General features: G+C 57.5%; 53 protein-coding genes, 1 tRNA gene, 1 pseudogene and 1 riboswitch (1 of these 56 running past the window's edge). Of the genes and pseudogenes, 20 read left to right on the top strand and 35 right to left on the bottom strand.

Going from position 1 to position 56,303, the window contains the following annotated elements; all coding sequences use genetic code 11:
• Positions 1 to 478, top strand: the 3' portion of a protein-coding gene (folD, locus tag ACIQ3A_RS02850) for a bifunctional methylenetetrahydrofolate dehydrogenase/methenyltetrahydrofolate cyclohydrolase FolD (protein WP_396430250.1). 374 nt of this gene lie to the left of the window's left edge; 478 of the gene's 852 nt are visible here — the last part of the coding sequence; its start codon lies off the left edge, out of view; the stop codon is at positions 476 to 478.
• Between the two features lie 40 nt (positions 479 to 518).
• On the top strand, positions 519 to 2,558 hold the full coding sequence (locus ACIQ3A_RS02845; RefSeq protein ID WP_396430249.1) for a M3 family metallopeptidase: 2,040 nt from the start codon (positions 519 to 521) through the stop codon (positions 2,556 to 2,558).
• A gap of 184 nt (positions 2,559 to 2,742) precedes the next feature.
• On the opposite strand, the gene ACIQ3A_RS02840 is transcribed toward ACIQ3A_RS02845, so the two are convergent.
• The 3 genes from ACIQ3A_RS02840 to ACIQ3A_RS02830 form a co-directional block, all read right to left on the bottom strand.
• Positions 2,743 to 2,819 (bottom strand) — tRNA-Val (locus ACIQ3A_RS02840).
• Positions 2,820 to 2,881: 62 nt separating this feature from the next.
• Positions 2,882 to 5,107 carry a RelA/SpoT family protein gene (locus ACIQ3A_RS02835; RefSeq protein WP_396430248.1) on the bottom strand — a complete coding sequence of 742 codons (2,226 nt, stop codon included), beginning with the start codon at positions 5,105 to 5,107 and terminating at the stop codon, positions 2,882 to 2,884.
• Positions 5,108 to 5,147: 40 nt separating this feature from the next.
• Positions 5,148 to 6,101 carry an alpha/beta fold hydrolase gene (locus ACIQ3A_RS02830; protein ID WP_396430247.1) on the bottom strand — a complete coding sequence of 318 codons (954 nt, stop codon included), beginning with the start codon at positions 6,099 to 6,101 and terminating at the stop codon, positions 5,148 to 5,150.
• 101 nt (positions 6,102 to 6,202) lie between these two features.
• On the opposite strand from ACIQ3A_RS02830, the gene ACIQ3A_RS02825 reads away from it, so the two are divergent.
• From ACIQ3A_RS02825 to ACIQ3A_RS02815, 3 genes are read left to right on the top strand one after another with little or no spacing between them, the layout of a single operon-like run.
• Complete coding sequence (locus ACIQ3A_RS02825) at positions 6,203 to 6,973, top strand: 3-hydroxybutyrate dehydrogenase (protein WP_396430246.1); 771 nt, start codon at positions 6,203 to 6,205, stop codon at positions 6,971 to 6,973.
• Positions 6,974 to 6,976: 3 nt separating this feature from the next.
• Positions 6,977 to 7,708 (top strand): two-component system response regulator OmpR, encoded by a 732-nt coding sequence (gene ompR / locus ACIQ3A_RS02820; RefSeq protein ID WP_396430245.1) that lies wholly within the window; start codon positions 6,977 to 6,979, stop codon positions 7,706 to 7,708.
• On the top strand, positions 7,705 to 9,090 hold the full coding sequence (locus ACIQ3A_RS02815) for an ATP-binding protein (protein WP_396430244.1): 1,386 nt from the start codon (positions 7,705 to 7,707) through the stop codon (positions 9,088 to 9,090). Before ompR ends, ACIQ3A_RS02815 begins: the two co-directional genes overlap by 4 nt.
• 25 nt (positions 9,091 to 9,115) lie before the next feature.
• Here the strand turns inward: ACIQ3A_RS02815 and ispF are convergent, their stop codons facing one another.
• Positions 9,116 to 9,595, bottom strand: coding sequence for a 2-C-methyl-D-erythritol 2,4-cyclodiphosphate synthase (gene ispF / locus ACIQ3A_RS02810; RefSeq protein WP_396430243.1), 480 nt, complete (start codon positions 9,593 to 9,595; stop codon positions 9,116 to 9,118).
• Positions 9,592 to 10,320: a 2-C-methyl-D-erythritol 4-phosphate cytidylyltransferase gene (gene ispD, locus ACIQ3A_RS02805; protein ID WP_396430242.1), complete on the bottom strand. Its 729-nt coding sequence runs from the start codon at positions 10,318 to 10,320 to the stop codon at positions 9,592 to 9,594. The genes ispF and ispD overlap by 4 nt, the downstream gene beginning before the upstream one ends.
• A 214-nt stretch (positions 10,321 to 10,534) precedes the next feature.
• On the opposite strand from ispD, the gene mfd reads away from it, so the two are divergent.
• Together mfd and serB are read left to right on the top strand one after the other, a co-directional pair.
• Positions 10,535 to 14,029: a transcription-repair coupling factor gene (mfd, locus tag ACIQ3A_RS02800; RefSeq protein ID WP_396430241.1), complete on the top strand. Its 3,495-nt coding sequence runs from the start codon at positions 10,535 to 10,537 to the stop codon at positions 14,027 to 14,029.
• A 31-nt stretch (positions 14,030 to 14,060) separates the two neighbouring features.
• The gene (serB, locus tag ACIQ3A_RS02795) at positions 14,061 to 14,777 is read left to right on the top strand and encodes a phosphoserine phosphatase SerB (RefSeq protein WP_396430240.1); all 717 of its coding nucleotides are present in this window, start codon (positions 14,061 to 14,063) and stop codon (positions 14,775 to 14,777) included.
• On the opposite strand, the gene ACIQ3A_RS02790 is transcribed toward serB, so the two are convergent.
• The 3 genes from ACIQ3A_RS02790 to ACIQ3A_RS02780 are packed head-to-tail and all read right to left on the bottom strand — an operon-like array spanning position 14,767 to position 17,025.
• Complete coding sequence (locus tag ACIQ3A_RS02790; RefSeq protein WP_396430239.1) at positions 14,767 to 14,991, bottom strand: DUF3820 family protein; 225 nt, start codon at positions 14,989 to 14,991, stop codon at positions 14,767 to 14,769. The two genes, serB and ACIQ3A_RS02790, sit on opposite strands and share 11 nt — an antisense overlap.
• The gene (locus ACIQ3A_RS02785; protein WP_396430238.1) at positions 14,988 to 15,818 is read right to left on the bottom strand and encodes an alpha/beta fold hydrolase; all 831 of its coding nucleotides are present in this window, start codon (positions 15,816 to 15,818) and stop codon (positions 14,988 to 14,990) included. The genes ACIQ3A_RS02790 and ACIQ3A_RS02785 overlap by 4 nt, the downstream gene beginning before the upstream one ends.
• 10 nt (positions 15,819 to 15,828) lie before the next feature.
• Positions 15,829 to 17,025 (bottom strand): PLP-dependent aminotransferase family protein, encoded by a 1,197-nt coding sequence (locus ACIQ3A_RS02780; protein WP_396430237.1) that lies wholly within the window; start codon positions 17,023 to 17,025, stop codon positions 15,829 to 15,831.
• A 53-nt stretch (positions 17,026 to 17,078) separates the two neighbouring features.
• On the opposite strand from ACIQ3A_RS02780, the gene nth reads away from it, so the two are divergent.
• The 5 genes from nth to ACIQ3A_RS02755 all read left to right on the top strand — a co-directional run bounded on the left by nth (position 17,079) and on the right by ACIQ3A_RS02755 (position 22,126).
• On the top strand, positions 17,079 to 17,711 hold the full coding sequence (nth, locus tag ACIQ3A_RS02775) for an endonuclease III (RefSeq protein WP_396430236.1): 633 nt from the start codon (positions 17,079 to 17,081) through the stop codon (positions 17,709 to 17,711).
• Positions 17,712 to 17,839: 128 nt separating this feature from the next.
• Complete coding sequence (locus tag ACIQ3A_RS02770; protein WP_396430235.1) at positions 17,840 to 18,664, top strand: DUF3348 family protein; 825 nt, start codon at positions 17,840 to 17,842, stop codon at positions 18,662 to 18,664.
• A complete protein-coding gene (locus ACIQ3A_RS02765; RefSeq protein WP_396430234.1) occupies positions 18,661 to 20,820 on the top strand; it encodes a DUF802 domain-containing protein in 2,160 nt (719 codons plus the stop codon). Before ACIQ3A_RS02770 ends, ACIQ3A_RS02765 begins: the two co-directional genes overlap by 4 nt.
• The gene (locus ACIQ3A_RS02760; RefSeq protein WP_396430233.1) at positions 20,820 to 21,479 is read left to right on the top strand and encodes an OmpA family protein; all 660 of its coding nucleotides are present in this window, start codon (positions 20,820 to 20,822) and stop codon (positions 21,477 to 21,479) included. Before ACIQ3A_RS02765 ends, ACIQ3A_RS02760 begins: the two co-directional genes overlap by 1 nt.
• 14 nt (positions 21,480 to 21,493) lie before the next feature.
• Entirely contained in the window at positions 21,494 to 22,126 is a 633-nt protein-coding gene (locus ACIQ3A_RS02755; protein ID WP_396430232.1) for a DUF2894 domain-containing protein, read from the top strand.
• 49 nt (positions 22,127 to 22,175) lie between these two features.
• On the opposite strand, the gene ACIQ3A_RS02750 is transcribed toward ACIQ3A_RS02755, so the two are convergent.
• The 8 genes from ACIQ3A_RS02750 to ACIQ3A_RS02715 all read right to left on the bottom strand — a co-directional run bounded on the left by ACIQ3A_RS02750 (position 22,176) and on the right by ACIQ3A_RS02715 (position 31,087).
• Positions 22,176 to 22,889: an ABC transporter ATP-binding protein gene (locus tag ACIQ3A_RS02750; RefSeq protein WP_396430231.1), complete on the bottom strand. Its 714-nt coding sequence runs from the start codon at positions 22,887 to 22,889 to the stop codon at positions 22,176 to 22,178.
• A gap of 19 nt (positions 22,890 to 22,908) precedes the next feature.
• Positions 22,909 to 24,141: an FtsX-like permease family protein gene (locus ACIQ3A_RS02745; RefSeq protein WP_396430230.1), complete on the bottom strand. Its 1,233-nt coding sequence runs from the start codon at positions 24,139 to 24,141 to the stop codon at positions 22,909 to 22,911.
• Between the two features lie 17 nt (positions 24,142 to 24,158).
• A complete protein-coding gene (locus tag ACIQ3A_RS02740) occupies positions 24,159 to 25,373 on the bottom strand; it encodes an efflux RND transporter periplasmic adaptor subunit (RefSeq protein ID WP_396430229.1) in 1,215 nt (404 codons plus the stop codon).
• A 162-nt stretch (positions 25,374 to 25,535) separates the two neighbouring features.
• Positions 25,536 to 26,327 carry an ABC transporter ATP-binding protein gene (locus tag ACIQ3A_RS02735; protein WP_396430228.1) on the bottom strand — a complete coding sequence of 264 codons (792 nt, stop codon included), beginning with the start codon at positions 26,325 to 26,327 and terminating at the stop codon, positions 25,536 to 25,538.
• Positions 26,324 to 27,328: a FecCD family ABC transporter permease gene (locus tag ACIQ3A_RS02730; protein WP_396430227.1), complete on the bottom strand. Its 1,005-nt coding sequence runs from the start codon at positions 27,326 to 27,328 to the stop codon at positions 26,324 to 26,326. The genes ACIQ3A_RS02735 and ACIQ3A_RS02730 overlap by 4 nt, the downstream gene beginning before the upstream one ends.
• Entirely contained in the window at positions 27,325 to 28,230 is a 906-nt protein-coding gene (locus ACIQ3A_RS02725) for an ABC transporter substrate-binding protein (RefSeq protein ID WP_396430226.1), read from the bottom strand. Before ACIQ3A_RS02725 ends, ACIQ3A_RS02730 begins: the two co-directional genes overlap by 4 nt.
• Positions 28,231 to 28,294: 64 nt before the next feature.
• On the bottom strand, positions 28,295 to 29,101 hold the full coding sequence (locus ACIQ3A_RS02720; protein ID WP_396430225.1) for an ABC transporter substrate-binding protein: 807 nt from the start codon (positions 29,099 to 29,101) through the stop codon (positions 28,295 to 28,297).
• 3 nt (positions 29,102 to 29,104) lie between these two features.
• Positions 29,105 to 31,087: a TonB-dependent receptor domain-containing protein gene (locus ACIQ3A_RS02715; RefSeq protein ID WP_396430224.1), complete on the bottom strand. Its 1,983-nt coding sequence runs from the start codon at positions 31,085 to 31,087 to the stop codon at positions 29,105 to 29,107.
• A gap of 67 nt (positions 31,088 to 31,154) precedes the next feature.
• A riboswitch (cobalamin riboswitch) is annotated at positions 31,155 to 31,403 on the bottom strand.
• Positions 31,404 to 31,475: 72 nt separating this feature from the next.
• Here ACIQ3A_RS02715 and ACIQ3A_RS02710 point away from each other — a divergent pair.
• The 3 genes from ACIQ3A_RS02710 (at position 31,476) to ACIQ3A_RS02700 (ending at position 33,094) form a co-directional block, all read left to right on the top strand.
• On the top strand, positions 31,476 to 31,706 hold the full coding sequence (locus ACIQ3A_RS02710) for a DUF904 domain-containing protein (RefSeq protein ID WP_396430223.1): 231 nt from the start codon (positions 31,476 to 31,478) through the stop codon (positions 31,704 to 31,706).
• Positions 31,703 to 32,029: a cell division protein ZapA gene (locus tag ACIQ3A_RS02705; protein ID WP_396430222.1), complete on the top strand. Its 327-nt coding sequence runs from the start codon at positions 31,703 to 31,705 to the stop codon at positions 32,027 to 32,029. The genes ACIQ3A_RS02710 and ACIQ3A_RS02705 overlap by 4 nt, the downstream gene beginning before the upstream one ends.
• Positions 32,030 to 32,278: 249 nt before the next feature.
• Positions 32,279 to 33,094, top strand: a complete 816-nt coding sequence (locus ACIQ3A_RS02700) for a sulfite exporter TauE/SafE family protein (protein ID WP_396430221.1) — start codon at positions 32,279 to 32,281, stop codon at positions 33,092 to 33,094.
• A gap of 29 nt (positions 33,095 to 33,123) precedes the next feature.
• Here the strand turns inward: ACIQ3A_RS02700 and ACIQ3A_RS02695 are convergent, their stop codons facing one another.
• Positions 33,124 to 33,804 (bottom strand): sulfite exporter TauE/SafE family protein, encoded by a 681-nt coding sequence (locus ACIQ3A_RS02695; protein ID WP_396430220.1) that lies wholly within the window; start codon positions 33,802 to 33,804, stop codon positions 33,124 to 33,126.
• A gap of 68 nt (positions 33,805 to 33,872) precedes the next feature.
• Positions 33,873 to 35,255, bottom strand: coding sequence for an oxygen-independent coproporphyrinogen III oxidase (gene hemN / locus ACIQ3A_RS02690; protein ID WP_396430219.1), 1,383 nt, complete (start codon positions 35,253 to 35,255; stop codon positions 33,873 to 33,875).
• Positions 35,256 to 35,462: 207 nt separating this feature from the next.
• Here hemN and fnr point away from each other — a divergent pair, with 207 nt between their 5' ends.
• Positions 35,463 to 36,185, top strand: a complete 723-nt coding sequence (fnr, locus tag ACIQ3A_RS02685) for a fumarate/nitrate reduction transcriptional regulator Fnr (RefSeq protein ID WP_396430218.1) — start codon at positions 35,463 to 35,465, stop codon at positions 36,183 to 36,185.
• Between the two features lie 59 nt (positions 36,186 to 36,244).
• Here the strand turns inward: fnr and ACIQ3A_RS02680 are convergent, their stop codons facing one another.
• The 9 genes from ACIQ3A_RS02680 to ACIQ3A_RS02640 all read right to left on the bottom strand — a co-directional run bounded on the left by ACIQ3A_RS02680 (position 36,245) and on the right by ACIQ3A_RS02640 (position 44,141).
• Positions 36,245 to 36,541 carry a hypothetical protein gene (locus ACIQ3A_RS02680; protein WP_396430217.1) on the bottom strand — a complete coding sequence of 99 codons (297 nt, stop codon included), beginning with the start codon at positions 36,539 to 36,541 and terminating at the stop codon, positions 36,245 to 36,247.
• Positions 36,542 to 36,561: 20 nt separating this feature from the next.
• Positions 36,562 to 36,837, bottom strand: a complete 276-nt coding sequence (locus ACIQ3A_RS02675; protein WP_396430216.1) for a nitrogen fixation protein FixH — start codon at positions 36,835 to 36,837, stop codon at positions 36,562 to 36,564.
• A 21-nt stretch (positions 36,838 to 36,858) separates the two neighbouring features.
• The gene (ccoG, locus tag ACIQ3A_RS02670) at positions 36,859 to 38,325 is read right to left on the bottom strand and encodes a cytochrome c oxidase accessory protein CcoG (protein WP_396430215.1); all 1,467 of its coding nucleotides are present in this window, start codon (positions 38,323 to 38,325) and stop codon (positions 36,859 to 36,861) included.
• Between the two features lie 72 nt (positions 38,326 to 38,397).
• Positions 38,398 to 39,315, bottom strand: coding sequence for a cytochrome-c oxidase, cbb3-type subunit III (ccoP, locus tag ACIQ3A_RS02665; protein ID WP_396430214.1), 918 nt, complete (start codon positions 39,313 to 39,315; stop codon positions 38,398 to 38,400).
• Positions 39,316 to 39,351: 36 nt separating this feature from the next.
• The gene (locus ACIQ3A_RS02660) at positions 39,352 to 39,492 is read right to left on the bottom strand and encodes a cbb3-type cytochrome oxidase subunit 3 (protein WP_396430213.1); all 141 of its coding nucleotides are present in this window, start codon (positions 39,490 to 39,492) and stop codon (positions 39,352 to 39,354) included.
• Between the two features lie 12 nt (positions 39,493 to 39,504).
• The gene (gene ccoO, locus ACIQ3A_RS02655; protein ID WP_396430212.1) at positions 39,505 to 40,131 is read right to left on the bottom strand and encodes a cytochrome-c oxidase, cbb3-type subunit II; all 627 of its coding nucleotides are present in this window, start codon (positions 40,129 to 40,131) and stop codon (positions 39,505 to 39,507) included.
• Between the two features lie 13 nt (positions 40,132 to 40,144).
• The gene (gene ccoN, locus ACIQ3A_RS02650) at positions 40,145 to 41,581 is read right to left on the bottom strand and encodes a cytochrome-c oxidase, cbb3-type subunit I (RefSeq protein WP_396430211.1); all 1,437 of its coding nucleotides are present in this window, start codon (positions 41,579 to 41,581) and stop codon (positions 40,145 to 40,147) included.
• A gap of 70 nt (positions 41,582 to 41,651) precedes the next feature.
• Positions 41,652 to 41,789 (bottom strand): cbb3-type cytochrome oxidase assembly protein CcoS, encoded by a 138-nt coding sequence (gene ccoS, locus ACIQ3A_RS02645; protein WP_019428923.1) that lies wholly within the window; start codon positions 41,787 to 41,789, stop codon positions 41,652 to 41,654.
• Between the two features lie 48 nt (positions 41,790 to 41,837).
• A complete protein-coding gene (locus tag ACIQ3A_RS02640) occupies positions 41,838 to 44,141 on the bottom strand; it encodes a heavy metal translocating P-type ATPase (protein WP_396430210.1) in 2,304 nt (767 codons plus the stop codon).
• Positions 44,142 to 44,298: 157 nt separating this feature from the next.
• On the opposite strand from ACIQ3A_RS02640, the gene ACIQ3A_RS02635 reads away from it, so the two are divergent.
• On the top strand, positions 44,299 to 44,742 hold the full coding sequence (locus ACIQ3A_RS02635) for a universal stress protein (protein WP_396430208.1): 444 nt from the start codon (positions 44,299 to 44,301) through the stop codon (positions 44,740 to 44,742).
• Between the two features lie 39 nt (positions 44,743 to 44,781).
• Here the strand turns inward: ACIQ3A_RS02635 and ACIQ3A_RS02630 are convergent, their stop codons facing one another.
• Complete coding sequence (locus tag ACIQ3A_RS02630) at positions 44,782 to 46,347, bottom strand: malonyl-CoA synthase (RefSeq protein WP_396430206.1); 1,566 nt, start codon at positions 46,345 to 46,347, stop codon at positions 44,782 to 44,784.
• A 62-nt stretch (positions 46,348 to 46,409) separates the two neighbouring features.
• Positions 46,410 to 47,405: a Bug family tripartite tricarboxylate transporter substrate binding protein gene (locus ACIQ3A_RS02625; protein ID WP_396430205.1), complete on the bottom strand. Its 996-nt coding sequence runs from the start codon at positions 47,403 to 47,405 to the stop codon at positions 46,410 to 46,412.
• Between the two features lie 371 nt (positions 47,406 to 47,776).
• On the opposite strand from ACIQ3A_RS02625, the pseudogene ACIQ3A_RS02620 reads away from it, so the two are divergent.
• Positions 47,777 to 48,244, top strand: a pseudogene (locus tag ACIQ3A_RS02620) (AsnC family transcriptional regulator).
• Positions 48,245 to 48,265: 21 nt separating this feature from the next.
• Here ACIQ3A_RS02620 and lgt read toward each other — a convergent pair.
• Positions 48,266 to 49,063, bottom strand: a complete 798-nt coding sequence (gene lgt / locus ACIQ3A_RS02615; protein ID WP_396430204.1) for a prolipoprotein diacylglyceryl transferase — start codon at positions 49,061 to 49,063, stop codon at positions 48,266 to 48,268.
• 102 nt (positions 49,064 to 49,165) lie between these two features.
• On the opposite strand from lgt, the gene ilvD reads away from it, so the two are divergent.
• Entirely contained in the window at positions 49,166 to 50,878 is a 1,713-nt protein-coding gene (gene ilvD / locus ACIQ3A_RS02610) for a dihydroxy-acid dehydratase (protein WP_396430203.1), read from the top strand.
• Positions 50,879 to 50,992: 114 nt separating this feature from the next.
• On the opposite strand, the gene ACIQ3A_RS02605 is transcribed toward ilvD, so the two are convergent.
• A complete protein-coding gene (locus tag ACIQ3A_RS02605) occupies positions 50,993 to 51,400 on the bottom strand; it encodes a heme-binding protein (RefSeq protein WP_396430258.1) in 408 nt (135 codons plus the stop codon).
• A 183-nt stretch (positions 51,401 to 51,583) separates the two neighbouring features.
• Between ACIQ3A_RS02605 and ACIQ3A_RS02600 the strand changes: the two genes are divergently transcribed.
• Positions 51,584 to 52,279, top strand: a complete 696-nt coding sequence (locus ACIQ3A_RS02600; RefSeq protein ID WP_396430202.1) for a Bax inhibitor-1/YccA family protein — start codon at positions 51,584 to 51,586, stop codon at positions 52,277 to 52,279.
• An 82-nt stretch (positions 52,280 to 52,361) separates the two neighbouring features.
• On the opposite strand, the gene rlmD is transcribed toward ACIQ3A_RS02600, so the two are convergent.
• The 4 genes from rlmD to surE all read right to left on the bottom strand — a co-directional run.
• Positions 52,362 to 53,798 carry a 23S rRNA (uracil(1939)-C(5))-methyltransferase RlmD gene (gene rlmD / locus ACIQ3A_RS02595; RefSeq protein WP_396430201.1) on the bottom strand — a complete coding sequence of 479 codons (1,437 nt, stop codon included), beginning with the start codon at positions 53,796 to 53,798 and terminating at the stop codon, positions 52,362 to 52,364.
• Positions 53,799 to 53,921: 123 nt separating this feature from the next.
• Positions 53,922 to 54,761, bottom strand: coding sequence for a peptidoglycan DD-metalloendopeptidase family protein (locus tag ACIQ3A_RS02590; protein ID WP_396430200.1), 840 nt, complete (start codon positions 54,759 to 54,761; stop codon positions 53,922 to 53,924).
• Positions 54,762 to 54,775: 14 nt separating this feature from the next.
• Complete coding sequence (locus ACIQ3A_RS02585) at positions 54,776 to 55,567, bottom strand: protein-L-isoaspartate(D-aspartate) O-methyltransferase (protein ID WP_396430199.1); 792 nt, start codon at positions 55,565 to 55,567, stop codon at positions 54,776 to 54,778.
• Positions 55,564 to 56,303: 5'/3'-nucleotidase SurE (gene surE / locus ACIQ3A_RS02580; RefSeq protein ID WP_396430198.1), on the bottom strand; the 740-nt coding region annotated here is incomplete at its 5' end. The genes surE and ACIQ3A_RS02585, both read right to left, overlap by 4 nt.

Here is a 56,303-nt window from a genome sequence, read left to right as displayed (position 1 = left end):
CAGCGCAGGGGCCCTGATGACCGGCATGCCCGGTTTTTGGCCCTGCACGCCTTATGGCTGCATGAAGATGCTGGAAAGCATTGGCTATGACCTGAAGGGTAAACACGCCGTGGTCATCGGGCGCAGCAACATTGTGGGCAAACCCATGGCGCTGATGCTGCTGCAAAAAGATGCCACCGTCACCGTTTGCCATTCCCACACCCAAGGCCTCAAGGCCATCACCTTGCAGGCCGATGTGATCGTCGCTGCGGTGGGCAAGCGCAATGTGCTGACCGCCGACATGGTCAAACCCGGCGCTGTGGTGCTGGACGTGGGCATGAACCGCAACGAGCAAGGCAAACTCTGCGGGGATGTGGACTTTGAAGGCGTGAGCCAAGTCGCCAGCCACATCACCCCCGTCCCTGGCGGCGTCGGCCCCATGACCATCACAATGCTGTTGGTCAACACCCTTGAAGCGGCGGAACGCGCCTCCAATTGATGAACAAATTTGTGCACCAGCCCCACATCCGGAAACCTTCATGACCAACCCCTTGCTTGACTTACCCGGCCTGCCCCTTTTTGACCAAATTGCCCCAGAGCATGTGGCCCCGGCACTGGACATCCTGTTGGCAGCCGCCGAAACAGCACTTGAAACAGTCACGGTGCCCGATTTTCCGGCCGACTGGAAGGCCATCGCCCAAACGCTGGACGTGAGCAACGAACGTTTGGGTATGGCATGGGGCGCTGTGAGCCACCTCAACAGCGTGGCCGATACGCCCGAATTGCGTGCTGCCTACAACGCCGCACTGCCCCGGGTGACCGAATTCTGGACACGCCTTGGCAGTGACGAGCGCCTGTACGCCAAATACAAAGCCATTGATGTGGCTGGCCTCAACCCCGAACAACAGCAGGCCCATAAAAACGCCTTGCGAGCCTTCGTGTTGGGCGGTGCCGAACTGCAAGGCCCAGCCAAAGAGCGTTATGCAGCCATTCAAGAACGCTTGGCAGAAATCACTCAGAAATTCAGCGAAAACACGCTGGACGCGACCGAAAGCTTTGCCCTGTACGTGACGGAAGACGCGCTCACAGGCCTGCCCGCCGACGTGTTGCAAGCCACCCGGGAAGCCGCCCAGAAAGAAGGCCAAGAAGGGCACCGTCTGTCACTCAAGATGCCGGTTTACCTGCCCGTCATGCAATATGCCGACAACGCAGCCCTGCGCGAACAACTTTATAAAGCGCATGTCACTCGCGCCTCCGATCAGGCACCAGAAGATGCCAGGCATTTCGACAACACCCCTTTGATGCAAGAAATTCTGGCCCTGCGCCAGGAAGAAGCCCGTCTGCTGGGTTTTGACAATTACGCCCAGGCATCGGTGGTGCCCAAAATGGCCGAATCGCCCGAAAAAGTCATCGGATTTTTGCGCGATTTGGCCGTCAAGGCCCGGCCATTTGCCGAGAAAGACCTCGCCGATCTGCGCGAATTTGCCGCCACAGAACTCGGCATTCATGGCCCGCTGAACGCTTGGGATGTGCCCTATCTGTCTGAAAAACTCAAGGAAGCCCGTTACAGCTTCAGTGAGCAAGAAGTCAAACAATACTTCACTGCGCCCAAGGTGCTGGCGGGTCTGTTCAAGATCATCGAAACCTTGTTTGAAGTCAATATTCAACCCGACCAGGCACCGGTCTGGCACCCTGCCGTGGGCTTTTACCGCATTGAACGGCAAGGCCAGTTGGTGGGTCAGTTCTACTTGGACCCCCCTGCCCGCTCGGGTAAACGCGGCGGTGCCTGGATGGACGATGTGCGCGGTCGTTGGGAGCGCCCTGACACGGGTTTGTTGCAAACACCCGTGGCCCATCTGGTCTGCAATTTTGCAGAAGGTGTGAATGGGCGCCCTGCTCTGTTGACCCACGATGATGTGATCACCCTGTTCCATGAGTTTGGCCACGGCCTGCACCACATGCTCACGCAAGTCAACGAACGCGATGTCTCGGGCATCAGCGGCGTTGAATGGGATGCAGTCGAGTTGCCCAGTCAATTCATGGAAAACTTCTGCTGGGAATGGTCCGTGATCAGCCACATGACGGCGCACGAGGAAACGGGCCAGCCTTTACCGCGCGACCTGTTCGACAAGATACTGGCCGCCAAAAACTTCCAGAGCGGCCTGCAAACCCTGCGCCAGATCGAGTTTTCATTGTTTGACATGCTGGTGCACTCAGAACACGACCCGGCGCAAGACTTCATGCCCTTGCTGCAGAAGGTGCGTGACGAAGTCGCTGTGATGCAACCCCCCTCGTTCAACCGCATGGCCCATACCTTCAGCCACATTTTTGCCGGCGGTTATGCTGCCGGTTATTACAGCTACAAGTGGGCTGAAGTGCTGAGCGCCGATGCCTATGCCGCCTTTGAGGAAACCGCAGCCGCCGATGGCACACCGAGCGTGGCAACCGGGCGCCTGTACCGAAAAGCCATTTTGGAAGCCGGTGGTAGCCGCCCTGCCCTGGAGTCGTTCAAGGCTTTTCGGGGCCGTGAACCCAGCATGGATGCCCTGCTGCGCCATCAGGGGATGGTCAGCGCTTGAGTCCGTGCTGTCAGAGCAGGCATCCTTTGCGCTGAGTGGAGTTTCATCGTGCCTCCCGCCAGGTCAGACATTGGCTTGGTGGGTTGTTCTTGTCCTTGTCCTTGCTACACCGGTTTGATAAGCGTAAATGGACAAAAAAAAGCACCAGGCGTTTCCGCCAAGTGCTTGATTTTCCTACCGAATTTGGTAGGCGCGACTAGATTCGAACTAGCGACCCCCACCATGTCAAGGTGGTGCTCTAACCAACTGAGCTACGCGCCTGCTAAGCCTTAAATTGTATCAGCAAAAAACGGGCTTTCTTCGACAACCTGCTCTGCAAAACTTCAACGTCGACGGGCAGCCCTCACACCCTTGACGCCACGAACGCTGCCCAGCACTTTGTTCAAGCTGACCGCATCATGGATTTCCACAGTGAAAGTCATCCATGCCGTACCTTTGACAGACTGGGTTTGCACGCCAATCACGTTCATTTTCTCTTTGGCAAAAACTTCAGAAATGTCACGCAAAAGGCCCTGCCGATCAAATGCCTCCACCGCCACATCGACGGGATAAACCGAGGCATCGGGGCCTTTGTGATCGCCCCAGCGTACTTCAATGACGCGCTCTGCGTGGCGGGAAGCCAACTCGCGAAAGTTACTGCAATCTTGCCGGTGAATGCTCACGCCCTTTCCGCGCGTGACAAAGCCGCTGATGGGGTCTGGCGGCGCAGGTTTGCAGCAGCGTGAGAGTTGCGTCAGCAGCGAATCGACACCGACCACCAGAACACCTGAGGGCGATTTGCGGGGGGCAGTCCCTTTGAACTTCTTTTGGAAGTACGCGTCGGGCTCCAGAGCTGGCTCCGGTGGATTCAGCAACACCTCAATGTTGCGCAATGAGTATTCGTCTTTGCCCACCACCTCAAACAGGCCATCGGCCGACTTGAAGCCCAACTGGCTGGCCAGGTCGTCCAGGCGAATCGATGTGCGACCGAGGCGCTGAAGCAGTTTTTCGACCGATTCGCGGCCACGGGCAATGGTTTCAGCGCTGATTTGGGCGTTGAACCAAGCCCTCACCTTAGCCCGTGCACGGGGACTGGCCAAGTAAGCCAGTTCGGGGTTGAGCCAGTCCCGAGAGGGCCCGCCTTCCTTGATGGCCGTGATCTCAACCGTCTGACCATTGGCCAACGGCGTGTTCAAAGGCACCATGGCGCCATCCACTTTGGCGCCTCTGCACCGATGGCCCAAATTGGTGTGTACGGTGTAAGCAAAGTCGATGGGCGTGGCCCCTTGCGGCAATTCAACCACCGCAGCTTCAGGCGTCAGCACATAAATGCGGTCGTCAAACAGGTGGCTTCCCTTCGCCTGGTCTTGTGCAGCGCCGGACAGGTCGCGCTCCCAGGCCAGCAATTGGCGCAGCACGGCGATTTTGGTGTCGTATTCGCTGTTGGCAGACACCCCGGCATAGCCTTTTGCGCCCGCTTCCTTGTAAGCCCAGTGGGCGGCCACGCCGTGTTCAGCGTGTTCATGCATCCCCTGGGTGCGAATTTGCACCTCAATCGGGCCGCCATCCACATCCCGCACCACCGTGTGCAGCGACTGGTAGCCATTGGCTTTGGGCTTGGCAATGTAGTCATCAAACTCTTGCTCGATGGCTGTAAAGTGTTCATGAACCCAGCTCAGCACCTGGTAGCAATCTGCCACGCTTTGCACCACGACGCGCAGGGCCCGAATATCGAATACACGGTCAAACGCCAACGATTTACCGCGCATTTTTCGCACGATGCTGTAGATGTGTTTAGGCCGACCTTCGACCGAGGCCGCGATGCCCTGGTTGGCCAAGGCTTGCTGCAAACGCTGGCGCAGTTCCAGCATGTACCTTTCGCGTTCAGCGCGTTTTTCATCGAGCAGCCGAGCAATGTCTTTGTAAGTGGCAGGCTCCAGAAAACGGAATGACAAGTCTTCCATTTCCCATTTGATCTGCCATATCCCCAGGCGGTTGGCCAGTGGCGCAAAGACGCGCAAGGATTCGCTGGCCAAGGCCTGGGGAACAGGCAGTTTGGTCGCCGCGAAATGGCGCAGGGTTTGCAAACGTGAGGCCAGACGCAGCATGACCACCCGCAAATCACGGCTGAAGGCCAGCAACATTTTGCGAACATTCTCGGTTTGCAACTGGGGGCTGAGCTGTGAGTTGTCTGAGCCCGGGTTGCTGTTTTCTGCCGCTCTGGACAAGCGCTGCAGATGCACCAACTGGTTGGTTTGCATGGCCAACTGTGCCAAATGGGGGCCAAAGGACTTGGCCAAGACCTCTTCGGGTTTGCTCAGGTGCGGGCAGGTGTAGACCAGATAACTGGCCGCCTGCATGGCGACCGAGCTGCCAATGTCTGCCAGGATGGCGGCGACAGCATCGGCATGCGCAAGGATGTTCTCTCCGGTGTCCAGTATTTCACCGGCAATCAGTGGCTCGGCAAAGGCACGGGCTTTGGCCCGTGTTTCGGCCTGTTCGGCCGCATCAGCGGTGGCCAGCATGACGGGTGGCAGCAGGGGCGCATGCAAACGTCCAGATGCCGACATCGGGCTTGCGGAATGGCTGGAAGTGGGGCTGACCATGGGTTCAAACACCCATCAGGAATTTGGCCACCGAAGCCATCTGGTCGTCGCTGGTCAATGTGGGCGCATGGCCAAAACCTGCCCAAGTCTCCAAACGCGCCCTGGGGCCGCGCTGCGCCATAGCCATGGCCGTTTCAGGGGTCAATAAATCCGAGTCTTGTCCGCGAATTAACAGGGTCGTGGCCTGGATCTGGTCGTACAAGGTCCACAGCGCGGCTTCGCCTGCGGTGGCCAACTCTTCGGTCAGGGCTCGAACCGGCACACCAATGGCCGGGTCGTAGTGCAAAGTCAACGCACCGTTTAAGCCCGGCCGTGTCATGTGAGCGGACATCTCGCGCCAGACATCGGCAGGCACAGGCCCAAAGCCTTGAGACAATTCACGCAGAACCGCAGCAGCCTCATCCAGGTCGCGGTACTGCCCATATTGACCGACATAGGTTTGCATGCGTTGAACCGAAGACCAGCTGATGGCGGGTCCGACATCGTTCAGAACCAGACGACGAATGGGCGCAGGCAAAGGCAAGCCGGGCTGGCCGGCCAAGACCATGCCGATGAGACCGCCCATGCTGGTGCCGACCCAGTCCAGCGTTTGCATGGCGTTTGTTGCGCCCAATGGGTCGCTCATTTGTTCGCTCATTTGTGCGTTCAGTTGGCCCAATAGGGCCAGCATGTCAGCGGCATATTGCGGAATTTGGTAGCCCGAAGGGTTGCTGAGCCACTCGCTGCGGCCCCGGCCCACCACATCTGGGCAAATGACTTGCAAAGGCTCCGGGTTTTGGGCCACAAGGGCTTGTGCCAGGCGGTCAAAATCTCGGCCTTGACGCGTCAGTCCATGTGCACACACCACCACATGACGAGCCCGCATATCGCCCCAGCGCCAATACGCCATGCGGTGTTGGCCTTCGGGGTGGGGGCAGCTGACAAAGTCAAGTTGGGGCGGTGTGGTGATGGTGGACATAGTGATCAGGAAGAATCTGAGGGCGCCTTGGTTCAAACCGGGCTTTTGCAGCGCCATAATGGACTTTAGAACATCCTAATTGATCTTTTGGAGTGGAAATCATGTTGCAAGGTAAAACGGCTTTGGTTACGGGTTCAACCAGCGGTATCGGACTGGGCATTGCCAAGGCATTGGCCAAACAAGGTGCGCACATCGTTTTGAATGGCTTTGGTGATGTCGAGGGCCCCAAAGCCGAAATCGCCGCCTTGGGCGTCAAGGTTGCTTACCATGGCGCTGACATGAGCAAAGCCTCTGAGATCGACGCCATGATGAAGTTTGCCGCCGACACCTTCGGCTGCGTGGACATTCTGGTGAACAACGCAGGCATTCAGCACGTCGCAAAAATCGAAGATTTTCCGGTTGAACGCTGGGACGCGATCATTGCGATCAACATGAGCAGCGCCTTTCACGCCACACGCTTGGCCCTGCCAGCCATGAAGGCCCGCAACTGGGGGCGCATCATCAACGTGGCTTCCATCCACGGTTTGGTGGGCTCGGCAGAAAAGTCGGCTTATGTGGCCGCCAAGCACGGCGTGGTCGGACTGACCAAAGTCACTGCTTTGGAAAACGCCACCACGGGCGTGACCTGCAACGCCATTTGCCCAGGTTGGGTGCTGACCCCGCTGGTACAAAAACAGGTGGATGCCAAAGCGGTTGCCATGGGCTTGTCCAACGAAGAAGCCAAAAAAGTTTTGTTGCAGGAGAAAGAGCCCTCGATGCAGTTCACCACCCCCGAAGAGCTGGGTGAATTGGCGGTGTTCTTTTGCTCACCTGCGGGCAACAACGTGCGCGGTGTGGCCTGGAACATGGATGGTGGCTGGACCGCGCAATAAACCATGAGCACATCATCACGCCTTGACAAGATCGTCATCGTCGACGATGACGCCCGCATCCGCGATTTGTTGCGCCGTTTTCTGTCACAAGAAGGCTTTGACGTTTTACTGGCCGAAGACGGGCGTGCATTGGACCGCATCTTGCAGCGTGAAACGATCGATTTGATGGTGCTGGATTTGATGTTGCCCGGTGAGGATGGCCTGACCATATGTCGTCGCCTGCGTGCTGCTGGGGTCAAGATACCGGTCATCATGTTGACGGCCAAAGTTGAGGATGTGGACCGCATCACTGGACTGGAGATCGGTGCAGATGACTACCTGGGCAAGCCCTTCAACCCGCGTGAATTGCTGGCACGCATCCATGCGGTTTTGCGCCGCAGGCCCCAAAGTGAAGTGCCGGGGGCGCCGTCAACCAGTGAGCATGAGGTCATTGCGTTCGGGGCTTTTTTGCTGGATTTGGGGACTCGGTCCTTGTCTAAAAATGGCCAGGAGATGCCGCTGACCAGCGGTGAATTTGCCATGCTGAAAGCCCTCGCAAGGCATCCCAAGCAAGCGCTCACGCGTGACAAACTGGCCCATCTGGCCCGGGGACGCGAATTTGAGCCCTTCGACCGGAGCCTGGACGTGCAGATTTCCAGACTGCGAAAAATGATCGAGCTGGACCCTGCCACCCCCAAAATCATTCAAACCGTCTGGGGCGTTGGGTATGTGTTTGTGCCTGATGGTCAGCCGTGAGCGCACCTGAAATCTCCCCCCCCGAGCAGACAGAACCCGATGAGTCGCCCCGCAGGTTCAAGCTGAGTCTGTTTTGGCGGACTTTCTTTTTACTGGCTTTGTTGATTCTGTGCAGCAGCCTCGCTTGGCTGCAAATGTTTCGCACCCAGGAATACGAGCCGCGCATTTTGCGAAATGCCCATCAAATTGCCACCGTGGTCAATTTGACCAAGACCGCATTGATGCACTCCGATGCCATTGCACGGGTGGCGCTGCTCAAAATGTTGGCAGACGAAGAGGACGTGAGCATCCAGACCCGCGAACCCGGGGACAAAATAGTGCCTTTTATCGCTTCAGGCATGGAAAACCAGCTGGTGGAAGAGATGGTCAAACGGCTCGGGCCAGGCACCGTGATCGCCTCGCGCGTGAATGACGCTGCCGGACTTTGGGTGGGGTTCCAGATGGAGCGCGACAGTTATTGGCTGCAAATGGACCCTGAGCGGCTGCAGCCCCTTGGCGGCTCAGCCTGGCTGACTTGGTTGGGTGTCACATTGGCGCTGTCTTTGGCCGGTGCCGCCATGATGGCCGGACTGATCAACCAACCCCTGAAACGCCTGTCGTTTGCAGCCAGCCAGGTCAGAGAGGGGCATTTCAATACTTCCACTTTGGACGAAGACGCGGCCACCAGTGAGATCCGCGAGGTCAACATTGGCTTCAACCGCATGGCCGAGCGCCTGGCCAAAATCGAACATGAAAGGGCCTTGATGCTGGCAGGCATCTCGCACGACCTGCGCACGCCCCTTGCGCGTTTGCGGCTAGAAACAGAGCTCAGCGTTGCCGACCTCGAAACCCGAGATTTGATGGCCGCTGACATTGCGCAGCTTGACGCCATCATCGATAAATTTCTGGACTATGCGCGACCCGAGCCCAATGATTTGGGGCCTGTATTGCTATCGGGCGTGATCAGCCGCAGCATTTCCCCCTGGCGAAACAATCCGCGCTTTGAAATCTCGGTGGATGTGGCGGAAGACTTGCTGGTGAAAGCCGAGCAGGTGGAGTTGGTGCGCGTTTTGTCCAACTTGCTGGAAAACGCCCGCCGATATGGTCAAAGCCCGGCCGATGGCGTGACGCGCGTCGAAATCGTGGCCCGTGTGCACGAGGGCTGGGTCTTGCTGAGGGTGCGAGACCAGGGCCCTGGTGTGTCTGAAGAAGCCTTGAAAAACCTGACGCAACCCTTCTTCAGGGGCGATGCAGCCAGAACATCCGCCACCGGATCAGGCTTGGGTTTGGCCATTGTGGAACGCTCGGTGCAGCGCATGGGCGGCACCTTTTCGGTGTTCAACAACAGCGCTGGTGGGCTGATGGCCCTGATGAAGTTCAGGCAAGTGCCAAGCGAGTCTTGATTTCAAGCACCCAAAGTCCTGTCTGTTACTGCTTTTTCAGCAACGCGACCGCGCGGGCCTCGATGCTTTGCCCCATCCCCACCGGGCCCAATTTTTCTGCGGTTTTGGCTTTCACATTGACCTGACTGACGTCCACTCCCAACGCACGTGCCACCGAGGCGCACATGGCCTCCATGTGCGGCGCCAATTTGGGCGCCTGAGCGATCACGGTGCTGTCAACGTTGAGCAACTCATAGCCCTGGGCACGCACACGCCGCATGGCTTCAGCCAACAACACCGCCGAATCAGCGCCTTTGAACTGAACATCGGTATCGGGAAAATGCCGTCCGATGTCGCCCAGACCTGCAGCGCCCAGCACCGCATCGGTGATGGCGTGCAACAGCACATCAGCATCCGAGTGGCCCAAGAGGCCTGCAGTGTGCGAAATCTCGACGCCACCCAAAATCAGTTTTCTGCCAGGCACCAGGGCGTGTACATCCCAGCCTTCACCCATTCGGATGTTCATGCGTTGCCTTTCAAAACAGCTTCGGCAAATGCAAAGTCTGCCGGGTAAGTTACTTTCAGATTCTGGGTCGATCCAGGCACCAGGCGAGGCGAAAGGCCCAAGCGTTCCATGGCACTGGACTCGTCGGTGATGCCCTCAAACCCATTGGTGACCGCACTGGCCAACGCGCTGTGCAAGGCATCCAAACGGAACATTTGCGGCGTTTGTGCCAGCCATTTGTCATCGCGGGGCACGGTGTCGGCTACACGGGCGCCCTGCTCCGTCAGCCTGTGAGACTTCAGGGTGTCGGGCAACGGCAAGGCGAGCAAACCGCCCACAGGGTCATCCCGGCACGTTTCGATCAACAGAGAGACGGCCTCAGGTGTGATCAGGCAACGCGCTGCGTCGTGCACCAACACCCAATCGTCGGCGCAGACCCCCGCAGCCAGCATGGCGCTCAGGCCGTTGAACACGCTCTCAGCGCGGCTTGCACCGCCGCACGCCAAACGAACAAATTTTGACGGCCAGCGCTGATCCGCGGGCCAGACAAAGTCGTCGTCAGGCGCCAGAACCACGAAACCATCGGCTATTTGCGGCACCTGCGCCAAAGCCTGCAAGGTGTGCATGAGCATCGGGCGCCCGGCAACAGTTTGGTATTGCTTGGGCATGGCGGTACCAGCACGGCTGCCCTGACCGGCACAGGGAATCAGCACATGAAAACGGGGGGAATCAAAAGTCTTGGGCATGGCCTTCCATTGTAGAAGCTTGCCTCCGCGGCCCAATTTTTCGGGTCTGAAGCCTTGTGTTGGGCCAATGGCTCAACTCACTCAGGCGCTTGGGCACCCAGCCGCATTGAACAACCCTGGGTCATTGATCGCCTTCTACAATACCTCGGTCTGCCAACTCGCCCACCCCCCTCCTTTTTGGCGGGGGGTTTTTGCATTTTCCAACACCACCGACATGCCACTTCCAAGCCTCAATATCGGCAAACGATTCACGCTACCCCGCCCTGTGGGGTCAGCAGATGCTGTGCTGCTGGCACAACTGGCTGAACGCGAGAAAAAGACCGGTAAGGTCACGGCCATCGTCACGGCCGATGCCGCCGATGCCCAGCGCCTGATGGAAGAACTGGTTTTTTTTGAACCCAGCCTGCGCTGCGTGGTGTTTCCAGACTGGGAAACCCTGCCCTATGACACCTTTTCTCCGCACCAAGACCTGATCAGCGAGCGCCTGGCCACGTTGTGGCGCATCAAGCAGCGCAACCACCCAGAAAGCGCCGACGTGGTGTTGGTGCCCGCCACCACAGCACTTTACCGGCTGGCTCCGCCCTCTTTTCTGGCGGGTTACACCTTTGAATTCAAGGTCAAGCAAAAGCTCGACGAAGCGCAGCTCAAGGCCCAGCTCACGCTGGCGGGCTACTCGCATGTGAGCCAAGTGGTCAGCCCCGGCGAATACGCGGTGCGCGGTGGCCTGATTGATTTGTTCCCCATGGGCTCCTTGGTGCCCTACCGAGTGGACTTGTTTGACGACGAGATCGACAGCATCCGCACCTTTGACCCCGACAGCCAGCGCAGCCTCTACCCCGTGCCGGAAGTGCGTCTGTTGCCAGGTCGAGAGTTTCCGATGGATGAAGCGGCCCGTGCGCGCTTTCGCAGCCGCTGGCGCGAATTGCTCGAAGGCGACCCCACCAAAAGCCGTATCTACAAAGACATGGGCAACGGCGTGGCGACAGCGGGCATCGAGTATTACCTGCCCTTGTTCTTTGAAGAGACCGCGACGGTGTTCGACTACTTGGGCGCTGGCCAGGCCGATGCGGCCACCTTGGTCCTGCACGGTGATCTGGAACCGGCCTTTCAGCGTTTTTGGCAAGACACCCGTGACCGTTACCGCCTGGTGCAGGGTGACCCCGAGCGGCCGGTGCTGCCGCCCGATGCTTTGTTTTTGAGCGCCGAGCAGTTTTACGGCCTGTGCAATCAGCACGCACAACTGGCCCTGAGGTCTGGTTCAGACGACGTGCCCGACAACACCCTGGCGCAGGCCCTGCCCGAGCTGACGGTGGTGCGCGGTGCCGAAGATCCGCTGGCTCGGCTGCAAGCCCATATTCGCAGCGGCGTCAGCCGCGTGCTGATCCTCGCCGAAAGCAATGGCCGACGAGAAAGCCTGCTCGATTTTGTTCGCTCCAGCGGCCTGACGCCCCCCGTTTTCGACACCTTGCATGAGTTTTTGGTCAGCGACGAAAAAGTCGGCATGGCCACCTCGTCGCTGAACAAAGGCTTTCACTGGTTTGAGCAAGGCATCGATCTGGTCACCGAAACCGAGCTCTTTGCCGCAGGTCCCACCACTCGCCGTCGCAAAAAGCAAGAACAAGTCAGCGATGTGGAAGCGCTGATCAAGGACTTGAGCGAGCTGAACGTGGGCGACCCGGTGGTGCACAGCCAACATGGCATCGGACGCTATCGGGGCCTGATCAACATGGACATGGGTGAAAAAAATGCCGATGGCACACCCGCTGCTCAAGAGTTTTTGCACTTGGAATACGCAGGCGACGCCACACTTTATGTGCCCGTGAGCCAGTTGCAACTGATCAGCCGCTACACCGGCGTGAGTGCTGACGAGGCCCCCTTGCACAAGTTGGGCTCGGGACAGTGGGAAAAAGCCAAGCGCAAGGCCGCCGAACAGGTGCGCGATTCGGCCGCCGAACTGCTCAACATCTATGCGCGCCGGGCCGCACGCGAAGGCCACGCTTTCCGGTACAGCCCACAGGACTACGAAACCTTTGCGAATGACTTTGGTTTTGAAGAAACAGCCGACCAAAACGCGGCCATTCACGCCGTGATTCAGGACATGATCAGCCCCCGTCCGATGGACCGCCTGGTCTGCGGTGATGTGGGCTTTGGCAAGACCGAAGTGGCGCTGCGCGCTGCCTTTGTGGCCGTCACGGGCGGTAAACAAGTCGCCTTGCTGGCCCCAACCACCTTGCTGGCCGAGCAACACTTTCAGACATTGAAAGACCGCTTTGCCAAATGGCCTGTACAAATTGCCGAGGTGTCGCGCTTTCGCTCAGGCAAAGAAGTCACAGCGGCGCTCAAAGGCATTGCCGATGGGACGGTCGACATCGTGGTAGGTACGCACAAGTTGCTGAGCGCCTCCACGCATTTTCACAATCTGGGGCTGCTCATCATCGATGAAGAGCACCGCTTTGGCGTGCGCCATAAAGAAGCCATGAAAGCCTTGCGGGCCGAGGTGGATGTGCTCACCCTGACCGCCACGCCCATTCCGAGAACACTGGGCATGGCCTTGGAGGGGCTGCGCGATCTGAGCGTGATTGCCACCGCCCCTCAGCGCCGTCTGGCCATCAAAACCTTTGTGCGCAATGAGGGCACGGGCGTGATTCGCGAAGCTGTGCTGCGCGAACTCAAGCGCGGCGGGCAGGTGTACTTTTTGCACAACGAAGTCGATACGATCGAAAACCGCCGCCAAAAGCTCGAAGAAATCCTGCCCGAAGCGCGCATCGCCGTGGCGCATGGCCAGATGCCCGAGCGTGAACTGGAACGCGTGATGCGCGACTTTGTGGCCCAGCGCTACAACATCTTGCTGTGCTCGACCATCATCGAGACTGGCATTGATGTGCCGACTGCCAACACCATCGTGATGAGCCGTGCCGACAAATTCGGCCTGGCCCAGCTGCACCAGTTGCGAGGCCGTGTGGGCCGCTCTCACCACCAGGCGTATGCCTACTTGATGGTGCCCGAAATTCAGGGCCTGACCAAACAAGCCGCCCAGCGGCTCGACGCCATTCAGCAGATGGAAGAACTGGGCAGCGGCTTTTATTTGGCCATGCACGATCTGGAGATTCGTGGCGCGGGCGAGGTTCTGGGCGAGAACCAGAGCGGCAACATGCTCGAAGTGGGCTTTCAGCTTTACAACGAAATGCTGTCCGAAGCCGTTCGCTGCCTCAAGGCGGGTAAAGAGCCTGATTTGCTGAGCCCCTTGTCTGCCACCACCGACATCAATCTGCACGCGCCCGCCTTGCTGCCGGGTGACTATTGTGGCGATGTGCACCTGCGCCTGAGCTTTTACAAGAAACTGGCCACCGCCAAAACCAACGACCAGATTGACGCCTTGCTGGAAGAAATCGTCGACCGCTTTGGCAAACTGCCGACACAGGCGCAAACGCTGGTGGACGTGCACCGACTGCGGGTGCTGACCCAAAGTTATGGTGTCATCAAGGTCGATGCTGCCCCAGGGGTGATTCAGATCACCTTCAAACCCAACCCGCCCGTGGAACCCATGGCCATCATTGGCTTGATCCAGAAAAACAAGCACATCAAGCTGGCCGGCAACGACAAATTGCGCATTGAACGCGAACTGCCCGACCCCAAGATGCGGGCGCAGATGGTGCGTGATGTTTTGCGCAGTCTTGGACAGCCAAAACTGGAAACAGCCCCTGCCTGAACCCCTTCACAACCCTTGATAATTTCAGACCATGACAACTGCTACCGAATTTGCCCCCGGCTTGACCCTTCGCGGCATTGCCGCACCCCTTTCGCTGTCCCAGTTCAAGCTGATCGCGTTTGACATGGATTCCACCCTGATCAACATCGAGTGCGTGGACGAAATTGCCGATGCTGCGGGCCGCAAGGCTGAAGTCGCCGCCATCACCGAAGCCGCCATGCGCGGAGAGATTGCCGATTACAAGGAAAGCCTGCGCCAACGGGTGGCCTTGCTCAAGGGGGTCAGCGTGAACCACATGCAACAGGTGCTGACCGACCGCCTTCGCCTGAATCCCGGTGCGGCCGATTTGGTCAAAGCCTGCAAAGTGGCGGGCATGAAAGTGTTGCTGGTCTCGGGCGGGTTCACTTACTTCACTGACCATGTGCGCGATCTGTTAGGCATTGATTGGACCCGTTCCAACGTGCTTGAAGTGGCCGATGGCCTGCTCACAGGTCGCATGGTGGACCAGGCCTGGGGCGACATTTGTGATGGCGAAGAAAAGCGCAAAACCTTGTTGGAAACCTGCCAGCAAATGGGCATCTCACCCCACCAGGCGATCGCCATGGGCGATGGCGCGAACGACTTGCCCATGATGGGCGAAGCAGGCCTTTCAGTGGCCTACCACGCCAAACCCAAGGTACGCGAACAGGCCATGGTGGCCATTGACGAGGGGGGTCTCGACCGCTTGCTGGAAGTCGTCAGACCTTGATGCTTCCTTGGCGCAAGGGCTTGAGCAGGTCGCTCAGGCCGTTGTGATCGATCTCTTGCATCAGTCGCAACAACTGGCCCACCTCACCTTTGGGAAACCCCTCACGGGCAAACCAGTTCAGGTAGTTGCCGGGCAAATCGGCAATGAGCATGCCCTTGTGCTTGCCATAAGGCATGGGTGTGGTGACCAGCTTCACCAGGTCTTCGGGTTTCATGCCGCAAACCTCATCCTTGGCCAGCCAGCCAGCCATCCGCGCACGCGGGCCTGAAACGCTTCGGGCTCTGACACCATGACCCAATGCCCGCAGGGCAGGCCTTCGACGGCGCAGCCTTCACGCGCTGCCAACTTTTCCAGCCATTCAGGTGAATGGAACATGAAGGGTTTGCGTGCGCCATACACATACAGCGTGGGCATGGACAACTGCACCGGGGCGGCCCGCCTGAACCCCCCAGCCGTACCGAACCACTGCATGGCGTAGGGGTAGTTCATGCGGTAACTGATGCTGGCTGGGTCAGTGGGGCAGCGAAGCCACCGAGCCATGGCCCGGGTCATTCGGTTACCCAAGCCTGGGCTGAAGGAGCGGCCAATTTTCCAGGCCATGGCCAACCAGTATTGGTAGGCGAAGACCGAGAATTTTTCGCGCATGCCCCAACTGCGCTGCAAATGGGGCGAATTGTGGTCACCCACATCCACCGCGACCACCCGGGCCACACGTTCGGGGTGGCGGAAGGCAAATTCATAACCAAATACGCAGCCCCAATCGTGCAACATCAGCGTCACGGGCTTGCCCGGACTGATGCGGGTGATGACGCGGCGCAAAAACTGATTCATATCCTCCAGCGACATGGCAGACACCGGGCCGAGTGTGAAACCCGGCAAGGTCAAGCGCGCGCAAACATGGTCGGCCCTGAGGGCCAGTACGGTGTCGTCCCACAAGGCGCGGGTATCGGGCCAGCCATGCAGCATCAGGACGACATGACCCCCCTGCCCTTGCAGCAAGACTTCGGTGCCATCGACATTCAGGGAGAGCTCTGTGGTCATCCGTCCAAGCTCACAAAGCCTTGGCCAGACGCGAGACGCCCTCAAGGATCTTGTCTTCGCCCACGGTGGCAAAGCTCAGGCGGAAGGTGGCATGGTCAGGCTGGGCACAAAAGAAGGGCGCGCCCGGTACAAAGGCCACGCCTTGCTCGATGGCGCGTTTGGCATACACATTGCCATCGGCCACTTGACCACCAGCGCCTGTCAGGCGGGCCCAGACAAACAAACCCCCTTCAGGCTGCACAAACGCCACCGCATCACCCAACTGCTGACGCAGGGCATGGCCCATGGTTTGGGCGCGTTGGGCATAGACGGCACGGACTTTGTCGAGCGTGCCGGGCATGCGGCCCGACTTGAGGTAATGCGCCGCTGTGGCCTGGGCAAAGGTGCTGGTGTGCGCATCGCTGAACTGTTTGCACATGGTGGCGCGAGCCAGTAACTCAGGCGGCGCAACCATCCAGCCCACACGCAGACCGGGCGACAGCACTTTGGACAATGAGCCGCAATGCACCAGCCACTCGCGGCTGCCGGGCACGGACGCGCTCATGGCCAGCAGGCTGGGTGGTGGGGCTTCGCCAAAAAACAAATCACCATACGGGTCGTCTTCGACAATCAGGGTCTGGTACTTGACGGCCATTTCCAGCACTTGGCGGCGGCGCTCGGCGCTCAACAAGGCCCCGCTGGGGTTGCCAAAGGTCGGGATCAAGTAGACAAATTTGGGTTTGTGCTCGGCGATCAGTTTGTCGAGTTCGTCGGTCATGACACCGTGTTCATCCACCGGAGCGCTGATGAGTTCGGCCCCATAAAGGCGAAAGCACTGGATGGTGGCCAAAAATGTGGGACCTTCGACGATCACCTTGTCGCCAGGGCTGATCATGGTCTTGCCAATCAGGTCCAGCGCCTGCTGGCTGCCCGTGGTCACGATCAGTTGATCGGCGGTCACGTCTTTGGCGCCTTTTTGTACCATGAATTCAGCCAGCTGTTCCCGCAGCGGGCCATAACCTTCGGTGGCGCCGTATTGCAAGGCCGCACCAGGGTCTTGCGTCAGGGCGGCGTTGCTGGCCTCCCGGATGCCGTCCACGTCAAACAGGGCGCTGTCAGGAAAGCCGCCGGCAAAGCTGATGATGCCCGGCTTGCCCAGCAGCTTGAATAGCTCCCGAATGGCAGAGGTTTCGACGTTGTTCAGGCGGTCTGCAAACTGCAATGGCATGGTGTATCTTCCCCAAGTTGACTTGACCCTTATTTTGCCTACATCTGGACACCATGAAGCCCGCACAGATTGAATCTTTTTTTGCCACACTGAAAGCTGCCAACCCCATGCCTGTGACCGAACTGGCCTACACCAGCGTGTTTGAGCTGCTGGCCGCTGTCCTGCTGTCGGCCCAGGCTACCGATGTGGGGGTGAACAAAGCCACGCGCAAGCTGTTTCCAGTTGCCGGGTCGCCGCAAAAAATTCTGGACCTGGGCCTGCAAGGGCTGGAGAGTTACATCAAGACCATCGGCCTGTTTCGCAGCAAAGCCAAACACCTGATGGCAACCTGCCAAATTTTGGTGACGCAACACGGTGGGCAGGTGCCCCGCACGCGGGAAGCCCTCGAAGCCCTGCCAGGCGTGGGTCGAAAAACGGCCAATGTGGTCCTTAACTCGGCCTTTGGCGAGCCCACCATGGCAGTGGACACGCATATATTTCGTCTGGGCAACCGAACAGGCCTGGCCCCGGGCAAGACGCCTTTGGCGGTTGAACAAAAGCTGCTCAAGCGCATTCCGGCCCACTATTTGGTGGACGCCCACCATTGGTTGATCTTGCACGGCCGTTACGTGTGCCAAGCCCGCAAACCGCGTTGTGGTGAATGCGCTGTGGCGGCATTTTGTGATTTCAAGCCCAAAACGCCCTGAGCACCGTGCAAAACTGACTTCTTTGAACCTCAAATCAGGCCCGGCCCCAGAGGGTCAGGGCGGGTAAAATTTGCTGCCTTTGCCTGACCCGCCGTCCCGCCCGGAGGGACTGCCCCGCCCCTCACACCATGAGCTCCCTGGCTCTTTCATTTGAACCCCAAACCCAAACTCTTATGACGCGCCCCCTTTCGCGTGCCCCTCTGCACAGTTCCAGACTCGTGCGTTTTTTGACCGAAAACGACATGAGCGACGCTGCCCGGGATACTTACGACGTGGGGCAAAAATTGGGGGATTGGCTCAATTTTCGGCACGCCATTGCCTTGCATGGCGTGCTCAACCCGGAACTGCAGCTACAACCATCACCTGCCAACACGCGCCGTGCCGCTTTGATGACGGCCGAAGCCCTGAGCCGTCATGTGAACAAAATTCGGTCCCAGCTTGAGCAGTCCATTGTGGAAGGTGCCCCTCCTGGCTCGGGCCTTGCGCGCATCGACATGCCACCCGCAGAACTGGACGAACCGATTGACCCCAAGACGGCCTTCACGACCTACCGGCGCTTTTATGCCGCCCAGCAACGGCAAATGGAAGCCACCCTCCAAAATTTACGCACTCAGGTTCGCGCACAGTTGCGCAAAAGTTCAAGCGCTTTGCAGCAACTGGCTGCGCTCGATGAAGCTTTTGAAGCCACCCTCAGCGAACGGGAAGCTGCTTTGCTGGCCAATGTGCCCAAGCTTCACGAAAAGCGCTTCGTGCAAGCCGTAAAGCGCCACACCAAAAAACAAGCCGAGGCCACGGCGGCAGCTGAGATCGCCATGGACGTGCGCCAAAGCGCCTGGCTCATGCCCCTGCGCCAAGCCTTGCGCACGGCCTTGCTGGCCGAACTGGACACTCGCATGCAGCCCACACTCGGCTTGCTTGAGGCATTTAACTTAGAACACGCACAACAACAATGAAACGATATTCCTTTCAGATCAGCTTCGGACTCGGCGTTTTAGCGGTCATCTGGGTCGCTGCTACGGTGGCGCGCAGCCACTTTCTGGTTTTGGTGATGACCGCCTTGATTGGCGCAGTCTATGTCTTTGGGGCGATGGAATTGCGCCAATACCGGTCTTCAACCGATGCCTTGAGAAAAGGGCTGGCCAACATACCCCCGGAACTCCAAAGCCTGAGCGACTGGCTGATCACCCTGCCCTACGAGCTGCAAAGCCCCATTCGGCAGCGGGTTGAAGGGGAACGCATGGGCCTGCCTGGCCCTGCCCTCACGCCTTACCTGGTCGGTCTGTTGGTCATGCTGGGCATGTTGGGCACCTTTTTGGGCATGGTCGTCACGCTCAACGGTGCAGTTTTTGCGCTGGAGGGCTCCAGCAGTGTGGCTGGTATTCGCGCTGCATTTTCTGAGCCCATCAAAGGCCTGGGCCTGGCGTTTGGCACATCGGTGGCGGGTGTGGCCACTTCTGCCATGTTGGGCCTCATGAGCAGTCTGGCCCGGCGCGAGCGCGCACAAGCTTCCCAGCTGCTGGACACGCACCTGGCATCCAGCCTGCGCGGTTTTTCACTCACGCACCAACGGCAAGAAACTTTCAAGGCACTGCAGCAGCAATCGCAAGCATTGCCGCAAGTGGTGCAGCAATTGCAAAGCCTGATGCTGCAGATCGAGCGCAGCAGTCAGCAACTCAACGATCGCCTGCTGGACAACCAAAAAAACTTTCAAAAGGATGTGCACTCGGCCTACACCACGCTGGCCCAATCGGTGGACCAGTCACTGCGCAGCAGTCTGGGCCAAAGCATGCAAATGGCAAGCGATGGCATTCGCCCCGTGGTACAGGCCACCATGACCCAATTGGCCGAGCAAGCGCAGGCCATGAACGAGCGCCTGCTGCACAACACGCAGCAACACATGGGCGCGTTGAATGCACAAATCAGCGCCACCACCACCCATGTGGCCCAAACCTACAGCGCCGCCATTTCGCGCCACGAAGCAGCCAGCACGGGCATGTCAGAGCGCATGGGTCAGACACTGGACGCATTCAGCCAGACTTTTGAGCAACGCAGTCAAGCCCTGGTGAATTCGGTCAACACCGCCTACGCCTTGCAACAAAGCCAGCAAGTTGACGCAGACCAGCAACGCCTGGACACCTGGAAAGCCTCACTTGAAAACATGGCCACATCACTGTCCGAGCAGTGGCACGTATCAGGTTCGCAAACCATCGCACAACAGCAAGCCATTTGCGACACGCTGACCCATACTGCGCAAGAAATCACCAGCTTCACACAAACCCAGGCCACCCGCACCTTGGCGGAAATCACCCGATTGATGGCTACCTCGGATGAGTTGCTGCATGCCCGCATCGCCTCCGAAGCCGAATGGGCAGCGCAACACAGCGTGCGAGCGCAGGAGTTGGCCAGCGTGTTGCGCACCGAACTGTCGGCGCTGCGAGAGACCGAAGACGAACGCGGCCAAGCTGCTGTGGCACGTTTGGCCGAATTGCAATCCACCGTGACCGAACACCTGACCCGCCTGGGCACAGCCTTGGAGGACCCGATCACCCGCTTGATCGAAACGGCCTCTGAAGCGCCCAAAGCGGCAGCGGAAGTCATCGGCCAATTGCGCCAGGAAATTTCGGTCAGCGTGGCGCGCGACAACGCCTTGCTAGAAGAGCGCACGCGCATCCTGGGCACGCTCAGCACACTGCTGGATGCCATCAACCACGCATCCACTGAGCAGCGCGGTGTGATCGACAAGCTCGTTGAGTCGAGCCAAGCCTCGCTGGCCCAGGCGAGTGGGCAGTTCCATGAACATGTGGCCCATGAAACAGGCAAGCTGGGCGACATTGCCGCCCAAGTCACCGCCAGCGCCGTGGATGTGGCCAGTTTGGGAGAGACGTTTGGATTTGCGGTCCGATCTTTCAGTGCCAGCAACGACAAACTCATGGCCAACCTGGAGCGCATCGAGCAAGCCATCGACAAATCGATGACGCGCAGCGACGAACAACTGGCTTACTACGTTGCACAGGCGCGTGAAATCGTCGACTTGAGCATCGGCAGCCAGAAAGACGTGCTGGAAGCGCTGCAACGCCGCGCCGATACAGCCACCGAAGGTGCAGTTTGATGCTGGAGCACGATCAGGACCTGGAGTCCACCTCACCCGCCTGGATCTCGTTTGCCGACTTGATGACCGGTCTGCTCGGGGCGTTTGTGCTGCTGCTGGTGGGCGTCATGGCGGCTCAACTGGACATGGCCTCGAAGCTCGAAGACGAAGTGCAGAAACGCCAGGTTGAAGAGCAGCGCCGAATCTCCCTTGAAAATGCACTGGCCATTCCGCTGGCCAGTGGACGCATCACCCTGAACAATGGCCGTATCGGCATCAGCGGTAAATTGTTGTTTGAACTGAATTCCGACAAACTGGAACCCGAAGGCCGCCAGCTGCTCAAAAGTCTGGTGCTCCCCCTGCGCAGTTATCTGCAGTCACGCGAAGAAATGTTGATGGTGAGTGGTTTCACGGATGACAGCGCCGTGGGCAGACGCAACCGCCAGTTTGAAGACAACTGGGAACTCTCGGCCCAAAGGGCCCTCACAGTCACGCGCACCCTGATTGAAGAGGGCATGCCTTCGACCATGCTTTTTGCAGCGGCATTTGGCCAGGAGCAAGCGCTGGTGCCCAACACCGACGACAAAGCCCGCGCACAAAACCGGCGCGTTGAAATCGCGCCTGTGCCCAAAGTTGACAAGGCCAGCCGTGAGCGCAAAACGAACACCCAGCCGGGATGACTGAAGCCGCGCCCATGGAACTCTCACTGGCTGCACTGCATGAATCGCTGCTGGCCCGTGGCGCTGCGCAGTTGGAGCCGGTGAGCTGGCACTACATCAGCGTTTTGACCGTACGCGCGCGAGCGCAAACGGGGCCAGCGCAAAGGCTGCTGAACGACAAGCTGGAAATGGCTTTGGTTCGTTTGAAAGCCACACTGGACGCAGCTCCAGTCGGGATGGCTTTCAGCAAGACCGAAGCCCAGGCGAAGGCATGCGCTACGCCAACACAAGGGGGCTCGCCTCTTGCTGCATTGCTCAAAGACATGCAGACTGAATCTGCAGAATCCGGCTCTGCCACCGAAACCGACACTGGTACTGGCAGCACATGGCGTGCTGAAAGTCCGCGCATTCGGCAGTTTCGCAAACAGCTCGGTCAGATCAGCGTGCAAAAGCAAGTCTCGCAAGCCATGGCCCAAGCCCCCCTCAACGCGGGGCCCATCAACTCGCACATGCTGGTGCTGCGGTCGCTGGGGTTGATGCGCGAGGTCTCGCCGGATTACCTGAACCGATTCATGGGGTATGTGGACACTTTGCTGTTTCTGGAGCACGCAGGACAGGGGAAACGGGTGCCCAGCAAAGCACTGGCCCCCAGCCGGCCCAAAAAGTAAGCCTCGTGCTTTGACCTGACCAGCACCCCTCAAACCACAAGTGGCTGCATCAACCGGACACCATGCCATCAACGACCTGGATGATGCGGTCACAGCGTTGGGCCATCTGCGGGTTGTGGGTCACCAACAGCACCGCGGTGCCCTGATCACGGTTGACTTGTCGAAACAGTTCAAACACGGCATCGGCACTTTTGGTGTCCAGGTTGCCTGTGGGCTCGTCTGCCAGCAACAAGGCAGGTTGCATGATCAAGGCGCGGGCAACAGCCACACGCTGCTGCTGACCCCCTGACAGCAGGGTGGCGGGGTTGTCGCGCCACTTCAGCAAACCCACGCTGTCCATCAAGTCCAATGCGCGTTTTTCGATGGCCGCTGTCGGGTAACCCTGCATGCCCACCATGGGCAGCATCACGTTTTCCAGGGCACTGAAAGCCCCGATCAGATGGTGGTATTGAAATACGAAACCGATGCTGCGCCCGCGCAGTTGCGTCAGGGCTTTGTCGTCCAGCGTGGTGGTTTCCAGCCCGGTGATCTGCAACTGCCCGAGCGTGGGGCGGTCCAGCAGGCCCACGATGTTGAGCAGTGTGCTTTTGCCTGAACCGGAGGGGCCCATCACCGCCACGAATTCGCCGGCACGCAATACCAGGTCAATTCCGTGCAACACCTCCACTTCGGTGGGTTCCCCGACATTGAATGACTTGTGCACCTTGCTCAGTTGCACGATAGGCGGATTGGCTGACCGCGCAGCTTCAGTCGAGCTGTTCAAGGGGATTTGCTCCATGGCTTTAACCGCGAATCGCGACCACCGGGTCGAGTCGGGCGGCCCTTAAGGCAGGTGCCAAGGCGGCCAGCAGACCGCTGAGCGTGGCCAGGACCAAGGCCCCGGACAGCATCCAAAAGTCAGTGGTCACTGCAAACATCGGGGTGCCTTCCGGCGTTCGGGCTATTTGCAACCACAACTGCAATGACAGAATGCCCAAGGCACAGCCCACTACAGCGCCGCCCAGCCCCAGCAAGCCTCCTTGCAACAAAAATATCCGCATGACCTGTCCCCGTGAAATGCCCATGGCACGCAGGATGCCGATTTCCTTGGAGCGTTGCACCACAGAGACCACCAACACACTGGCAATGCCAAAAGCCACCGACAAACCCACGAAGAAACGAATGGCGGTGTTGGCCAAACTCTGTGATTTCACGGCGCTGAAAAACTGCGCGTTGTTCTTGATCCAGCTGTCCGCCTGCAAGTGGGTTTGCGTTTGAATGCGCTGGGCCACCACTTCGGCCGCATACACATCGTGCAGCGTGATGTCGATGCTGGTCACGCCCCCGGGATAACCCAGCAAACTCTGGCCACTGTGCAAAGACACATAGCCAGTGCGTTGATTGGCCCCCTTGTTGCCCAGATCAAGAATGCCGGCAATTACAAAATGGTTGCTCGCCCCGGTGGCCGACTGCACCAAGAGCTTGTCTCCGACACCCACCCCCATGTCAGCCGCCAGTTCGGTGCCGATCAATATGTCGTTGGTGCCGAGCCGGGCTTGACCCGCCACGACTTTGTCGCTCAGGTTCACAATTTGCTGGTAAAGCGCCAGGTTGACCGCAGTCAGGCTGAGGGAACGACTGGCAGCTCCTCTCATGATGAACGTCGAGCCTGTGACGGCCGGGGAAGCCACACGCACATCGGGCATGGACCGCAGCAGATTGAGCACCGCCTGCCACTGGTCGATCGACTTGAGGCGCTGCAGCGGTGCCTGAATCTGATCGGCATGCAAGGCACCGTCCTGACCATGCTGAATGCGCACCTTTTCCTTGGGCGGCAGAATTTGAATGTGGGGCTGCGCGGTCAACACGCGCTTGACCAGGTTCGCTTGCAAACCCTGCAGCAGTGCCGACATGAACACGATCACGGCCACACCAATCGCCACACCCACGGTGATGAACAGGCTTTGCATGCGGCCTTCGCGCAAAAAGCGCGAAGCCACAATCCACTCAAAGGGTTGCAGGCGGCTTAACAGCATCGCATGGCTCCAGAGTCTCAAGACTGGCTTGGACGCACGCGCTGAGCTTCGCGCAAACCCGCTCCCGCCGTGGCCAACACCCGTTGCCCCGCTTCGACACCTGTGAGCAACTGAACCCACGCACCACTGCGCAGACCCAATGTCACCGGAGCGCGCTCCAGCCTTGACGCTGCCGTAACGCGCCACACCCAAGGGTGCGCAGAGTCGGACTCGTGTACGGCCTCAATCGGCACAGCCAACGCAGCGGCTTGACGCCCTACCTCGATTTCAACCGAAACGGTCATGTCCTGCCGCAGGTAGTCGGGTGGCGCAGCCACCTGAAGCTTGACCTGAACCGATCCCCGCTGCGCATCCACCCCTGGCGCAATGGCGCTGACCACAGCGGCAAAACGCTGTTGCGCAAAGGCATCGGCCGAAGCCATTGCAGCTTGGCCGAGCCGCAGTAATGACAAATTGCGCTCATCGATCTGCGCCACCAACTCTGTCAGCCCATTGGGCGCGAGCAGCAACAAGGTCTTGCCTGGCTGAACCATGTCACCGGGCTCGACATTGCGGTTGACCAAGAGGCCATCAAAAGGGGCCTGCAGAAGGGTGTAAGACAAGCGCGCTTTGGCGGCCTGGGCATTGGTGCGCGCCAACACCAGCGTGCTTTGGGCAAGAGATTGCTCAACACCTTCGTCTTCGTTGGCCTGGCGCTGTGCCTGGGCCGTCAAGGCTTGAGCCTGGGCCACCTGAAAGAGTCGCATGGCTTCATCCAGTGCAGCCTGACCAATGAAGCCCTGGCGAAACAAATCTTGCTGACGTGTCAACTGTGCACGGGTCTGGACCAGGTTTGCACGGGCCTGCTGCTCACTTGCACGCGCGCTAGGCGCTTGCACCTCGCGCCATTGGCGCAATTTGAATTCAGCCTGCTGAACAGCCAACTCGGCAGCAGCCAAGGCCGAACGCGTTTCGCTGTCATCAAGTTGCAGCAAGGTCTGCCCTTGCTGGAAGCGCTCACCTTCTTTCACAGGGACCGCCAACACCTTGCCAGCGATCTGAACGCCTGCATTGGCCCGATGCTGTGTTTGGAATGTGGCTGTTGCAACCACGCTGTGCACCAGCTCACGAGGCTTGAGCACCTGCACAGGCACGGTGACAGGAGACCACAGCCATGCGCCAAGCCCCAATAGCACCGCCAGCAATGCGCCGCCGAGCAGCCAGAGTCTGCGAGTGCTGCGCCAAGTTTCCATGAATGTTTCCAAAATGACCGAAGAATCGGCTGTCATTAGGCCTCGACATGAGGCACTACGACTTGATCCAGGTCACTTTTGATTCATTCGAAAAAGCATTGCCTTCGCGCTTTTTGTGCTGGGCATTATTTTCTGGCCATCTATCCTGACCGATAGATGTATTCAGCGTGTGGGAGCAGCACAACCTTGATCGGTCCGCGGAAGCACTACCCACTGCCCAGCCAGCGCATGGATGCTGATGCGGTGGTCAAACACAGCTTCGATGGCGGTATGGGTGGCTGTCTCATGGCTTGCGCCATGGTGGATCACCCGCCCTTCGGCCATCACCAAGATGTCGTCTGCGTGCAGCGCCATCGCTATCTCGTGCAACACACTGACCACAGTGGTGCCCTGGGCCAGCAGGCAGTGCACTTGCTCCAGCCAGTCCACTTGGTGCGGTGGATCGAGGTTGGCCAGTGGCTCGTCCATCAGCATGATGGGCGCATTGCCCGCCATGGCACGGGCAAGCAGGACACGTTGTCGCTCACCACCCGATAGCTCGTTCAGGGTGCGTTCTCGCCAGTCCCACGCCCGCGTGGCCTTGAGCGCGGCTTTGACCATTTGCGTGTCTTGATCACTGGGCGTACCCAGCCAGCCTTGATGCGGCAGACGGCCGAGCATGGCAACGTCCCACACGCGCAAGTCGAGCGTGCTCGCTTCGCCCTGTCCCAGCCAAGACAATTGCAGTGCACGTTCACGGCGCGACAACTGTTCGAGTGGCTGGCCATGCCACAACACCTGACCGTTGTGCGGCAACAACCCTCCCAGGGCTTTCAGCAAGCTGGACTTGCCAGCGCCGTTGGGGCCCACCACACAGGTCCAGCGGCCAGCAGCGATTTGCAAACTGATGCCGTTCAGCACTCTGCGCCCTCCCAGCGAGGCGTTCAGATCCACCGTTTGCAGGGCATGTGTCATGCGCTTGCTCCGGCATTGGCATCACGGTAAACACGCCACAGCAAATACCCACCACCCAGCACGGCCGTGAGCACGCCCACGGGCAACTCTTGTGGGGCAAACAGTACTCGGGCCGCCACATCGGCCAACACCAGCAAGGCGCCACCCATGAGCGTGGACAACAGCAAGCGCCAAGCGTGCGTGCAGCGCACAAGCGAATGCACCAGATGTGGCGCGGCCAAACCCACAAAAGCCACCAGACCGATGTGCGCCACCGCAGCGCCCGTGGCCAAAGAAACCACAGCCACCAACACCACCCGAGCCAAGGGCAAGGGCATGCCCAGGCTTTGTGCTGTGGACTCACCCAGCGAGAGCGCATCCAACACGCTGGCAAATGTCCAGGCCATGGCCAGGCACAAGGTCAACACCACAGCCAGCGTCACGCAGGCCTGCCAGCTCAAAAAAGCGGTCGAACCGAGCATGAAGCCCTGCATGGCCTGCAAGACCTGTGGCTGAAGCAAAGTCATCAAGGAAGTCACTGCGCCCAGCACCACACCCACCACCACGCCTGCCAACAGCAGGCGCAGGGTCTGCTGCACCCCGCGTGCCAGCAGCAAAGTCAGCCCCACTGCCAACACAGCACCTGTAAATGCAGCGCCTGTCAGGCCCAAGCCAAGCCATGCGCTCAGGGTCCAGGTGCTGCCGCCCAGCAGGCTGAGGTATGTGGCTACACCCACAGAAGCCCCCGTGGCGCTGCCCAGCAAATACGGATCAGCCAGCGGGTTGCGAAACAGGCCTTGTGCCACCGCACCGGCCAAACCCAACAAGGCCCCACCCAACCAGGCCCCCAGGCTTCTCGGCAAACGAATGTCCAGCACAATCTGGCGAAAAACCGGATCCGATTGAACCTGCCACCAGGCATTCCAGCCCTGACTGCCCGCAGCAGTGCCGAGCAAAATCAAGCTCACGCCGATGGCCATAAGAAACAGCGCCCATCGGGTGGCAAGAACAGCCTGGTTCATCTTCCTATCCCAGGCTTAATCAAGGCGGTCGCAACATCGGTTGCTGCACGGTTCAAGCAGTCAGCCATCAGCCGTGCACCTTCGGCCATGCGCGGCCCGGCACGCACCAACATGTCTGATTCATCTTGTTTAAACACGCACAGGCGCTGTCCTTGCATGGCACGCAAGCCCGACCAACCTGGGCGTTGGGACATGCTGATTCGACTGCTGTCACCCACCATGATCACGTCGGGTTTTGCCTGCACAACCCACTCGGGGTTGACCAGTGGAAATGGCCCCATGGACGCGGGCAAAATATTGCTCACGCCCATGCGCGTGAGCGTCTCGCCAATAAAGGAGGCCTCGCTTGCCCCATAGGGCGCAGGGCTGACTTCAAAGTAAACACGTTGCTGGCGTGCCTTTGGCAGCAGCGACTGAACTGCAGTTTGCACACCGGCCTGGATGCCTTGCCAGGCACGGTCACTGTCGGCAGTGGGCACATGCAGCGCCTGCCCCACGGTGTGCCAAACACGCTGCGCATCTTCGTGATTGCGTGGCTCCAGGCGAAGCACGGTCAGGCCCAAGGCCTGCAAGCGGTCTGCACCCCGAGTCGAGCCAGCTGCCAGTACCAGGTCGGGCTTGAGCGCGACGATGCTCTCGATGTTGGGGTCCAATCCGCCACCCACGCGAGGCAAATTTTTGACCGATGCGGGCCAGTTGGAATACCGGTCCAGGCCCACCAACTTGTGGCACTGGTTCAAGGCGCAGACGGTTTCGGTGAGCGATGGCAGCAAACTCACGATGCGTTGCGGGGCTTGGGAGATCTGTATTTTTTGTTGGCGATCATCCACCACAGTCACGGCTTGCGCCGATTGAATCAGCCAAGGTACAAAAGCCAAGGCCCTTGAAAAGTGCCTGAGCATCTTCACGCATGTGGGAATCCATTTTTTAAATCCTCCCGCTAGTCCCTTGCACCTTGGTTGGCATTCAAGCATGCTGCGCTTCCCACTGGCTGAAAATGCGGTGCATCTGCGCCACACCATCGGTGAGTGCCGCAGGTCCGGGCTGCAAAATATCAGCCGACTTGATTTCAAAAATATGCCCCGTACGCACAGCAGGCACGTCTTGCCAACCTGCTCTGGCGGCGACCTTTTCGGGCCTGAATTTCTTGCCGCACCAAGAGCCAATGATGATGTCAGGCGCACGGTCAATGATGGTTTGCCCATCGGCAATGATGCGGTCACGGCCCATGGACTGAACAGCCAACTCGGGGAAAACGTCGTCACCTCCTGCAATCCCCATCAACTCCGACACCCAGCGAATGCCGCTGATGTGTGGCTCGTCCCACTCTTCAAAAAAAACTTTGGGACGGCGCTTGAAGCCCGCAGCCTTGTATTGGATCGCATCCAGTTCTTGGCGCATGGCCTGTAGTCGCGCCATGCCCTGATCAACCTGGCCCACCATGGCCGCAACTTGGTAAAGCATCGAAAAAATTTCTTCGATGCTGCGCTGGTTGAACACGGTGACTTGCACCCCAGCTTTGATCAGCAGGGCAGCGATATCGGCCTGCAGGTCTGAAAATCCGAACACGCAATCGGGTTTGAGCGCCAGGATCTTGTCGATCTTGGCGCTCAAAAAAGCACTGACCTTGGGCTTTTCTTCCCGGGCCCGACGCGGGCGCACCGTGTACCCCGAAATGCCCACAATGCGCTGCTCCTGCCCCAAAAGGTAAAGCCATTCGGTTGTCTCCTCAGTGAGGCAGACGATGCGTTGGGGGGTAAGAGCAGGCTGCATTGATTACAGACCGGCCTTGATGTTCAGGTAGAAGCCACGGGGATCAGCAGGATAAATACCATTACCACTTGCATAGTCGTAGTAGTTCTTATTTGTCAGATTGCGAATCCATGCAGACATTGAGATGGTTTTGCTCAATTGTTTTTTTGCACCCAAATCGATCAGATTTCGCGAAGGAATCACCGGATTGGAGATGCTTTGATCGCTCGCTTGGATCATGTTACTGCGGTAATGCGATGAAGCCATCACTGAAAAGTCCTGGAATCGCTGCTCAGCAGTGATGCGAGCAACCTCTTTCGGTGTCATTGGCAACCGATTGCCTGCATTGCTCCCTGTTGCAATTTTGGCATTGATGAAGTCAACCGAAGCTTTAACCGAAAGGGTTGCCGTCACCGACCATTCGGATGCAATAGAGAAAATGGACCTGGTTGTGTCATACAAGTTGGCGTTGCATGACGCCAACGTTGGACCAACCGATCCACAAATTTCTTGGTAGCCAATTTCATCCTTGGCTTTGATGTGCCGGTAATGCGCCTCCACCTTTCCACTTGAGTATTTCTGCTCTGCTTGCAAGAAATATTCACGGGTAGTCATTGGGCGCAGATTGGGATTAATTTCGAGCATGGCAAAAGTGCCTCTGTCAAACAAGTACAACTCGTCAGCATTGGCAAATCTGAACCCGGTCAGGGCTCCCACCCGCAAAGAAGTTGCGTCTGAAAGTTGCGCCTTCAAGCCAGCAGAAACAGCATTTTTCTGGTCACTTGAACCAGTTTGTGTATCTGTTGTTGATTTTTGGAAATCGCTATGCACTTGCTGTGTGCGTGCGCCGCCATCCAGCGTGATTCCATACCCCATGGGTCGCATCGCTTGAACATAGGCAGACTCGCTTGAACGGTGAACCTGTTTGCCAGAATCCGTAGTGGCATCAGCAGCGGAAAACTCGCCCCCGAACACAAGTTGTCCAACTTCCAGTTTCATTCGATACTCAGGATTCACGGAAATACGTTTGTTGGTTATGGTGCTTGCAGAGGCGTTGGCAAATTGCATGCCGTTCCACATAGAGTAATAAGTGCCGTAGCTTTCATCTTTCGATGTTTGGTGCAAAACGTCGACAGTCAACAAATCTTCAGCGCCTATAGAGCGATCGTATTTGATGCCAAGAGAATTGCCTGTACGGTGTGTATGGGGCGCATAAGATGTGCTTGCTTTTTTCGGATCTGCTGCATATTCATCAGAGGTTAAAGATCCCGGCAAGTTGGCAGTCTCCTCAAAACCTCGGGCAGTCACGGACACCTTGCCCAGAGCCGATGTGTGAAAAATACGAATCTGTGCGCTTTCCTGACGAGCATCGCTGTGCTGACGATGACCGTCCGAGTGTGCACTCATCAAGGAAAGACCACCACTAAATTCATCAGTCTTGAAGCCTAGGTATCCATCGGCTTTTCGATACCCAAAGCTTCCAAGACCAAGGCTAACCTCTTTTGCAGCATCAGCACGTGTAATGATATTTATCACTCCCCCCTGGGCACGCTCCCCATAAAGTGCACCGCCACCAGCCTTGCGGATTTCGATACGTTCAATGCTGCTCATTGGGACCTGCGCAAAACGCACGCCGGAGGAATCCATACCGTTGACCCGCTGACCATCAACGAGGATGAGAACGTTTTGAGAGCCTGCCTCACCCATGTAGCCAAGGTCCACTGATGCATCAATGCCCAGCCGGCCATACAAACGATTTACGGATAACCCCGGGACGGAGTCCAAGAATTCAACTACGTTGGACGCACCTGATTGTTCAATTTGCTGGCGAGAGATGACATCAACCACCACTGATCCGGCAGAGCGCGGTTGCGGCACGCGAGACGCTGAAATCACGATGGGATCTGTCAGTTCATGAGGTTGTAATCCAGTTGAGTCAACAGACTGGGCATGGGATGAAACAGCCAGCGTGACAACGCCAGCCAGCAAAAGTGATGAATTTTTCATAAAAAACTAACAAGTCAATCGCCCTCACCGCCTTCCCCGACAGTGCATGGGCTTTACAACCCGTCTTGCGACAGGTCACCTTGTTGGCCGGTATCCGGGCTGACAGATGCGACCTTCATCACCTTCCCAACCGCCTGTTTCAGGGCGGTCAGTGGTTTGAGATGAAAGCTGAGTTCTCATGTGACTGAAAACTCGTCTGTTTACCGTTGCGGGGGCAGCGCAGGTTAGGTGGGCCGTGTTGGCTTGTCCCTCCTGCTTCCCGTTGAACTGCGAGCCGTGAACCGGTTTCGCGAGCACCAACAGGGGCTATTTTAGGTTGTAAGCTGTCTGGCAGCCTACAAAATGGCCCTACCCTCTACAATGTGAACCTCTTTTTCCTGAGTTTGCCATGGCCCATTCCGACACCATTGATCAAATTGCCGAGCGTGTGGATCATCTGTTGCTGCGCCACGAAGAGCTTCAACGCACCAACGCTTTGCTGGCCCAACAAGTTCAAGTTCTGACCCTTGAACGTGATCAGCTCAAATCGCGTCTGGCTGCAGCCAGAGCCCGCGTGGATGCCCTCATCGAACGCCTGCCCGCATCCAACGCTCCCGCATCTCCTGAGGCCTCCGCATGAGTACCAAACAATTAGACGTCCAGATCATGGGCCAAAGTTACATCCTTGGCTGCCCGGTAGATGGCGAGGAGCGCTTGCTGGCAGCCGTCAGCAAGGTCGATGAGGCCATGTGCAAGATACGCGATGCCGGCAAGATCAAGGCGCGCGACCGGATTGCCGTGTTGGCCGCCTTGAACCTGGCATTTGATCTGCCCGAATCCTCGTCGGGCCTCGCCAAGACCACAACTGCCGTGTCAAATATTCCAGAAGACTCGCAATTGCGCTTGACTCAACTGCTCAAGCGACTTGACCAGGTTTTGGAACAAGACGGTCAATTGATCTGACCCAGACATTCCTCTGATGCAGGTCTTAATAAAGACCTACAATCGAGGTGTCTGCGGTGCATGCCGGGCTTTATATTTCCTTGAACCAATGCTCCTAGAGCCGGGCTTGGAACATTAGCTGGTGAGCGTGATCATCTCGCGTCAGATGAACCCAACGCCAGCCTGCCCTCGCCCACCTGAACCCCGGTTCAGGATGCCGGTCCGGTGGCACTCGCAGACACCTTCCATCTTTCACCTCCCCCCTTGCACATGATCATTGAACCTCTGCTGTTGGCCGAATTGGCTGTTCTTGGGCTTTGCACTGGCTTTCTGGCAGGCCTTTTGGGGATCGGTGGGGGCATGATCATGGTGCCGTTCCTGACGTATTTGCTGAGTGCCCGTGGCGTCAGCCCCGACCTGGCCGTCAAAATGGCGATCGCCACGTCCATGGCCACCATCATTTTCACGTCGGTGTCCAGTGTGCGTGCCCACCACAAGAAAAAAGCCGTGCGCTGGGACTTGGTCAAAGGGCTGGCCCCGGGCATTGTGATCGGCAGCCTGATCGGCAGCCTGGCCATTTTTTCGTTCGTCAAGGGCACTTACTTGGCCTTGTTCTTTGCGGCTTTTGTGGGGTTTTCTGCAACGCAAATGTTTCTGGACAAGAAGCCGGCGCCTTCCCGCCAGGTGCCTGGGTTTACAGGTTTGTTGGGCGCAGGTGGGTTGATCGGCTTGTTGTCGGGTCTTGTCGGTGCGGGTGGTGGCTTCATCAGCGTGCCCTTCATGGCTTGGTGCAATGTGGCGATCCACAACGCCGTGGCCACCAGTGCTGCCTTGGGTTTTCCGATCGCACTGGCCAACGTGGCGGGCTATGTGGTCAGTGGCCAGGGCGTGCAAAACCTGCCAGAGCACAGTTTTGGCTACCTGTGGCTGCCTGCCCTGGTGGTAATTGCAGTTTGCAGCGTGTTAATGGCCCCCCTGGGCGCGGCCACTGCGCACAAACTGCCTGTCAAACAACTCAAGCGCGTATTTGCCAGCGTGCTGTATTTGCTGGCCGCTTACATGCTCTACAAGGGCTTGTCAGCCTGAAGATTAGTCACGCCGATGAAGCTGTTGCCTCAAACGGGGGCAATGCACCACGGCGCCTGGTCATGCACCAAGCCCATCCACAAAGCCCAAGCCGACACAGCGGCCAAAGCAAAGCCAGCCACACGCATGCCCCAGGCGCCATCGCCCAGCGACTGCATGCGCAAAAACAACCACGGTCCAGCCCATAGGCTGAGGCTGCTGCCCAAAGCGAACAAAGCCATGGTGGCAGCGCCTTCAAGCGGTTGGCTGGTCAAGGCGGCCACCATCAAGGCCGAGTAAAGCAGACCACAGGGCATCAAGGCCCAGAGCCCGCCGACCACCCAGGGTGCAGCCCTGCCCCAGCGTTTGTTGAAGTCGCGCACACGGCTCCACAATCGCCGCGCAGCACCTTCGAGCCAAATGGGCTGCCTGGCCTGCAGCATCAACAAAACACCGAGGGCCAGGGCAGCCAGGTGCAGCAGTGTCCAAGCAGGGCGAATGGCGACCGACTGTGTCGTCAACCAACCGAGGCCCTGCACACTGGCTGCCGCCAAAGCGCCCAACAGAGAATACCCAGCCACGCGTCCTAGCTGAAAAGCCAGCAAGGCTTGGCCACGGCGTTCGCCTGCAGCCTGGCCAAGACCCGCACAGGCGGCGCCGCACATGGCCACACAATGGGGGCCACCCAGCACCCCCATCATCAAGGCCGTGATGGCCAAAGAACTTTGCATGGCATGTCCGCTTGTTGGTCTTGCTTGGAATTGTCCCTCATGCCACCCGAGGGCTGGGCCCACACCCATCAAATGATTTTCGAATAGCGGCTTCGACTGCGGTCACTCTGGATGTAACGGTCAAAAACCATGGCCACGCCACGCACAAAAAACCAGCCCATTGGCGTGACCTGAATGCCGGCCTCATTCAGCTGCACCAGGCCTTGCGCCTGCAGTTCTTCAAGTTGTCCCATTTCTTTGCAGAAATAAGTTTTGAAATCAATCAACCAGGCCAAGTTGATGGCCTCGTACTGCAAGTGCCCCTGACACATCAAGGCCATGATGACCGAGCGGCGCATCAGGTCGTCGCGCGTCAGTGCCAAGCCTCTCACAACAGGAAAGTGTCCCTGGTCGAGCAGATCAACATACTCTTCCATGGTTTTGGCATTCTGGCTGTAAGTGGTCCCGATGCGGCCAATCGAGGAAACCCCCAAAGCGATGAGGTCACAATCCGCTTGCGTGCTGTAGCCCTGAAAATTGCGGTGCAAACGCCCTTGTCTTTTGGCTACCGCCAATGTGTCTTCGGGCAAGGCGAAGTGGTCCATGCCAATGTAGACGTAGCCTGCATCGGTCAAGCTGTCCAGCGAGCGCGACAGCATGACCACCTTGTCACTACCGGTAGGCAGATCTTCGGCATGAATACGGCGCTGTGGCTTGAAACGTTCAGGCAGATGCGCGTAGGCATACAGTGCTATTCGGTCAGGTCGCAAGCGGTTGACCTGAAACAAAGTGCGGTCAAAGGATTCAGGTGTTTGCAGCGGCAAGCCGTAAATCAGGTCCAGATTGACCGATTCAAAACCCAGACGACGCGCAGCCTCGACCAATTGAAATACTTGCTCTGCAGGCTGAACGCGATGAACCGCCTTTTGCACAGCCGGGTCGAAGTCCTGAACGCCAAAACTCAAGCGGTTGAAACCCAAATCAGCGAGCATGGCCAGACGGTTTTCGTCCACGGTGCGGGGATCTACCTCTACCGAATATTCACCACCGGGCACAAAGTTAAAATTGTGGCGCAGCATGGTCATCAGCTGGCGCAGTTCGTCATCGCTCATGAAGGTAGGCGTGCCACCACCTAAATGCAGCTGGCTGACTGTTTGGCCGGGGCCCAAATGTCGGACGTGCAGTTCGACTTCTTTGCTCAGGTAACGCAAATAATCGGCCGATCGCTCTTTGTGTTTGGTGATGATTTTGTTGCAGGCGCAGTAATAACAAAGCGACTCACAAAACGGGATGTGCACATACAAGGACAGCGGCAATTGTTTGCCAACCCTGCCCGACCGGCGCTGATCAAGGGCCTGCACATAGTCAGCCTCAACAAAAGCGTCAACAAATCGGTCGGCTGTCGGGTAAGAGGTGTACCGCGGGCCTGGTACATCGAAGCGAGTCAGTAATTCAGGTGTTATGTCGGACATGAAGCTGCCCCTTGATTCAGATGTGTACAAGCAATGCGTTGACTGTGACGCTTTGCTTTAGCCATTGTGTTGACCCAAGTCAAAAAGCGTACTTGTTTTAGATGATTCACCGCATCGAAAGGGTATACCCCCAACTTATGGCTTTTTTTCGGTTTAAGCTCAAGGCTTGATCCAAGGCAAATCCATTACCCATCCATGAGATAGACCATGAATCCCCAAGCCATCAAAGTCGCCTGCTCCAATTGCAACTTGCGCGAGTTGTGTATGCCCATGGGCCTGACCGAACAAGACCTGAACCGCCTTGACGATCTGGTTGCTGTACGACGAAAAATCAAACGGGGAACGACCTTGTTCACCAACGGGGAAAAATTCACCTCGCTCTATGCCATCCGTACCGGCTTTTTCAAAACCTGCTTGGCCACTGAGGATGGACGTGATCAAGTGACGGGTTTTCAGATGGCGGGCGAGATCATTGGCTTGGACGGAATCGTGAACGACCAGCACAGCTGCGATGCCGTAGCACTTGAGGACGCCGAGGTCTGCGTGATGCCTTTTGACCGAATTGAAGAAATTTCGAGAGAACTGACGGCCTTGCAGCACCACGTGCACAAAATCATGAGCCGCGAGATCGTTCGAGAACACGGAGTCATGTTGTTGCTGGGCAGCATGCGGGCAGAAGAACGACTGGCGGCCTTTTTGCTGAACCTGGTGCAGCGTCTGCACGATCGTGGCTTCTCTCAATCAGAATTGATTTTGCGCATGACCCGCGAAGAAATTGGCAGCTACCTGGGTCTGAAGCTGGAAACCGTCAGCCGGACATTCTCCAAATTTGTCGAAGATGGCACTGTCGAGGTCAAGCAAAGGCATGTTCGTATTCTGGACTCCGAAGCCCTGCAGCGTTTGGTCACCAACCACAACCACTGCCATTGAAACCACGACATTTGCCAACGCGTTGATCGAGTGGCTTGTGCGAATCTGGGCGATTCAAGTCAGCAGCGACCCTCTCCTTGCCGCGCACAGTCGGTGGGTCTTGCGTCAATGGGCACAGGGCACCGGTTGACCTCAAAGGGTGACATCGATAACAGCGCTGTCAGCCCGCTCGACAGCAGGGTCAAAATCCAAAAAGCAAAAAAAGCCAGCGTGTAGACACCTTGGCGAGACATCGCCAGCGGGTGACCGAACCACTGCAAATCCTGCGGATCGACCAATCCAAAGACCAGCATCTCCAGCAAACCTGCTACCAAAAAAGCAGGCCAGGCGATCCACATCATTCTTTTTGCCAACATAGAGGTCTCCTCGAAACCACTCAAGGTTTTTTATTGGAATCGGGTGATGGCAACGTGCCCGTGGCTGCATGGTTTCTGGCCTGCATGGCGGGTGCCAAAGTTGTACGAGCGTCTTGCGTTTTCAGGTCGGCTTCGCCGTTGTACTGGGTCAACACCGGGTCTTGCCCGTGAGCGGCCAAGTAAAACGTGATGAAAGAAGCCACCACCACAATCATCGGGCCCGAGATCACGAGCCAAACGTGCCCATACGACCACCAAGGATGGTTAGTGGATTTTGAAGCGCTTGAATTTGACATGCAAAAGCCTTTTTAAAAGTATCAACGAGGCACCAGAAAGACCGATTTTTCCTGAAGCTCTGAAAGCACCTGGCCCACCTCATTCACCGAATTGATCGTGAACACAATCGGGTGAGACCCGGCAGGTGCCGCATCGTAAGGCAACTGCAAACGCGCCACGACCCACAGCGATTCAGTTGGCGCAACCCGCACGTCCCGCGCGGTTACAAGAGACAAGTTGGGCAGACCTTGAACGCTCAATCGGAAATCAAGCGGCGTTTCAGCAGCATTCATGATTTGCAGCCTGTAAACATTTTCGATGTGGCCACCGGACACAATCCGGGCTAAGGAAGATCGATCACGCTCCACATCCACCTTGAACGGTTTTCTCAAAACGAGACTGGTCAACAAGGCCAACACCACGACGCTCAAAATGCCGATGTAGAGCAACACACGCGGCCGAAGCACATGGCGCATGGTTTGTTCTGACGTCCAGTGATTCTTCATGGCGTTTTCGGTGGAATATTTGACCAAACCACGCGGATAACCCACTTTGTCCATCACGTTATCGCAAACATCGGCACAGGCACCGCAACCAATGCATTCGTACTGAAGTCCCTTGCGTATGTCGATGCCCGTCGGGCAGACCTGAACACACAAGCTGCAGTCCACACAGGCGCCCAGCCCGAGCGCAGCCGGATCGGATTTTTTGGATCGTGCACCGCGGGGTTCACCCCGCTCAGCATCGTAGGTGACGATCAGGGTGTCCTTGTCGAACATGGCGCTTTGAAATCGCGCATAGGGGCACATGTATTTGCAGACCTGCTCGCGCATGAAGCCCGCGTTGCCATAGGTCGCAAGGGCGTAGAAAAACACCCAAAAGACTTCCCAGGAACTCATGTTGACCGTGAAGAATGCCATGCCCAAATCATGGATGGGCGTGAAATAACCCACAAAGGTAAACCCCGTCCACATGGAAATGCTCAGCCAAACGATGTGCTTGTACCACTTCTTGAACAGTTTTTCGGTCGACATGCTGGCGTCGTCGAGTTTCATGCGGGCCGTGCGATCGCCTTCGATTTTGCGTTCTACCCACATGAAGATTTCGCTGTACACCGTCTGTGGACAGGCATAGCCACACCACAAGCGACCGGCCACGGCCGTGAACAAAAATAATGAAAATGCCGAGATGACCAGGATTGCGGTCAGGTAAATGAAATCCTGCGGGTACAGGACCAAACCAAAAATATAAAAGCGCCGAGCGCCCAAGTCAAAAAGCACGGCCTGGCGTTGGCCCCATTCAAGCCAAGGCAAGCCGTAAAAAACCAGTTGCGTGATGACCACCATGATCCAGCGCCATTTGGCAAAAATGCCATGCACGCTGCGAGGGTAAATTTTTTGGGTCGCTTCGTAAAGCGACCTTATCTGCACCTCATCCGCAACACCAGGTGCACCGACCACGGGGACGATGGGCACGATCTTGCGAGGAGTTTTTTCCTGGGGGTCCAAAATGATTTGCTTTCAATGCACAGGACGCCCATCAAGGGCGTCCAGACTCAGTGACTGTGTCGGCCTGTCGCCTTATTTGCCAACGGGCACTGCCTTGTTCGACAAGGCCCAAACATAAGACGCCAGCACATGGATCTGGCCTTCGGTTAATTTGCCCGCCTGGGAAGGCATTTGGTTGACCTTGCCGTTGTTGATCATGTTCACAATGGCGTTCTCACCCCAGCCATGCAGCCAGATGTCGTCGGTCAGGTTGGGGGCGCCCAATGCTTGGTTGCCCTTGCCGTCCATACCATGGCAAGCCGCGCAGACACCAAACTTGGGCTTGCCCAAAGAAGCACGCAAAGAGTCGTGTGGACTGCCCGACAGGCTGAGCACATAGTGGGCCACGTTGCGAATGTCTTCAGGTGAGCCTACTGCAGCGCCCAACGGCGGCATGTTGCCGTTGCGACCCTGGACCAGGGAGGCCTTGATGATCTCTGGGGTGCCACCGTACAGCCAATCACCGTCCGCCAGATTAGGAAAGCCTTTGCTGCCACGGGCGTCTGAGCCATGGCACTGGGCGCAGTTGTTCATGAACAGACGGTTACCGATGGCTTGTGCCTGAGGGTCTTTGGATACATCTTCAGGCGACATGCCCGAAAACTTGGCGTACAAAGGGGCCACTTCGGCATTGGCCTTGGCCACCTCTGCATCGTATTGACCCGCGGACGTCCAGCCAAACTTTCCAGGCAGATTGCCAACGCCCGGGTACATGGCCAGATAAACCAGCGCGAACACGATGGTGATGACAAATAGGCCCACCCACCAACGTGGCAATGGGTTGTTCATTTCGCGCAGGTCACCATCCCAGACATGGCCTGTGGTGTTGTCATTGGCGGTCATGGCCTTGGCTTTTCCGCTGAACCAAAGCAGGATCAGACAGGCGATGATGCTGACCAGCGTGATGCCGGCCACATACAAGTGCCAGAAATTGCTGATGAAGTCACTCATTTTTATTCCTTTGATTTTTTATGTGCTGAGGACAATTCAGTCATCCTGCCGAAAAGGCAGCTGGGCGGCTTCGTCAAAGTCGGCACGGTTACGGCGAGACAACGCCCACCACACGATGGCCAAGAAAATGACAAAGGTCACAACAGTCACGATAGAGCGCAAGGTATTGATGTCCATGTTCTGCTCCGTTTATTTGCGATGAATGCCCATGCCTTGCAAGTAGGCAATCACCGCGTCCATTTCGGTCTTGCCCTTGACGTCTTCTGAGGCCTTGGCAATTTCTTCATCGCTGTAAGGCGCGCCCAAAGTGCGTAAGCCTTTCATGTGTGTCGGCAAACTGGCGCCGTCCACAGCGGTTTTTTCGAGCCAGGAATAGGCGGGCATGTTGGATTCCGGAACCAGATCACGCGGGTTGTTCAGGTGAATGCGGTGCCATTCGTCGCTGTAACGACCGCCCACACGTGCCAAGTCAGGACCGGTGCGTTTGGAGCCCCACTGGAAGGGATGGTCGTACACAAACTCACCCGCTACAGAGTAAGCGCCATAGCGCAATGTTTCGGCTCGGAAGGGGCGGATCATCTGCGAGTGACAGTTGTAACAACCTTCACGCACATAAACATCACGCCCGGCCACTTGCAGCGCGTTGTAAGGCTTGAGACCTTCCAGTGGCTGGGTGGTGGACTTCTGGAAGAACAGGGGCACGATCTCGACCATGCCGCCAACCAGCAACACAACCAAGATCAGCACGATCATCAGGAAGTTGTTGGTCTCGATTTTTTCATGGGAGAGACCGCCCGATTTTGGATTTTGAGACATTTTTTATTTCTCCTCAGGCGTGGGCTGCCAGCATGGGAATCTGAACCTCGACGGAGCGACCCTGAGTCGCTGTCTTGAACACGTTCCACAACATCACGCACATGCCGCCCAGGTACAACAAGCCGCCAACCAGACGCAGCACATAAAACGGGAAGGTGGCTTTCACCGACTCGACAAATGTGTAAGTCAGGGTGCCATCCGCGTTGACTGCACGCCACATGAGGCCTTGCATCACACCGGCAATCCACATCGCCGCGATGTAAATCACGATGCCGATGGTGGCGGTCCAGAAGTGCAGTTCAATGGCTTTGACGCTGTACATTTTTTTCTGGCCAAACAAGCGGGGGATCAGGTAGTACATCGAACCCATGGTCACCAGACCTACCCAGCCCAAGGCGCCGGAGTGCACGTGTCCCACGGTCCAGTCGGTGTAATGCGACAAGGCGTTGACGGTCTTGATGGACATCATCGGACCTTCGAAGGTCGACATGCCGTAAAAAGACAGGGAAACGATCAAAAAGCGAAGGATCGGATCGTCACGCAGTTTGTGCCACGCGCCTGAGAGGGTCATGATGCCGTTGATCATGCCGCCCCAGCTGGGCGCCAAAAGGATCAGCGAAAAGACCATGCCGATCGACTGTGTCCAGTCTGGCAAGGCGGTGTAGTGAAGGTGGTGAGGGCCCGCCCACATGTAAGTGAAGATCAGCGCCCAGAAGTGCACGATCGACAGGCGATACGAGTAGACCGGACGTTCGGCCTGCTTGGGAATGAAGTAATACATCATGCCCAGGAAGCCCGCCGTCAGGAAAAAGCCTACGGCGTTGTGGCCATACCACCACTGAACCATGGCGTCTTGCACACCGGCGTAAGCCGAGTAAGACTTCATCATGCCAACGGGCAGCGCAGCGCTGTTGACCAGGTGCAACAGGGCCACGGCAATGATGAAAGCACCAAAGAACCAATTGGCCACATAGATATGCCGAACCTTGCGTGTGCCGATGGTGCCAAAGAAAACAATGGCAAACGAGACCCACACCAAGGTGATCAGGATATCGATCGGCCACTCCAGCTCAGCGTACTCCTTGCCGCTGGTGTAACCCAGGGGCAAGGTGATGGCTGCCAGCAAGATGACGAGCTGCCAGCCCCAAAAGGTGAAAGCGGCCAATTTGTCGTTGAACAAACGAACGTTGCAGGTGCGCTGCACCACGTAATAAGCCGAAGCAAACAATCCGCAACCACCGAAGGCAAATATCACCGCATTGGTGTGCAGTGGGCGCAAGCGGCCGTAACTGAGCCATGGAATACCCAGGTTCAACTCGGGCCAAGCAAGTTGGGCTGCGATGATCACGCCAACCAGCATGCCCACCACGCCCCAAACCACCGTCATGATGGCGAACTGCCGTACAACCGTATCGTTGTACGAGGTCGCCTGCATATTGGCAAATTTCATTTTCACCTCTTCTTTTTTTGAAACTGCTGTGGAGTTTGACTGGGTATATAACAAGGCCAATTGATCAAAATCAATCGTTCCGCAAAATTCGTTCGCCTTCTGCCTCAATGTCCTCAAATTGCCCCCGATGAATGGCCCACCAGAGCCCCGCCAGGATAAAAAACACCAAGGCCACCGACAATGGGATCAATAAATAAAGAATGTCCATGGTGTTTTCCTGATGTCTGATTGCTGAGTTTGGTCGTCAATTTTGGGTTCACTTCAAAACAGCGATGTTGTCTTGAGACAAGCGCAAGGCATTGAGCACCACCAGCAATGAACTGAGTGCCATGCCGAGACCGGCAGCCCAAGCGGGCAACCAGCCCATCAATGCCAAGGGCACACAAGCAGCGTTGTAAACAGCCGCCCAGACCAGGTTCTGTTTAACAATGCGCAAGGTCTGACGGCTTCGCAACACGGTGCTCACCAACACCCCCAACTGCCCGCCCATCAACACAAAGTCGGCTTTTGACTGCGCCAGGGGCAAGGCCTGACCCAGTGCAAAAGACACATCGGCCCCCGCCAGCACAGGGCCATCGTTCAAGCCGTCGCCCACCATGGCCACGCGGTGACCTTGCGCTTGGAATTTTTTGAGGGCTTGCAATTTGTCTTGTGGCTGGCAGTGACCCCTGGCATCAGCAATTCCAAGGTGTTGGGCCACCTTGTCCACAGCACTTTGGCCATCACCGGACAAAACTTTCAGGGTTAAACCCATTTTTTTCAGTGCGTTGACGACGGCCAAGGCTTCGGGCCGAACCTCTTCAGCCAGTTCAAACGTGGCCATCCAGCCTTGGTCATCGGCAAGGCTGACTTGCAAATGGGGTCCACTGGGCATCGGCGATTCGCAAAAAACAGCGGACCCCAGTCGCAAGTTCGTCGCTGCATGACCGGGCGCCTGCAGAACACCACGAACGCCCTGTCCGGCCTGTTCAGACACTTCCTGAGCAAGCAAGGCGTCCAGTGCAGGCAATCGCCCTGAAGCTTCGGCCTGACGCCGCGCCTCCGACCACAACGCTCTGGACACTGGGTGCAAGGAGTGACGTGCCAAGCTGGAAGCCCAAGTCAGGGCTTTGTCAGCATCCACACCCCTGCGTGTATGGACATGGACCACCTCAAAGGCGTCCCGTGTCAAGGTGCCTGTTTTGTCAAAAATAACGGTGTCGATGTCTGCCAGGTTTTGTAAGGCTTCTAGTCGACGCACCAGCACGCCACCACGCGCCAGTGCACCCGCAGTGGCCAGCATCGCAGCGGGAGTCGCCAAAGACAAGGCGCACGGACATGTCACGATCAGCACCGCCACGCCCACCATCAAGGCCTGGGCTGGATCGGTGCGCCAACCGTAGATGACGGCGGCCAAAGATGCCAGCAACACGGCAAGTAAAAAGGGCTTGGCCCAACGGTCTACCAGCAAAGCCATGGCAGGCTTGGACACCGATGCACTTTCCATCAACGCCACTATTTGGGCATAGCGGGTAGCGGCCCCTACCTGTTCAATGCGCACTTCGAGGGTTCCGCTCAGGTTGTGACTGCCCGCGATGATCCGGTCACCCACTCGACGAACCAGGGGCAGCGACTCTCCCGTGAGCAATGCTTCATCCACCTGGGTTTGACCTGAAAGCACAAGACCATCCCCTGCAAAGGCTTCACCTGGCAAGACCTTGATCACATCGCCCACAGACAAGCCGCGTATGGAGATGCGCACCCATTCGCCATCCGATTGGCGCTTGCGCACGCTGTCGGGCAAGCGATTGAGCACGGCTTCCAGCGCGCCTGCCGTGCGGTCCCGCATTCGCAACTCAAGCCATCGCCCCATGAGCAAAAAGAAGACGAACATGGTCAGTGAGTCGAAATAGACTTCTTTGCCAAAGGGCCCCTCCGGCTCAAAAGTTGCCAGGCTGCTGACAACGAAAGTCACCACCATGCCCAGTGCCACCGGTAAATCCATGCTGATCTGACGTTCACGCAAATCACGCCATGCGTTGCTCAAGAATGGGGCGCAAGAAAAAAACATCACCGGCAAGGACAACACCCAGGATGCCCAGCGCAGCAAATGCATGGCTTCGGCGGAGATCTCGCCTGGTGCCGAAAGGTAGGCCGGTGTGGCATACATCATCACCTGCATCATGCACATGGCCGCCACGGACAAACGCCAGACCATGCGGCGCGCCTCCTGTCGGCGTCGTTCGTGGGCATGCGCATCGTTGGCGGGCACCGCCTTGTAGCCAATGCGCTCGACCGACTGCATCCATTCAGAGGGCCGCGTTTGCTGAGGTGACCAAACCACCTGTCCCCGATGGCTGGCTGAGCTGATCTGGACTTCGCGTACGCCCGGTACAGCCCGCAATGCGTCTTCAAGGGTGATGGCGCAGGCGGCACAGTGCATGCCTTCAAACACCACACTGGAGCGCAAACAGTCGGGCACGGTTGGATCGGGCAAGCTGAACTCATCCCACGCTTCGGGCGTGTCCAGCAGTTGCAGACCCTCGGCGTCCTGATTTGGCTGAACCATCAACCTGTCCATGGGGGCAGTATTTATTGGCGTCAGGGTTGGCAAAACATTGACTTGTGTCATGTTCAAAGCTTACGGCAGCTGAACAAAAGAAAGCTTGACATGCATCAATTGAAGAGCGCCTTCCCTCTTTTATGCTGAGTCACTTTTCATCACTCAGGAGCATTCCATGTACCAACGCATTCTCGTGGCCACCGATGGTTCCACCCTGTCCAAAAGGGCCGTAGCCAGTGCCATCGAGCTGGCTGCAACCTGCCAAGCCGAACTGGTCGCCCTTAAGGTGGTGCCGCGTTACCCGCAAGCCTATTTTGAAGGCAGCATTCCCTTGTCGGCCGAAGAAATTTCTCGGGTTGAAAAGCAGTGGACCGAATCAGCACAAGTTCAGCTGAAGGCCGTAGAAAAGGCCGCCATAGCCAAAGGCGTGCAGATCAAAGCCATCACGGTCAAATCGGATGTGATCTCTGAAGCCATCATTGCAGCGGCCAAAAAGCAGAAGGCGGATTTGATTGTGATGGCCTCGCACGGACGCAAAGGCATCAAGCGCCTTTTATTGGGCAGCGAAACCCAGCAAGTACTGACGCATTCGCAAATACCCGTGCTGGTTTTGCGCTGATCTGTGGCCAGTGCGGCAAGGGGAACTGCTAGAGCTGATTCAGCTTAAAAACAGCCCCTTGTATTGCTCGCGCAGCAGGTTTTTTTGAACCTTGCCCATGGTGTTGCGCGGCAACTCGGCCACGACATAGCAACGCTTGGGAATCTTGAAGTTCGCCAGATTTGCCTTCAGCTCGGCCAAGATCGCTTCAGGCTTGAGCGATGTCCCGGGCTTGGCAATGACCACGGCTACGCCAACCTCGCCAAAGTCAGGGTGCTGCACGCCCACCACCGCGCTCTCGGCCACACCCTTCATCTCGTTGATATAGCCTTCAATTTCTGCGGGGTACACGTTGTAGCCTCCGCTGATGATGAGGTCTTTGCTGCGCCCCACAATGGTCACGTAACCACGTTCATCGATTTTGCCCACGTCACCGGTCTTGAAGTAACCATCGACCGTGAACTCTTCAGCCGTTTTCTCGGGCATCCGCCAATAGCCTTTGAAGACATTGGGCCCTTTGACCTGAATGCCCCCAATCTCGCCCACAGGCAGCTTGCGCCCATCGTCGCCAATCACTTGCAGCGAGACGTCTGGCAAAGGAAAGCCCACAGTGCCCCCACGTCTCTCAGACTGTTTGCCATAGCGCTTGTCTGCGGCGTAAGGGTTGGAGGTCAGCATGGCCGTTTCACTCATGCCATAACGCTCCAATATCGTATGCCCCGTGCGTTGTTGCCATTCGGTGAAGGTTTCAATCAGCAAAGGTGCGGAGCCTGCGATGAACAGGCGCATGTGCTGAGTGGCAGCCTTGTTCAAGGAAGGCTCGGCCAGCATGCGCACATACAACGTGGGCACGCCCATGAACACGGTGGCCTTGGCCATGTAGGCGATCACGCGCTTGGGATCAAATTTGGCCATCCAGATCATCTTGCTTCCATTGATCAGTGCGCCATGGATAGCCACAAACAGGCCATGCACATGGAAGATGGGCAGTGCGTGAATGAGCACATCGCCACGGCCTTCAGGCCCTCCGGTAGTCTTCCAGCCCCAGTAATCCTTGAGTGTGCGTGCGTTGCTGAGCATGTTGCCGTGCGTGAGCATGGCGCCTTTGCTGCGACCCGTGGTGCCGCTGGTGTACAAGATCGCCGCCAGGTCATCGGCTTTGCGAACAACCACTCGGTGCTGATCGCTGTGGTGCGCTGCGCGTTCGAGCAAACTGCCCGTGCGATCATCATTGAGCGTGAACACGTGTTGCGTGCCCGCCTTGAAGGCAATCTTGCTGACCCAGCCAAAGTTGGCACCGCTGCACACCACGACGGCAGGCTCGGCGTTGCCAATGAAATACCCGATCTCGGCGCTTTGATAAGCCGTATTGAGGGGCAAAAAAACATACCCGGCGCGCAATGTGGCCAGGTAAAGGACCATGGCCTCGACCGATTTTTCGACCTGTACCGCCACCCTGCTGCCTTCAGGCAGATTGAGCGATTGCAACAAATTGGCCACCATGGCCGTCGCTCGGTCGAGGTCTTTCCAGCTGTATCTGAGGCCATCATCTGTCTCGATGGCCACCGCATTCAGATCGGAAGGAAAAGCAGCCCGGAGGGCTGAAAACAGGTTGTCGTTGGTCATGGTTTCAAAATGCAAACTTGCGAAAGGGCCTGCTCACAGGCCCCTGAAATGGCCCAGAAAACTCAATCCAGTTTGGCGCCCGATGACTTGACAACTTGAGACCACTTGGCCAATTCTTTTTTGATGAAGGCATCAAATTGGGTGGTGGTCAGGTTGGGGAATTCTGCGCCCTGGGAAGCCCAAACGGCTTTGGCTTCATCGGTCAGGCAAGAGCGGCGAATTTCTTCAATGGCACGAGCCTGCGCATCTGCCGGCGTACCTTTGGGTGCCCAGACACCGTACCAAGTGGACACGGTGTAGTCGGGCAATCCCAGTTCTGCAGAGCAGGGAACGTCTGGAAAAGCCGGATTGCGCTTGGCACCCGAGACCATCAGTGCCTTGATGCGCCCACCTTTGATGTGCGCAGCCGATGAGCCCAAACCATCAAACATCATGTCCACGTTACCCGCAATCAGGTCTTGCAAAGCGGGTCCAGCCCCACGGTAGGGAATGTGCGTGATGAAAGTTTTGGTCTGCAGCTTGAACAACTCACCCGCCAGATGGTGGGATGTACCGCCGCCTGCGGAGCCGTAATTCAAACGCCCTGGGTTCTTCTTGACGAATTCAAGAAATGCCTTGAAGTCGGGCACATCCACCTTCTTGGGGTTGACCACCACCACTTGGGGCACGTTGGCCACCAGGATGAGTGGGATCAGGTCACGTTCGAGGTCGTAATCCAGTCGGGGGTACATGCTGGGGGCAATGGTGTGGTGCACAGCACCCATAAAGAGGTTGTAGCCATCTGGCGCTGACTTGGCCGCAATGCCGGCACCCAGGGTGCCACCTGCCCCCCCCCGGTTGTCGATGATCAGTTGCTTACCGGTCAATTTCGAAAATTGGGCCGACATCGGCCGCGCAAACGCGTCGGTGCCACCTCCGGCGGGGAAAGGCACCACCAAGGTCACAGGCTTGGAAGGCCAAGTGCTTTGGGCATGAGCCCACAAAGGCATCGTCCCGGCCACGGCGGCCATAGCCTTGATGAAGCCCCGGCGTTGGCCCGATGGAATGCAGTCTGTCATGGCGTGTCTCCTTTTATATGTATGGGTCTGTGCATCATAAAGTCTTTGCCATCCATAGATCTCAGGCAGGAACAATCAATATTCGGCTTGTCTCCCTGGGCCAGCCGTAAAAAAAGTAACCAGGGTGACACCTGAACTGGACAGAAACCCTGCAAAAGGCGACCTGCAGATGATCGGTAGCCGGCGCAACATCGCCACGGCGGTGCTCACCCCGATCACGCCCACGACCAACACGACAACCTTCATGCCTGACCCCTTTCGAATCGAAATCCGGTAATGTGATGGATCCACGACAGAATAACTTTCGGATTAATGTTGAACATCAGAGATTTCAACTGCTGACAGGCCTCATGGCAGGTCTTCACCGCAAAATGTCCGAACCTGACCGCATTGACCTCAAAATCCTGGATCTGCTGCAACCCAACGGTCGCATGTCAGTCACCGAAGTGGGCGAACAGGTGGGCCTGTCCACTTCGCCTTGTTCAGAGCGCATCAAGCGGCTCGAACGACAGGGCCTGATCACCGGTTACCACGCCCGGGTGGATGCGGCGCAACTGGGCAAGCCGCTGCGGGTCTTCATCGAGATCACACTGTCACAAAAATCGCCACAGGTCTTTTAAACCGTGCGGCGCGAGGTGGATCTGATGCCCGATGTGCTCGAGTGCCACCTGGTGTCGGGCAGCTTCGGTGAACTGGTCAAGGGGCGGCTGCGCGCCATGAGCGATCACCACGAGCTGCTGGGCACCATCCTCAACAAGATCCCAGTGCCCGATCATTCAAACAGTGATGTGGTGCTGGAAGAAATCAAGGAAAGCACGGTCCTGCCACTTGACCGTTGAAGCCCGCTTAGCGATCAGGACTCAGGGCGCCCGGCGTCCACACCAAAGCCACAGCAGTGCGCCGCCAATGATCATGGGCACACACAGCCACTGCCCCATGCTCATGCCTAGGCTCAAGAGGCCCAGGTGCTCATCGGGTTCACGGAAGAACTCGGCCACAAATCGAAAGACGCCATAGCCGAACAAGAAAGCAAACGCCACTTGCCCTTGTGCCCGAGGTTTGCACGCATAGAGCCACAACAGCACGAACAACAGCACACCTTCGAGCAAAAACTGGTAGACCTGCGATGGATGGCGCGGCGCATCGCCCGCACCCCGGAACACCATGCCCCATGGCAACGCCGGATCCGCCAAGCGCCCCCACAATTCGCCGTTGATGAAGTTGCCAATGCGGCCAGCGGCCAGACCTGTGGGAACGCAAGGGGCTACAAAATCCATGACTTGCAAAAACGGGCGATGTCGTGTGCTGGCAAACCAGACCATGGCAGCCATCACGCCCAGCATGCCACCGTGAAAACTCATGCCGCCTTGCCAGATGGCAAAAATCTCCAGAGGATTCGACAGGTAATAATCGGGTTTGTAAAAAAGGCAGTAACCCACGCGCCCGCCCAATATCACGCCCAATACCCCCAGAAACAGGATATCTTCTACATCGCGTTTTTGCCATTGCGGCAAGTGTTTGAAGGGGGCATGGCCCAGACGCCGCAGGCCCAGCCAGAAAAACAGGCCAAAAGCGGCCAAATAGGTCAGGCCATACCAGTGGATAGCCAAGGGACCCCATTGCAGGGCGACGGGGTCGATTTGAGGATGAATCAGCATGCCCAGATTGTGCACCGGCCATGCGTCAAGTTGGACACAGAGGGTCACTGTCCCCCGTTAGAATCCTTTGACCTTCTTTTGGGCTTCTATAAAGACACCACCATGAGCGACAAAATCATTCCGATCACCCCGATCACCCCCATCAACCGCCGCAGCGCCAACATCACGCAGGGCAAATCCCGCGCCCCGAACCGCTCGATGTACTACGCCATGGGTTACGAAGAGGGAGATTTCGTCAAGCCCATGGTGGGCGTGGCCAATGGCCACAGCACCATCACCCCTTGCAACAGCGGCCTGCAAAAGCTGGCCGATGCGGCCATTCAGGGCATCGAAGAGGCTGGCGGCAATGCCCAGGTATTTGGCACACCCACCATCTCTGACGGCATGGCCATGGGCACTGAAGGCATGAAGTACTCCTTGGTCAGCCGTGAGGTGATCTCAGACTGCATCGAAACTTGCGTTCAGGGCCAGTGGATGGACGGCGTGCTGGTGGTTGGTGGCTGCGACAAAAACATGCCCGGCGGCATGATGGGCATGCTGCGCGCCAATGTGCCTGCTATTTATGTCTACGGCGGCACCATCTTGCCAGGCCGCTACCAGGGCAAAGACCTGAACATCGTGAGCGTGTTTGAAGCGGTGGGCGAAAACGCCGCCGGCAAGCTGAGTGATTTTGACCTGAAAGAAATCGAAAAGCGTGCCATCCCCGGCACGGGCTCATGCGGCGGCATGTACACCGCCAACACCATGTCCTCGGCTTTTGAAGCCCTGGGCATGTCCCTGCCCTACTCGTCGACCATGGCCAACCCCCATGACGAAAAACAGAATTCGGCCAAGGAATCGGCGAAAGTGCTTATCGAGGCCATCAAAAAAGACCTGAAACCGCGTGACATCGTGACAAAGGAAGCCATTGAAAACGCTGTGGCTGTGATCATGGCCACAGGGGGATCGACCAACGCGGTGCTGCACTTCCTGGCGATTGCCCACACCGCTGAGGTGGCCTGGACCATAGACGACTTTGAACGCATGCGCAAGAAGATCCCTGTGATCTGCGACCTGAAACCCAGCGGTAAATACCTGGCCGTCGACCTGCACCAGGCCGGTGGCATTCCGCAAGTCATGAAGGTGCTGCTCAAAGCCGGCTTGTTGCACGGCGACTGCATGACCATCAACGGCAAGACCGTGGCCGAAAACCTGCAAGATGTGCCGGACGTTCCCCGTGCCGACCAAGATGTGATCCGCCCGATCGACAAGCCCATGTATGCCGAAGGCCACTTGGCCATCCTCAAGGGCAACTTGTCACCCGAAGGTGCTGTGGCCAAGATCACGGGTCTGAAAAACCCGGTGATCACGGGCCCTGCCCGTGTATTCGATGACGAACAAACTGCCCTTGAGGCGATTCTGGCCGGAAAAATCAAGGCCGGTGACGTGATGGTTTTGCGCTACCTTGGCCCCAAAGGCGGTCCTGGCATGCCCGAAATGCTGGCCCCCACCGGCGCCCTGATTGGCGCAGGTTTGGGCGAAACCGTGGGCCTGATCACCGACGGCCGCTTTTCTGGCGGCACCTGGGGCATGGTGGTCGGACACGTCGCCCCTGAAGCGGCCGCTGGCGGCAATATTGCCTTTGTGCACGAAGGCGACAGCATCACCATTGACGCGCACAAACTGGTACTGGAACTGAACGTGCCTGAGACAGAACTGGCCAAGCGGCGCGAAGGCTGGACCCCCCCTGCACCACGTTACACACGAGGTGTGCAGGCCAAATTCGCATTCAACGCATCGAGCGCCAGCAAAGGTGCTGTGCTGGACCTTTACTGACAGCGGAAAAAATCGTCAAAAAATCCACAAAAAAGCCGCTTTTCAGCGGCTTTTTTGCAGGGTTGGACCCCAACCATATTGGCTAATCAAGGGCCCTTTGAGGCCAGCAAGCCGTTACAGCCCAATTGCAGCGATCCCGGCTTTGGCGATCTGCGCATCTTCGCTGGATTTGACCCCACTCACGCCCACAGCACCCAAGCAAACCCCGGCTTTCATGATGGGGACACCCCCTTCAAGCATGCCCTTGATGGTGGGGGCAGATAAGAATGAGAAGCGCCCGCCATTGATGATATCTTCGTAAGCCTTGGTCTCGCGGCAACCCAAAGCCGCCGTATGGGCTTTGGCCGGTGCGATGTGCGATGAAAGAGGGGCCGCACCGTCCAGCCGGGCAAAGTGCAATAAATGGCCGCCAGCATCGACGATGGCGATGCTCACCGCCCAGTTGTTTTTGATCGCTTCAGCTTCGGAGGCAGCAGCCATCGCTTTGACATCGGACAGTTCGAGAGTGACTTGTGACTTCATGGCTTTTTGAACGCAGAGTTTTAAAAGCTCAAGGATACACGGCCACAACCACCGCCATTGCATACCTGAGCGCAAAACTGCTTCACTTGGATAACCCCATGGCTGTGCGGATATAAGCAGGAGGGATGCCCCACACCCTAAAATACGCATGCCCTGAGTTCAGGGTTTGAACAGGAGAGATATATGAGCGACCTTCGCACACTCAACACCGCAGACTGGGGCCACAGCACGGATCTGGCCACTCGCAACCGCGTTTTGCGCAACACCTATTGGCTGCTTGCCCTCAGCTTGCTGCCTACTGTCTTGGGCGCCTGGCTTGGCGTCACCACAGGCATCACCCGCTCGTTGTCAGGCGGCATGGGATTGGTTGTTTTCCTGGCTGGGGCCTTTGGCTTCATGTTCGCCATCGAAAAGACCAAAAACTCTGCCGCAGGCGTTCCCGTCTTGTTGGCCTTCACATTCTTCATGGGTTTGATGCTGTCGCGCATGATCGCCATGGTGCTGGGTTTCAAGAACGGTTCTGACCTGATCATGACCGCCTTTGCAGGAACAGCCGGTGTGTTCTTCGTCATGGCCAGCCTGGCCAGCACGATCAAGCGCGATATTTCGGGCATGTCGAAATGGCTGTTCGTAGGCGCGTTGGCCATCATGATCGGCGGCATCATCAACGTCTTTATTGGCTCCACTGTCGGCATGATGGTCATATCTGTCATGGCCATTGGCATATTCAGCGCTTACATGCTGTACGACATCAAGCAAATCATTGACGGCGGCGAAACCAACTACATCAGTGCCACGCTGGCCCTGTACCTGGACATCTTCAACGTGTTCCAGAGCCTGCTGGCCTTGCTGGGCATCATGGGCGGCGAACGCGACTGAAGCAAACCCTACTGCGGTCATGCTGCATTTAAAAAGGCTCCCTCGGGAGCCTTTTTTGTGGCTGCAAGGCCTCTCAGCAAAATCAGGCCAGCTCAAACACCGCCATGCTTTCCACATGCGCCGTGTGCGCAAACATGTTGATCACACCTGCACTGACGCAGCGGTAGCCAGCGCGATGCACCAGAATGCCCGCATCGCGCGCCAGCGTGGCGGGGTTGCAACTCACGTACACAATGCGCTGCGGTGGCGTCCATCCCTGGCGCAAATCCTGGTTTTCATTCAGTTCAGCCAGCGCTTTCGACAAGGCAAAGGCACCTTCTCGGGGAGGGTCTACCAGCCACTTGTCGGCGCTACCGTCGGCCACCAACATTTCGGGGGTCATGTCAAACAGGTTGCGGGCCACAAACCGGGTGGGTGCAAGGGCTTGTCCCTCGGGGCGCAATGCTTGGTTGCGGTCGTAATTGTCCAGTGAACGGGCTACCAGGGTCTCGGCACCCTCTATGCCCAGCACCTGCGCTGCCTGGGTGGCCAAAGGCAGGGTGAAATTACCCAAGCCACAAAACCAGTCGATCACCCGCTCGGTCTTTTTCACTTGCAGTAAACGCAGGGCGCGGGCCACCAAAACCCGGTTGATGAACGGGTTCACCTGGGTGAAGTCTGTAGGCCTGAAGGGCATGGTGATGCCAAAGTCGGGCAAACCGTAACGCAGCTGTGGGCCGCCTTCGTCCAGCAGCTGCACCGTGTCGGGCCCTTTTGGCTGCAACCACCATTGCACATTTTGCGCAACAGCAAACGCGCGCAGCAAGGCTTTGTCCCCTTCGCTCAAGACTTCCAGGTGGCGCAACACCAGGGCGGTGACATCGTCGCCGCAAGCCAACTCCAGCTGAGGCAAGGTCTCCCGGGCATCCATCTGGCCGATCAGCTTGCGCAACGGCAGCAGCATCCTGCTGACATGGGGTGGCAACACCGGACAGACCTTCATGTCGGCGATGTAGCGGCTTTTGCGCTCGTGAAAGCCAATCAGCACTTCCCCTTTTTTAATCACATAACGCACCGACAAGCGGGCGCGGTAACGGTAGCCCCAGGCGGGTCCTTCGATGGGTCGCAACATGGTCTCAGATTTGACTTTGCTCAAGTGCCATAAATTGTCTTCGAGCACCCGCTGCTTGATGGCCACTTGAGCCGAAACTTCCAGGTGCTGCATCTTGCAACCGCCGCACGAGCCTGTGTGCAGCCCGAAATGCGGGCAGCCAGGGCGAACGCGTTGTGAAGATTCGTGGTGAATCTCGGTCACGGTGCCATGCTCAAAGCTGCTTTTTTTGCGACTCACCTGAACTGAAACTACCTCAAAAGGCAAGGCGCCTTCGATGAAAACGACTTTGCCATCGGGCCTGCGTGCAATGCCTTGGGCCTCCATGTCCAAAGAGCCAACCCGCAACCAGCCCTCCGGCAGATCGGCACTGTAATGACTGGCTTCGGCGGCGTGGGCTTGGGAAAGGGAAATGTCTGGTTCACTCATGCTCTGATTGTCTCAGGATGTGAGGCACCGTAATTTCTTAAAACGTCAAGGCATTCAACAGAATGCCATCCCATCTGGGATGGAAGAACAAGCAACGACTCGCCAGGGCAAGTGGCGCTTGCCTCAACGGGTGGGCAAGAGTTGGGCAGGGTCGACAGGTTTGCCTTGGCGACGCACCTCAAAGTGGAGTTTGACCCGGTCCGAGTCGGACTTGCCCATTTCGGCAATTTTTTGTCCTTTGCGAACTTTTTGGTCTTCCTTGACCAGCAAAGCCTGGTTGTGTGCGTAAGCTGTCAAGAACGTGTTGTTGTGCTTGAGGATGATCAGGTTTCCATAACCCCTCAACCCGGCACCGGCATAAACCACTTGGCCGTCAGCGGCTGCCATCACGGTGTCACCCGCTTTGCCGGAGATGTCGAGGCCTTTGTTTTTGACTTCGTCGAATCCCGCAATCAGTGCGCCGTTGGCAGGCCAGATAAACCCCAAACCTTCGTCATTGACATTGGGCGGTTGTGCGGCCGAAGGAGTTTCTGATTTTGCAGTGGTCACAACGGGCAATGAATTTGGAGTGACTGCAATCGGACGAACAACCACACCAGAATTTTCGACCGTTCCGCTCGGGGAGGTGACTCTCAGGACTTGACCGACTTCGATCACATCGGGGTTGGTCAAATTGTTCCATCGGGCCAAATCGCGCCATCCTTGACCGTTGTCCAAACTGATTCGGGTCAAAGTGTCTCCACGCTGAACGGTGTAATAACCAGGCTTGCCTGCATTTTCATGGCCAGGCAAAGGTTTTGCGACCTCCACCGAGGCAACTGGCAAAGGGGTCGCGCTTGATCGGCCAGTGGCGGCCCTGTCTTCTACTGGCGCCGGGATGCGCACCGAAGAAGAACACGCGCTGAGCAGCGTCGCGGCAAGCGCCATCCAAACCAGAAAACGAAAATGTGAGGTTGAAATCATCGGGCTTTATTTGTTCAGGCAACACCTGATTTTAGAGGCACAAAATGAACAGCTTCCAAGATTTGTCGTTCGAAACCCTGAGCTGTTTTAAGAATGACCACCAAGGCTTGGTGACCTGCTGAAGTAATGGTCGGCGCAATCACGCGACCGCCAATCGCCAGTTGATCCAGCCAGGTTTGAGGCACCGCGTCCCCACCCGCCGCCGAAATGATGCCGGCATAAGGCGCCCCCTTCGGGTAGCCCAACATGCCGTCAGCAAAAATAAGATGAACATTGTGCAACCTGAAGGGGCGCAAATTGGTTCGTGCTTTTTCGTGCAATCCACGCAAGCGCTCAATGCTGTAGACCTCGGTCGCCAGATGGCTGAGCACGGCGGCTTGGTAGCCGCAGCCAGTGCCAATCTCCAAAACCCGACCCAGCTTGCCTGGGGCGTCCTGACACAACAATTCGACCATGCGCGCCACCACATTCGGTTTGGAGATGGTCTGCCCCAATCCAATCGGCAAACTGGTGTCTTCGTAGGCTTGGTTGACCAGTGCGCTTTCCACAAAACAATGCCGTTCCACCCGACCCATGGCTTCGAGTACACGGGAATCCTTGACGCCCTGCTCTGCCAACTTTTTGACCATACGCGCCCTGACCGCTCCCGAGTCCAGCCCCAAACCTGACACGCTTGAAGGAGCACGCGCCAACACAACAGCCGGGTTCGCTCCTGAACGCACAGGCTCTGAAGGTTTACTTTTGCTGGGAGGACCCGCTGCGCCTGTTTGCGACAGCGTGATCGGAAAACCAGGGCGTTTGCTCATGCTGTGCTTGGGGTGCTGATGCGGCCAAAGGCTTGGCTCCAGTGGTCCAGCTGGGCGTGGTCGGTCAAGTCCACCTTGAGCGGCGTCACCACCATATGTCCCAAGAGTGCCGCGTGAAAGTCAGTTCCTTCGCTGTCGTCCATGGCTGGGCCTGCATTGCCAATCCAGTACATCGTTTGCCCACGGGGATCAATCTGTGTGATCACGGGCTCAGCGGCGTGGCGCCGCCCCAGGCGACACAGCCGGGCGTGTTTGATTTGATCCAGCGGGAGATTGGGAATGTTCACGTTCAGTAACCAGGGTCGCGTGCCGAGCAGATCACCCGCTTGCATTTGCTGGACCAGCTGCCGGACTTTCAGCGCAGCAGCATCAATGTGCGACCATCCTTTGTCTATTTGGGAAACCGCCATGGCTGGAATACCAAACAAATAGCCTTCCATGGCCGCGCCAACGGTGCCCGAATAAAGGGTGTCATCGCCCATATTGGCGCCGTTGTTGATGCCGGAAATCACCAAATCAGGACGGTAACCCAGCAATCCCGTCAATGCAATGTGGACGCAGTCAGCGGGGGTGCCATTGACATAGCGAAAGCCGTTGTCAGCACGGTGCACGTACAAGGGCGTGTGCAAAGTCAAAGCATTGGATTTGGCACTGTTGTTCTGTTCGGGTGCCACCACCTCCACATCGGCAATGGTTTTCAGCGCTTCATAAAGGGCCACAATCCCCTCAGCGCGGA

This window comes from Limnohabitans sp., assembly GCF_044361985.1.
Classification (GTDB): Bacteria; Pseudomonadota; Gammaproteobacteria; order Burkholderiales; family Burkholderiaceae_C; genus Limnohabitans_A.
Note: the sequence above shows the minus strand (reverse complement) of the source record. Positions and strands in the feature narration are given on the sequence as shown.

Coding starts and splice junctions, on each gene's coding strand:
- hemN (WP_396430219.1), bottom strand. CDS start 35,255: ATGTCCGACATAACACCTGAATTACTGACTCGCTTCGATGTACCAGGC.
- ACIQ3A_RS02740 (WP_396430229.1), bottom strand. CDS start 25,373: ATGGAAACTTGGCGCAGCACTCGCAGACTCTGGCTGCTCGGCGGCGCA.
- ompR (WP_396430245.1), top strand. CDS start 6,977: ATGAGCACATCATCACGCCTTGACAAGATCGTCATCGTCGACGATGAC.
- ACIQ3A_RS02760 (WP_396430233.1), top strand. CDS start 20,820: ATGCTGGAGCACGATCAGGACCTGGAGTCCACCTCACCCGCCTGGATC.
- ACIQ3A_RS02585 (WP_396430199.1), bottom strand. CDS start 55,567: ATGAGCAAACGCCCTGGTTTTCCGATCACGCTGTCGCAAACAGGCGCA.
- ispD (WP_396430242.1), bottom strand. CDS start 10,320: ATGCCCAAGACTTTTGATTCCCCCCGTTTTCATGTGCTGATTCCCTGT.
- ACIQ3A_RS02705 (WP_396430222.1), top strand. CDS start 31,703: ATGAGTACCAAACAATTAGACGTCCAGATCATGGGCCAAAGTTACATC.
- ACIQ3A_RS02625 (WP_396430205.1), bottom strand. CDS start 47,405: ATGACAGACTGCATTCCATCGGGCCAACGCCGGGGCTTCATCAAGGCT.
- ACIQ3A_RS02770 (WP_396430235.1), top strand. CDS start 17,840: ATGAGCTCCCTGGCTCTTTCATTTGAACCCCAAACCCAAACTCTTATG.
- ACIQ3A_RS02605 (WP_396430258.1), bottom strand. CDS start 51,400: ATGAAGTCACAAGTCACTCTCGAACTGTCCGATGTCAAAGCGATGGCT.
- ACIQ3A_RS02845 (WP_396430249.1), top strand. CDS start 519: ATGACCAACCCCTTGCTTGACTTACCCGGCCTGCCCCTTTTTGACCAA.
- ilvD (WP_396430203.1), top strand. CDS start 49,166: ATGAGCGACAAAATCATTCCGATCACCCCGATCACCCCCATCAACCGC.
- ACIQ3A_RS02590 (WP_396430200.1), bottom strand. CDS start 54,761: ATGATTTCAACCTCACATTTTCGTTTTCTGGTTTGGATGGCGCTTGCC.
- ACIQ3A_RS02755 (WP_396430232.1), top strand. CDS start 21,494: ATGGAACTCTCACTGGCTGCACTGCATGAATCGCTGCTGGCCCGTGGC.
- ACIQ3A_RS02630 (WP_396430206.1), bottom strand. CDS start 46,347: ATGACCAACGACAACCTGTTTTCAGCCCTCCGGGCTGCTTTTCCTTCC.
- fnr (WP_396430218.1), top strand. CDS start 35,463: ATGAATCCCCAAGCCATCAAAGTCGCCTGCTCCAATTGCAACTTGCGC.
- ACIQ3A_RS02700 (WP_396430221.1), top strand. CDS start 32,279: ATGATCATTGAACCTCTGCTGTTGGCCGAATTGGCTGTTCTTGGGCTT.
- ACIQ3A_RS02720 (WP_396430225.1), bottom strand. CDS start 29,101: ATGCAGCCTGCTCTTACCCCCCAACGCATCGTCTGCCTCACTGAGGAG.
- ispF (WP_396430243.1), bottom strand. CDS start 9,595: ATGAACATCCGAATGGGTGAAGGCTGGGATGTACACGCCCTGGTGCCT.
- ACIQ3A_RS02675 (WP_396430216.1), bottom strand. CDS start 36,837: ATGTCAAATTCAAGCGCTTCAAAATCCACTAACCATCCTTGGTGGTCG.
- ACIQ3A_RS02745 (WP_396430230.1), bottom strand. CDS start 24,141: ATGCTGTTAAGCCGCCTGCAACCCTTTGAGTGGATTGTGGCTTCGCGC.
- ACIQ3A_RS02660 (WP_396430213.1), bottom strand. CDS start 39,492: ATGGACATCAATACCTTGCGCTCTATCGTGACTGTTGTGACCTTTGTC.
- ACIQ3A_RS02730 (WP_396430227.1), bottom strand. CDS start 27,328: ATGAACCAGGCTGTTCTTGCCACCCGATGGGCGCTGTTTCTTATGGCC.
- ccoP (WP_396430214.1), bottom strand. CDS start 39,315: ATGAGTGACTTCATCAGCAATTTCTGGCACTTGTATGTGGCCGGCATC.
- ACIQ3A_RS02785 (WP_396430238.1), bottom strand. CDS start 15,818: ATGACCACAGAGCTCTCCCTGAATGTCGATGGCACCGAAGTCTTGCTG.
- ACIQ3A_RS02735 (WP_396430228.1), bottom strand. CDS start 26,327: ATGACACATGCCCTGCAAACGGTGGATCTGAACGCCTCGCTGGGAGGG.
- ACIQ3A_RS02640 (WP_396430210.1), bottom strand. CDS start 44,141: ATGGACAGGTTGATGGTTCAGCCAAATCAGGACGCCGAGGGTCTGCAA.
- ACIQ3A_RS02790 (WP_396430239.1), bottom strand. CDS start 14,991: ATGAAACCCGAAGACCTGGTGAAGCTGGTCACCACACCCATGCCTTAT.
- mfd (WP_396430241.1), top strand. CDS start 10,535: ATGCCACTTCCAAGCCTCAATATCGGCAAACGATTCACGCTACCCCGC.
- serB (WP_396430240.1), top strand. CDS start 14,061: ATGACAACTGCTACCGAATTTGCCCCCGGCTTGACCCTTCGCGGCATT.
- ccoO (WP_396430212.1), bottom strand. CDS start 40,131: ATGTCTCAAAATCCAAAATCGGGCGGTCTCTCCCATGAAAAAATCGAG.
- ACIQ3A_RS02710 (WP_396430223.1), top strand. CDS start 31,476: ATGGCCCATTCCGACACCATTGATCAAATTGCCGAGCGTGTGGATCAT.
- ACIQ3A_RS02765 (WP_396430234.1), top strand. CDS start 18,661: ATGAAACGATATTCCTTTCAGATCAGCTTCGGACTCGGCGTTTTAGCG.
- ACIQ3A_RS02695 (WP_396430220.1), bottom strand. CDS start 33,804: ATGCAAAGTTCTTTGGCCATCACGGCCTTGATGATGGGGGTGCTGGGT.
- ccoS (WP_019428923.1), bottom strand. CDS start 41,789: ATGGACATTCTTTATTTATTGATCCCATTGTCGGTGGCCTTGGTGTTT.
- ACIQ3A_RS02600 (WP_396430202.1), top strand. CDS start 51,584: ATGAGCGACCTTCGCACACTCAACACCGCAGACTGGGGCCACAGCACG.
- rlmD (WP_396430201.1), bottom strand. CDS start 53,798: ATGAGTGAACCAGACATTTCCCTTTCCCAAGCCCACGCCGCCGAAGCC.
- ACIQ3A_RS02635 (WP_396430208.1), top strand. CDS start 44,299: ATGTACCAACGCATTCTCGTGGCCACCGATGGTTCCACCCTGTCCAAA.
- ACIQ3A_RS02715 (WP_396430224.1), bottom strand. CDS start 31,087: ATGAAAAATTCATCACTTTTGCTGGCTGGCGTTGTCACGCTGGCTGTT.
- ccoN (WP_396430211.1), bottom strand. CDS start 41,581: ATGAAATTTGCCAATATGCAGGCGACCTCGTACAACGATACGGTTGTA.
- nth (WP_396430236.1), top strand. CDS start 17,079: ATGAAGCCCGCACAGATTGAATCTTTTTTTGCCACACTGAAAGCTGCC.
- ACIQ3A_RS02830 (WP_396430247.1), bottom strand. CDS start 6,101: ATGTCCACCATCACCACACCGCCCCAACTTGACTTTGTCAGCTGCCCC.
- ACIQ3A_RS02725 (WP_396430226.1), bottom strand. CDS start 28,230: ATGCTCAGGCACTTTTCAAGGGCCTTGGCTTTTGTACCTTGGCTGATT.
- ACIQ3A_RS02835 (WP_396430248.1), bottom strand. CDS start 5,107: ATGTCGGCATCTGGACGTTTGCATGCGCCCCTGCTGCCACCCGTCATG.
- ACIQ3A_RS02825 (WP_396430246.1), top strand. CDS start 6,203: ATGTTGCAAGGTAAAACGGCTTTGGTTACGGGTTCAACCAGCGGTATC.
- lgt (WP_396430204.1), bottom strand. CDS start 49,063: ATGCTGATTCATCCTCAAATCGACCCCGTCGCCCTGCAATGGGGTCCC.
- ACIQ3A_RS02680 (WP_396430217.1), bottom strand. CDS start 36,541: ATGTTGGCAAAAAGAATGATGTGGATCGCCTGGCCTGCTTTTTTGGTA.
- ACIQ3A_RS02780 (WP_396430237.1), bottom strand. CDS start 17,025: ATGCCATTGCAGTTTGCAGACCGCCTGAACAACGTCGAAACCTCTGCC.